Source organism: Rhizobium croatiense, from assembly GCF_019793465.1.
Classification (GTDB): domain Bacteria; phylum Pseudomonadota; class Alphaproteobacteria; order Rhizobiales; family Rhizobiaceae; genus Rhizobium; species Rhizobium croatiense.
This window is the reverse complement of record NZ_JAILYJ010000019.1, coordinates 1-57,529: the sequence shown is the minus strand read 5'-3', so window position 1 is coordinate 57,529 and position 57,529 is coordinate 1. Positions and strand designations below refer to the sequence as shown.

The 57,529-nt window shown below is 58.0% G+C and carries 51 protein-coding genes and 3 pseudogenes (1 of these 54 cut by a window edge); 26 read left to right on the top strand and 28 right to left on the bottom strand.

The features are described 5' to 3' along the window. Both K6M89_RS25815 and K6M89_RS25810 read left to right on the top strand, forming a co-directional pair. Positions 1-22, top strand: partial view of a tartrate dehydrogenase gene (locus K6M89_RS25815; protein ID WP_222141468.1) — the final stretch only. It extends 1,052 nt beyond the left edge of the window; the window shows 22 of its 1,074 coding nt (coding positions 1,053-1,074); the start codon falls outside the window, past its left edge; its stop codon occupies positions 20-22. Positions 23-301: 279 nt separating this feature from the next. Next, a complete protein-coding gene (locus K6M89_RS25810; RefSeq protein WP_222141505.1) occupies positions 302-814 on the top strand; it encodes an Lrp/AsnC family transcriptional regulator in 513 nt (170 codons plus the stop codon). Positions 815-1,253: 439 nt separating this feature from the next. On the opposite strand, the gene K6M89_RS25805 is transcribed toward K6M89_RS25810, so the two are convergent. The 6 genes and pseudogenes from K6M89_RS25805 to ltaE all read right to left on the bottom strand — a co-directional run bounded on the left by K6M89_RS25805 (position 1,254) and on the right by ltaE (position 7,286). Continuing rightward, on the bottom strand, positions 1,254-2,102 hold the full coding sequence (locus K6M89_RS25805) for a GNAT family N-acetyltransferase (RefSeq protein WP_222141467.1): 849 nt from the start codon (positions 2,100-2,102) through the stop codon (positions 1,254-1,256). 230 nt (positions 2,103-2,332) lie between these two features. Beyond that, entirely contained in the window at positions 2,333-2,686 is a 354-nt protein-coding gene (locus K6M89_RS25800) for a cupin domain-containing protein (RefSeq protein ID WP_183919678.1), read from the bottom strand. A gap of 109 nt (positions 2,687-2,795) precedes the next feature. Further along, on the bottom strand, positions 2,796-4,298 hold the full coding sequence (locus K6M89_RS25795) for an NAD-dependent succinate-semialdehyde dehydrogenase (RefSeq protein ID WP_222141466.1): 1,503 nt from the start codon (positions 4,296-4,298) through the stop codon (positions 2,796-2,798). 111 nt (positions 4,299-4,409) lie between these two features. After that, a pseudogene (locus tag K6M89_RS25790) lies at positions 4,410-4,827 on the bottom strand (ATP-binding cassette domain-containing protein); the annotation flags it as partial. A 122-nt stretch (positions 4,828-4,949) separates the two neighbouring features. Further along, positions 4,950-5,940: pseudogene (locus K6M89_RS25785) on the bottom strand (threonine dehydratase). 308 nt (positions 5,941-6,248) lie between these two features. Continuing rightward, a complete protein-coding gene (gene ltaE / locus K6M89_RS25780; RefSeq protein ID WP_222141465.1) occupies positions 6,249-7,286 on the bottom strand; it encodes a low-specificity L-threonine aldolase in 1,038 nt (345 codons plus the stop codon). Positions 7,287-7,720: 434 nt separating this feature from the next. On the opposite strand from ltaE, the gene K6M89_RS25775 reads away from it, so the two are divergent. After that, entirely contained in the window at positions 7,721-8,605 is an 885-nt protein-coding gene (locus tag K6M89_RS25775) for a LysR substrate-binding domain-containing protein (RefSeq protein ID WP_222141464.1), read from the top strand. 26 nt (positions 8,606-8,631) lie between these two features. On the opposite strand, the gene K6M89_RS25770 is transcribed toward K6M89_RS25775, so the two are convergent. From K6M89_RS25770 to K6M89_RS25730, 9 genes are all read right to left on the bottom strand, one after another. Continuing rightward, the gene (locus K6M89_RS25770) at positions 8,632-9,627 is read right to left on the bottom strand and encodes a cyclodeaminase (RefSeq protein WP_222141463.1); all 996 of its coding nucleotides are present in this window, start codon (positions 9,625-9,627) and stop codon (positions 8,632-8,634) included. Further along, positions 9,627-10,610 carry a hydroxyectoine utilization dehydratase EutB gene (eutB, locus tag K6M89_RS25765; RefSeq protein WP_222141462.1) on the bottom strand — a complete coding sequence of 328 codons (984 nt, stop codon included), beginning with the start codon at positions 10,608-10,610 and terminating at the stop codon, positions 9,627-9,629. Before eutB ends, K6M89_RS25770 begins: the two co-directional genes overlap by 1 nt. Positions 10,611-10,751: 141 nt before the next feature. Then, positions 10,752-12,071, bottom strand: coding sequence for an NAD(P)/FAD-dependent oxidoreductase (locus K6M89_RS25760; protein ID WP_222141461.1), 1,320 nt, complete (start codon positions 12,069-12,071; stop codon positions 10,752-10,754). Between the two features lie 42 nt (positions 12,072-12,113). After that, on the bottom strand, positions 12,114-12,467 hold the full coding sequence (locus K6M89_RS25755; RefSeq protein WP_222141460.1) for a cupin domain-containing protein: 354 nt from the start codon (positions 12,465-12,467) through the stop codon (positions 12,114-12,116). 23 nt (positions 12,468-12,490) lie between these two features. Further along, complete coding sequence (locus K6M89_RS25750) at positions 12,491-13,171, bottom strand: ABC transporter permease (protein ID WP_183919693.1); 681 nt, start codon at positions 13,169-13,171, stop codon at positions 12,491-12,493. A gap of 1 nt (position 13,172) precedes the next feature. Beyond that, positions 13,173-13,886, bottom strand: coding sequence for an ABC transporter permease subunit (locus K6M89_RS25745; protein ID WP_183919694.1), 714 nt, complete (start codon positions 13,884-13,886; stop codon positions 13,173-13,175). Between the two features lie 60 nt (positions 13,887-13,946). After that, positions 13,947-14,765 carry a transporter substrate-binding domain-containing protein gene (locus K6M89_RS25740; protein ID WP_222141459.1) on the bottom strand — a complete coding sequence of 273 codons (819 nt, stop codon included), beginning with the start codon at positions 14,763-14,765 and terminating at the stop codon, positions 13,947-13,949. A gap of 32 nt (positions 14,766-14,797) precedes the next feature. Beyond that, positions 14,798-15,574 carry an amino acid ABC transporter ATP-binding protein gene (locus K6M89_RS25735; RefSeq protein ID WP_183919753.1) on the bottom strand — a complete coding sequence of 259 codons (777 nt, stop codon included), beginning with the start codon at positions 15,572-15,574 and terminating at the stop codon, positions 14,798-14,800. Positions 15,575-15,603: 29 nt separating this feature from the next. Beyond that, positions 15,604-17,004 carry an aspartate aminotransferase family protein gene (locus K6M89_RS25730; protein WP_222141458.1) on the bottom strand — a complete coding sequence of 467 codons (1,401 nt, stop codon included), beginning with the start codon at positions 17,002-17,004 and terminating at the stop codon, positions 15,604-15,606. 170 nt (positions 17,005-17,174) lie between these two features. On the opposite strand from K6M89_RS25730, the gene K6M89_RS25725 reads away from it, so the two are divergent. The 7 genes from K6M89_RS25725 (at position 17,175) to K6M89_RS25695 (ending at position 23,992) form a co-directional block, all read left to right on the top strand. Then, positions 17,175-17,651, top strand: a complete 477-nt coding sequence (locus tag K6M89_RS25725; RefSeq protein WP_183919702.1) for an Lrp/AsnC family transcriptional regulator — start codon at positions 17,175-17,177, stop codon at positions 17,649-17,651. Positions 17,652-17,902: 251 nt separating this feature from the next. Then, positions 17,903-18,964: a homoserine dehydrogenase gene (locus tag K6M89_RS25720; protein WP_183919704.1), complete on the top strand. Its 1,062-nt coding sequence runs from the start codon at positions 17,903-17,905 to the stop codon at positions 18,962-18,964. Next, positions 18,964-20,376, top strand: a complete 1,413-nt coding sequence (locus K6M89_RS25715) for an aldehyde dehydrogenase family protein (RefSeq protein ID WP_183919705.1) — start codon at positions 18,964-18,966, stop codon at positions 20,374-20,376. Before K6M89_RS25720 ends, K6M89_RS25715 begins: the two co-directional genes overlap by 1 nt. A gap of 50 nt (positions 20,377-20,426) precedes the next feature. Next, positions 20,427-21,305 carry a 4-hydroxy-tetrahydrodipicolinate synthase gene (gene dapA / locus K6M89_RS25710; protein ID WP_183919708.1) on the top strand — a complete coding sequence of 293 codons (879 nt, stop codon included), beginning with the start codon at positions 20,427-20,429 and terminating at the stop codon, positions 21,303-21,305. A gap of 11 nt (positions 21,306-21,316) precedes the next feature. Beyond that, entirely contained in the window at positions 21,317-22,714 is a 1,398-nt protein-coding gene (locus K6M89_RS25705; protein WP_222141457.1) for an aspartate ammonia-lyase, read from the top strand. Positions 22,715-22,743: 29 nt separating this feature from the next. Further along, positions 22,744-23,529, top strand: coding sequence for a homoserine kinase (locus tag K6M89_RS25700; RefSeq protein WP_222141456.1), 786 nt, complete (start codon positions 22,744-22,746; stop codon positions 23,527-23,529). Positions 23,530-23,548: 19 nt separating this feature from the next. Further along, positions 23,549-23,992, top strand: a complete 444-nt coding sequence (locus K6M89_RS25695) for an Lrp/AsnC family transcriptional regulator (RefSeq protein WP_097584347.1) — start codon at positions 23,549-23,551, stop codon at positions 23,990-23,992. A 389-nt stretch (positions 23,993-24,381) separates the two neighbouring features. Here the strand turns inward: K6M89_RS25695 and K6M89_RS25690 are convergent, their stop codons facing one another. The 3 genes from K6M89_RS25690 to argE are packed head-to-tail and all read right to left on the bottom strand — an operon-like array spanning position 24,382 to position 26,824. Then, entirely contained in the window at positions 24,382-24,735 is a 354-nt protein-coding gene (locus K6M89_RS25690; protein ID WP_222141455.1) for a cupin domain-containing protein, read from the bottom strand. Positions 24,736-24,764: 29 nt separating this feature from the next. After that, positions 24,765-25,688: a 2-hydroxyacid dehydrogenase gene (locus K6M89_RS25685; protein WP_222141454.1), complete on the bottom strand. Its 924-nt coding sequence runs from the start codon at positions 25,686-25,688 to the stop codon at positions 24,765-24,767. A gap of 11 nt (positions 25,689-25,699) precedes the next feature. After that, positions 25,700-26,824 carry an acetylornithine deacetylase gene (gene argE, locus K6M89_RS25680; protein WP_222141453.1) on the bottom strand — a complete coding sequence of 375 codons (1,125 nt, stop codon included), beginning with the start codon at positions 26,822-26,824 and terminating at the stop codon, positions 25,700-25,702. 173 nt (positions 26,825-26,997) lie between these two features. On the opposite strand from argE, the gene K6M89_RS25675 reads away from it, so the two are divergent. After that, a complete protein-coding gene (locus K6M89_RS25675) occupies positions 26,998-27,927 on the top strand; it encodes a LysR family transcriptional regulator (RefSeq protein ID WP_222141452.1) in 930 nt (309 codons plus the stop codon). Here K6M89_RS25675 and K6M89_RS25670 read toward each other — a convergent pair. Next, complete coding sequence (locus K6M89_RS25670; RefSeq protein WP_222141451.1) at positions 27,921-29,348, bottom strand: aldehyde dehydrogenase family protein; 1,428 nt, start codon at positions 29,346-29,348, stop codon at positions 27,921-27,923. The two genes, K6M89_RS25675 and K6M89_RS25670, sit on opposite strands and share 7 nt — an antisense overlap. Positions 29,349-30,109: 761 nt before the next feature. Between K6M89_RS25670 and K6M89_RS25665 the strand changes: the two genes are divergently transcribed. The 7 genes and pseudogenes from K6M89_RS25665 to K6M89_RS25640 all read left to right on the top strand — a co-directional run bounded on the left by K6M89_RS25665 (position 30,110) and on the right by K6M89_RS25640 (position 38,588). Next, positions 30,110-30,709: an ester cyclase gene (locus tag K6M89_RS25665; RefSeq protein WP_222141450.1), complete on the top strand. Its 600-nt coding sequence runs from the start codon at positions 30,110-30,112 to the stop codon at positions 30,707-30,709. A gap of 6 nt (positions 30,710-30,715) precedes the next feature. Continuing rightward, positions 30,716-30,814 (top strand): annotated as a pseudogene (locus K6M89_RS25660) (cold-shock protein); the annotation flags it as partial. Positions 30,815-31,111: 297 nt separating this feature from the next. After that, positions 31,112-31,723 carry a hypothetical protein gene (locus K6M89_RS31195; RefSeq protein WP_246642686.1) on the top strand — a complete coding sequence of 204 codons (612 nt, stop codon included), beginning with the start codon at positions 31,112-31,114 and terminating at the stop codon, positions 31,721-31,723. Further along, on the top strand, positions 31,650-32,177 hold the full coding sequence (locus tag K6M89_RS31190) for a hypothetical protein (RefSeq protein ID WP_246642685.1): 528 nt from the start codon (positions 31,650-31,652) through the stop codon (positions 32,175-32,177). Before K6M89_RS31195 ends, K6M89_RS31190 begins: the two co-directional genes overlap by 74 nt. 278 nt (positions 32,178-32,455) lie before the next feature. Continuing rightward, positions 32,456-34,825, top strand: a complete 2,370-nt coding sequence (locus K6M89_RS25650; RefSeq protein WP_222141449.1) for an ABC-three component system protein — start codon at positions 32,456-32,458, stop codon at positions 34,823-34,825. Further along, positions 34,822-35,469 (top strand): ABC-three component system middle component 1, encoded by a 648-nt coding sequence (locus K6M89_RS25645; protein WP_222141448.1) that lies wholly within the window; start codon positions 34,822-34,824, stop codon positions 35,467-35,469. Before K6M89_RS25650 ends, K6M89_RS25645 begins: the two co-directional genes overlap by 4 nt. Next, positions 35,466-38,588, top strand: a complete 3,123-nt coding sequence (locus K6M89_RS25640) for an AAA family ATPase (RefSeq protein WP_222141447.1) — start codon at positions 35,466-35,468, stop codon at positions 38,586-38,588. Before K6M89_RS25645 ends, K6M89_RS25640 begins: the two co-directional genes overlap by 4 nt. Before the next feature lie 437 nt (positions 38,589-39,025). Here K6M89_RS25640 and K6M89_RS25635 read toward each other — a convergent pair whose 3' ends face one another. The 6 genes from K6M89_RS25635 to K6M89_RS25610 form a co-directional block, all read right to left on the bottom strand. Further along, entirely contained in the window at positions 39,026-39,865 is an 840-nt protein-coding gene (locus K6M89_RS25635; RefSeq protein WP_222141446.1) for a helix-turn-helix domain-containing protein, read from the bottom strand. Positions 39,866-39,869: 4 nt separating this feature from the next. Next, positions 39,870-40,460 (bottom strand): ComF family protein, encoded by a 591-nt coding sequence (locus tag K6M89_RS25630; RefSeq protein ID WP_222141445.1) that lies wholly within the window; start codon positions 40,458-40,460, stop codon positions 39,870-39,872. Between the two features lie 77 nt (positions 40,461-40,537). After that, positions 40,538-41,734 carry an SIR2 family protein gene (locus K6M89_RS25625; RefSeq protein WP_222141444.1) on the bottom strand — a complete coding sequence of 399 codons (1,197 nt, stop codon included), beginning with the start codon at positions 41,732-41,734 and terminating at the stop codon, positions 40,538-40,540. Positions 41,735-41,835: 101 nt separating this feature from the next. Continuing rightward, complete coding sequence (locus K6M89_RS25620; RefSeq protein ID WP_222141443.1) at positions 41,836-42,963, bottom strand: HNH endonuclease; 1,128 nt, start codon at positions 42,961-42,963, stop codon at positions 41,836-41,838. Beyond that, the gene (locus K6M89_RS25615) at positions 42,964-43,455 is read right to left on the bottom strand and encodes a type II CBASS E2 protein (protein ID WP_222141442.1); all 492 of its coding nucleotides are present in this window, start codon (positions 43,453-43,455) and stop codon (positions 42,964-42,966) included. Positions 43,456-43,457: 2 nt separating this feature from the next. Next, entirely contained in the window at positions 43,458-44,654 is a 1,197-nt protein-coding gene (locus K6M89_RS25610; protein ID WP_222141441.1) for a nucleotidyltransferase domain-containing protein, read from the bottom strand. A gap of 171 nt (positions 44,655-44,825) precedes the next feature. On the opposite strand from K6M89_RS25610, the gene K6M89_RS25605 reads away from it, so the two are divergent. The 3 genes from K6M89_RS25605 to K6M89_RS25595 are packed head-to-tail and all read left to right on the top strand — an operon-like array spanning position 44,826 to position 46,534. Next, positions 44,826-45,146, top strand: a complete 321-nt coding sequence (locus K6M89_RS25605; RefSeq protein WP_222141440.1) for a helix-turn-helix transcriptional regulator — start codon at positions 44,826-44,828, stop codon at positions 45,144-45,146. Continuing rightward, positions 45,147-46,049, top strand: a complete 903-nt coding sequence (locus K6M89_RS25600) for an ImmA/IrrE family metallo-endopeptidase (protein ID WP_222141439.1) — start codon at positions 45,147-45,149, stop codon at positions 46,047-46,049. 5 nt (positions 46,050-46,054) lie between these two features. Continuing rightward, positions 46,055-46,534 (top strand): hypothetical protein, encoded by a 480-nt coding sequence (locus K6M89_RS25595; protein ID WP_221114285.1) that lies wholly within the window; start codon positions 46,055-46,057, stop codon positions 46,532-46,534. Between the two features lie 149 nt (positions 46,535-46,683). Here the strand turns inward: K6M89_RS25595 and K6M89_RS25590 are convergent, their stop codons facing one another. Then, positions 46,684-47,814, bottom strand: a complete 1,131-nt coding sequence (locus K6M89_RS25590; protein WP_222141438.1) for an RHE_PE00001 family protein — start codon at positions 47,812-47,814, stop codon at positions 46,684-46,686. A gap of 198 nt (positions 47,815-48,012) precedes the next feature. Between K6M89_RS25590 and K6M89_RS25585 the strand changes: the two genes are divergently transcribed. From K6M89_RS25585 to K6M89_RS25565, 5 genes are all read left to right on the top strand, one after another. After that, positions 48,013-49,161 (top strand): site-specific integrase, encoded by a 1,149-nt coding sequence (locus tag K6M89_RS25585; protein ID WP_222141437.1) that lies wholly within the window; start codon positions 48,013-48,015, stop codon positions 49,159-49,161. 327 nt (positions 49,162-49,488) lie between these two features. After that, positions 49,489-50,703, top strand: coding sequence for a plasmid partitioning protein RepA (gene repA, locus K6M89_RS25580; protein WP_064710319.1), 1,215 nt, complete (start codon positions 49,489-49,491; stop codon positions 50,701-50,703). Then, positions 50,700-51,689, top strand: a complete 990-nt coding sequence (gene repB / locus K6M89_RS25575; RefSeq protein WP_064710318.1) for a plasmid partitioning protein RepB — start codon at positions 50,700-50,702, stop codon at positions 51,687-51,689. The genes repA and repB overlap by 4 nt, the downstream gene beginning before the upstream one ends. A gap of 186 nt (positions 51,690-51,875) precedes the next feature. Further along, on the top strand, positions 51,876-53,090 hold the full coding sequence (repC, locus tag K6M89_RS25570) for a plasmid replication protein RepC (protein ID WP_112722915.1): 1,215 nt from the start codon (positions 51,876-51,878) through the stop codon (positions 53,088-53,090). Between the two features lie 1,108 nt (positions 53,091-54,198). Next, on the top strand, positions 54,199-54,645 hold the full coding sequence (locus K6M89_RS25565) for a transposase (RefSeq protein ID WP_222141436.1): 447 nt from the start codon (positions 54,199-54,201) through the stop codon (positions 54,643-54,645). A gap of 761 nt (positions 54,646-55,406) precedes the next feature. On the opposite strand, the gene K6M89_RS25560 is transcribed toward K6M89_RS25565, so the two are convergent. Together K6M89_RS25560 and K6M89_RS25555 are read right to left on the bottom strand one after the other, a co-directional pair. Further along, positions 55,407-56,324 (bottom strand): nucleotidyl transferase AbiEii/AbiGii toxin family protein, encoded by a 918-nt coding sequence (locus tag K6M89_RS25560; RefSeq protein WP_064710314.1) that lies wholly within the window; start codon positions 56,322-56,324, stop codon positions 55,407-55,409. Then, entirely contained in the window at positions 56,314-57,144 is an 831-nt protein-coding gene (locus K6M89_RS25555; protein ID WP_222141435.1) for a type IV toxin-antitoxin system AbiEi family antitoxin domain-containing protein, read from the bottom strand. The genes K6M89_RS25560 and K6M89_RS25555 overlap by 11 nt, the downstream gene beginning before the upstream one ends. Positions 57,145-57,529 lie beyond the last annotated feature (385 nt).

Here is a 57,529-nt window from a genome sequence, read left to right as displayed (position 1 = left end):
GATCCACTCTTCGAATTTCTAGCGACACGTTGGCCGACGATGACTTGGAACGATCACAAAGCAAGGAAGCCATTTCGCCGGATCGTGGGGCGCTGTATTGGCCGGGGTCGACCCCGCATTGATCGCCCGCGGCATCTGCCGCGCCGCCAAAAGGCAGATGTGTCGTGATCGGCGCCGCAAAGACATCCGCCGGCAGCCTCGGGCACGTGTGAACGGAAGTGCGACCAAGGCCTCGTGGTCAATGGCCCAGCTAAGCGACGTCACCCACGTCCGCGCAATCCTCATCAGCGGGAAAGAGCCAATGAAACTCGATCGAATTGACGTCAAGATACTGAACGCATTGCAGACAAATGGCCGAATGTCGAATGTCGAGCTTTCGGAAATGGTCAACCTCTCGCCAAGTCCCTGTTTGTTGCGCGTAAGAAAGCTGGAGGCGAAGGGCTATATCCAGGGCTACTCTGCGCAGATCAATATCGCAAAACTGGGCCAGACGCTGACGGTGTTCACGGAAATCACGCTGAAAAACCACCGTCAACTGGACTTCGCGAGATTTATCAGCGCCATCGAGAAGGTCGATCAGGTCATCGAGTGCCATTTGGTTTCGGGAGGCTACGACTATCTCGTAAAATTTGTCACCACCGGAATCGACGAGTACCAGACGATCATGGAGCAGCTCCTCGATTTGGAGATCGGCATTGACAAGTACTTCACCTACGTCGTCTTGAAATCGCCCCTGATCAAAGTGCATGTGCCGCTTGCAAACCTGCTCCAGCGTCCAAGCCTCGACGGCCGGCAACTCGTGCCGCTGGAATGATGATAGACGACAACTGAAGAAGAGGTCATGGGTGCCTGCCATTTCGAGGCGGCGGAGCCGTGGATGCTGCGAGAGTGGGAGCACCTGCTCAAGGCTGCTGCGTGGTCGACAGCAAAGCAGAGGGGAAAACGTCAACGCAGACTCACATCCGGCAAGCTCTCCGAGCGCTGCGGCGATGCCGTGGGGGACAGCCAGCATTGCATCTAAGGAGCCGCCCGTCATAATGGGAGTCCCTGTTGACAGGCAGCATATACGTAAAGGCCGATGAAAAAGGAATTTGCGGGTCTTGTCTGGTGGGAATCAGGATAATCGACCCTTGCCGGAATTTTTGGTGCATCTTCGTGATCGCCACGCGCGCGGGCGCCTTTGGGGCGAGACGCTTTTTCCCAGCGGCAGCCAGATCTGACCAATGTCGCCGGGTCGCACTTCGGATTTCACGTTAGCCGATGGCTTGGCTCGCAAGGCAGAAAGTTTGAACGGCCGGTGTATCAGATCGAACCGCCGCGCCGCGAACCATCGCAACGACGGTCCCCCCGCGAGGCAGTCCCCAGTCTTCGAGCGGTGATGAGAGGCCGGTCTGTTCAGGGATGTCGACTCTTACAATGCGACCTTCCTTGCCCGAGAGGATGAAGGCAAGCAAGTCCCTCGCCTGTTCCGAGTTTTCCGCAACGACGGGCCCGACGACTTCACCCTTTCCGAACAATCGCGTTGCCGCAAATGCGACGATACGATCACCTCTCCGGATGGCGGCGAAACTCCCCTCCCTTGCCAAGGCATTGTATACCGCGTCACGGTCGGCCCCGAATGCCATACGATCAAGCGCTTTGATTGCCGGCAGCGCGCCAGGATCGATCCACTCAACATTCTCAGGAGCATCGACCTGACCGGCAATGCCTTGATGACGGAGGATTTGGTGCGTCGCGACGAATCCGAGTTTTTCATATAGAGGCAAGCCGTCATTCGTCGCCGTCAATCGGCATTCACGCCCACCAGCGAGTTCCAACACGGCGGTGGTCAATTTTCTTCCTACCCCCCGGCCACGCTGGCTTTCGTCGACAATAATCATGTTAATGGCAGAGCAGGTGTCGCCGAAGGGAGTCATGAGGGCGGTACCCACAACCCGGCCGCCGGCGAGCGCAACGCGTCCTTCGCTCAGAGACCGTATCATTTCCCAGTCTTCCCTCCTGTGCGCCCAACCCACTGCACGCGACAGCGCGAGGGCTCCGCCCACATGATGAGCCCCGAAAGGCGCAAGAACGATCGATTCCGTTTGCATGAGTTCATCCATTCGTGGGTCTACTGCTCGCCATTGATAAGAGCGAAGGATCTATGAAGCCGCGGCGGAGAAGCGAGACTCCTGGCCGTACCGGACGACACGGATATACAAGCCGAGTAAAGAGCGACGGACAAACCGCCCATCAAAAATCTCGGCGACCGAAACGGCTTGCCAGCCGCCTCGCCCCGTCCCGCCTGCAGATGCGAAGATGCACGTAATAGCGGCATCGTTTGCTCGAATGATCAGGTGACGGTGACGAAAATCTTCCGCACCGTCTCGATCGTCTTCCAGACCCCGACGTAGCCCGGCTTCATCACGAAGCTGTCGCCGGCGCGATAAATGACCGGGTCCTTGTCCTTCTCCGTCAGTTCGATCACACCGTGTACGAGATGGCAAAATTCGAAGGTTTCGCCCTTGATGGAGTGCGTTTCACCGGGCGTCGCCTCGAAAACACCGGTATTGACCTTGCCGTCCTTGGCGGTGTCCTGCAGCCAGGTCTTGAAAGCGGGGCTGCCCGAAATGAGGCGATCCGGCTCGGCAGTTCTATGCTTCGGCTCGAAGGATGGATCCGGGTCGATGGTTTTCAGTAGGGACATTCATCTCTCCTATTCTTGCTACATATACCCGCGTCATTGTTCCGTGTTCGGAGCCTGCCTGACGTCGGCACCTGATCGCCAACCAGTAACCGGCGTTGCTCGCAACGACCTACCAGGTGACAGCGATGTACTTCGTTTCCAGGTATTCGAGCATGCCGTGATGGCTGCCTTCGCGCCCGAGGCCACTCTGCTTCATGCCGCCGAACGGCGCCGCAGCGTCGGAAACGACACCGCGGTTAATCCCGACCATGCCGCTTTCCAGCCTGCCGGCGACCGCAAGCACACGCTTGAGGTCTCGGCTGAAGATATAGGATACAAGCCCATATTCGGTGTCGTTGGCCAGATCGACGACCTCGTCCTCGGTATCAAACACAATCACCGGCGCAACCGGACCGAAGATTTCTTCGCGAAGAATCTCGGCGTCCGGAGAGACATTGGCGAGAACGGTTGGCAAATAATAGAAACCCTCGCCGCTCAACCTGCTACCGCCTGTCACCAGCCGGGCTCCCTTGGCGATCGCATCGTCTACCAGGCGCTCCACCTTGGCAACCGCGGCATCGGTGATCAGTGGTCCAAGCTGCGTATCCGGTGCCAGTCCCGGCCCGACGTTGAGCGCTGCCATCTCCTCCGCGAAGCGGCGTATAAAGTCAGCAGAAATTCCCTTTTGGACGTAGAAGCGGTTTGCGGCCGTGCAAGCCTCACCGCCGTTGCGCATCTTTGCAACCATTGCGCCGGCGACCGCCGTTTCAAGGTCGGCATCGTCGAATACGATGAAAGGCGCGTTGCCGCCCAATTCCATTGAGCAACTGACGACCTGGTCCGCGGCCTCGCGCAATAGTATCCTGCCAACGCCTGTCGAGCCGGTGAACGACAGCTTCCGGACCCGCTTGTCATGCAGCATTGCGCTGACCACAGGACCGGCTTTTTTCGTGGAAACGATGTTGACCACTCCGGCAGGAACACCTGCCTGCCGCATCAGTTCTCCAATGGCGAGCGCCGTCAGAGGCGTCTCGGCTGCCGGCTTCAGGATGCAAGTGCAGCCTGCAGCCAATGCCGGGGCAATTTTTCGGGTGGCCATCGCTGCCGGGAAATTCCAGGGCGTTACCAATACGGCGATACCAATTGGCTCATGGCTGACGATGATCTGGTTTGCGCCCGAAGGCGCTGATCCAAATTCACCGGGAGCCCTAACGGCCTCCTCGGCATACCAACGGAAAAACTCGGCCGCGTAGGCGACCTCCGATCTCGCGTCGGGAAGCGCCTTGCCGTTTTCCACCGTGATCAGTTGCGCCAACCACTCTGCTTGTTCGAGAAGGAGGTGAAAACACTTCATCAGGACATCTGCGCGCCGCCGCGGCGACGTTGCCCTCCAAGCCGCAGCCGCCTTTTCTGCCGCGTCGACGGCCGCCATTGCATCCGGGATGTCGCCGTCACAAACTGTGGCGATTGCTTCCGCAGTTGAAGGATCGATCACATCGAAGGTCCGGCCACCTTTTGCCGAAAGCCATTCGCCGCCGATGAACAGTTGCGTGGGAGCTTCGCATGCTACAGACGCCTGCGAAGGCGCACGGCTTGCTTCAAGTGTCGGAGTTGCTTTCACGTTCACCACCATTCGCTACCAATCAGGATTTTGTGCGATCAATATAGAATTGGTTTAGCGATTGGTGTCAATATAGATCAAATTGGTCTCGCGGAATTTTTTCGATCTTCCGAAATCCCGGTGCCCTGTAATCAGCGACTGCGCCATTTGCAAGCGCTTGCGCTGACCGCCGGAAAGCTGATGCGGACTGCGATGCTCGAAACCTTTTAGCCTCGACTTTCGCGAGCCATCTCATCGACCGCTTGCGACGTTCGGCAGCGCCGACCGAACTCCACGTTCTGATCGCGGTCTTCCACGGAAGCAATGCATCCTGGAACAAGTAATCGATGTCGTTCTGGATCCCGCGCACCGGCTGACCATCGATGGAAACGATGCCACTTGCAGCTTTCAGGAGGCCGGCGATCGCATTGAGTATGGTGCTCTTGCCGCATACGGTGGGTCCGACGATAGCGAGGAACTCGCCATCGGAGACACTGAGATCGACATCCTGGACAGCCACATAGGCGCCGAAGGACATGGTGAGTGAGTCGATGGAAACCATCGGCTTTGCCTGGCTGGGATTGTACGCCGGGGGTGCGGTTTTCTCCGGCCGCCGAAAGGTTATTCGAAATTGATCAGCCTATGGGCAGTAATCGCTGCCTTAAGCTCTCGTGCCGCCTACTGTCACTTGCTTACCGTCGCCGCCGGTGGTGTCTCCCCACCCAGTACTTTCTGGAAGACCTCGGCGTCCACATTTGCGCCGCTCAAGATAAGGCCGACTTTTCTGCCGCGCATGGCAGAGGCTTCCTTAAGCATCGCCGCAAGCGACGCGGCGCCGGCACCCTCGGCGACATTGTGGGTCGCGCGGTAGATGAGGCGTATCGCTTCGGCAACCTCCTCGTCGCTGACGGCGACGATCCGCGAGGCGCCCTTCGAGTAGATCGCGAAAGCTTCTTCGACGGGAATGCGTACGGCCACGCCGTCGGCGAACGTCAGCGCCGTTTCGGTTTCGATCAGCCGTCCGGCCTCGAAGGAGAGCTTCGCGGCCGGCGCGTGCGTCGAAACTACGCCGATCACTTCCGTCTTCAGGCCCAGGGCCTCGCGCGCGGCGATGACGCCGCAAATCCCCGAGCCGCAGCCAATGGGCACACTAGACCGCATCGAGATCGGGCACTGCGGTGAAGAGTTCCAACCCATAGCTTGAGACACCCCGGACAATTTCTTCGTGAAAGGGCGGTACCAGAAATAGGCCGGTTTCGGCGGCAAGTCGCCGAGCTTCGGTACGGGCCTCGTCGAAGTCGCGGCCGTACTCGATGACCTCGGCGCCAAAAGCCCGCATGGCTGCGTTCTTCTCGACCGAATTTCCGTGCGGGACAACGATCTTGGCGGCAAGACCGGCTGCCCGCGCGGCACGGGCCTGGCTCTGGCCATGATTCCCGCGCGTTGCCGTGACTATTCCCCTGGCCGAACCCCCGCTGCGGCGGAGCCAATCCATAAAGGTGATTCCGCCGCGGACCTTGAAAGCGCCGGCCGGCGTATGATTCTCGTGCTTGATCTAGACCACGGCCCCTGCCATTTCCGAGATCTGCGGCCACACGTATTGCGGTGTAGGTGACATATGCCGGTAGACGAGTGCGGCGGCTTCCTCTAGGTCCTTGCGTGCGAACAGATGCATGCCTTGCTTCCTTGCTTGTTCGACGCGTAACCAGCGTCGTTTACCAGTCCAATAACGTGGCGAAGGTCCCTGCCACCTACCGCATCTCCACCAAGCCCCACTTACAATATCGGCGCTTCTTCAGGTAAATATGGGAAGCGCCCCTGCCTTGGCAGTCTTTCCGCCAGTTCCGACCGCCCATCCGGTCTGCACGCTCTCCTGCTCCCCGTCAGACCGGCGCAGTCATTGGGCTGTGACGGCGCAAGGGCTGTTTGGTGCGGCAGTGGCGCTTGTTATTCTGACGATCAATTGTGGATCGATGACGCCTCTCATGTCCGGCCCTCAGTGATCTCGCGCACTGCCGCGATGGCCTCGTCGACAGCGGCACGGTTGACATCGAGATGGGTGACCCAGCGCATTCGCCCACCGGGCCAGAAACTCGCCGCGATGCCGAGTTCACGTAGCGCCTCGGACAGCCGGGTCGCCAGATCGGTCGAGAGCTCGACAAAGACCACGTTTGATTGCGGCGGGGTCACCTTCAGCCCCTCAATTCCCGCAAATGCTTGCGCGAGCACCCGAGCATTGGCGTGGTCCTCGACCAGCCGCTCGACGTGATGGTCGAGCGCGTACAGCCCAGCCGCTGCAATTATCCCTGCCTGCCGCATTCCGCCGCCGAGCATCTTGCGCCACCGGCGCGCACGGGCGATCAATGGGGCATCGCCGACTAGCACTGATCCGAGCGGCGCCCCCAGCCCCTTTGAAAGGCACAGCGACACGCTATCGAAGCCCTCTGCCAGGGACCCTACATCAACGCCGAGCGCCTCAGCCGCGTTGAACAGCCGCGCACCATCGAGATGGGTGGCGAGCTTCCGCTCCCGCGCAAATTCGACGACCTCGGCCAGATGATCGCGCGGCAGGACCCGCCCGGCGAACGTGTTCTCGATGCTGACCAGTCGCGTGATCGCAAAATGCGGATCATCGTCCTTCACCGCGGCGTGAAGCTCCTCGATGGGGATCGTGCCATCGGCGCGCACCGGCAATGGCTGCGGCTGGACCGAGCCCAGCACCGCAGCGCCTCCGGCTTCCCACAGATAGGTGTGAGCTCCGGTTGCGCAGAGAAATTCCTCGCCGCGCTGGCAATGGCTCATGATCGCAGCGAGATTGGACATGGTGCCGGTTGGCACAAACAGTCCCGCTTCCTTGCCGAAGAGTGCGGCAAGTCGGGCCTCGAGCGCCTTGACCGTGGGGTCGTCACCAAGGACATCGTCGCCCACCTCGGCGGCCGCCATTACCGCGCGCATCTGCGCGGTTGGACGGGTAACCGTATCAGAGCGGAAGTCCAGGCGGATAGCAGCATTGGCTTGCATGATCGAGACCCTATCGATTTGGCTGTATCGGTCATACTAGCGAAAGGATAGGCTCGGACTATCGATATAAACTGACGGATTATGGTGATAATGGATCACCAATCATGCGATCTAGCCGCGTCGCGTCATCGACGCCATATCAATGTGGGGTTGCAACTGCCTTTGACCACCGCCTGCGACATCGAACTTTGGTTCGATCTTTCGCGGCCTATCTGCAAGCGGCTGCCGCCCTGTGACGCCACATAAGCTGCATCGTTTTCACATCATGCGGCTACCCTCTTCGATGGAGACAACGTGCGAAACGTTGCCGTCCTGTCCTACTCTGCAAATTCGAGGAGCCGCGCTTCACAAGAGCGCCCGCCTCGACTGTTCCTTCATACTTCGGAGATGGAAATTGATATGATTTCAAACATACCGGTGATAGTTTGTCACCAATGAAGCGTTCGGACATTCCATCCCTCGATGACCTGCGTGCCTTTGAGGTCGTTGCACGCCTTGGTTCCGTGCGTGCGGCTGCGGCTGAGTTGAATTTGACGCACGGTGCTGTCAGCCGGCGCGTTTCGAAACTTTCCGAACACCTCGACATTCGTTTGCTGGAAGTTGATGGGCGTGGCCTAAGGCTGACGGAAGAGGGTTCACGGCTCGCGCAGGCGACGACAGACGCTTTGTCCCTCGTTTCGGCGGCGCTGGAGGATATCCGTAAAGTCGATCTGTCACCGCCGATCGTCGTTTCATGCGAACGATCCGTCGCCATGAGATGGTTGATCCCGCGCCTCTCGGAATTTCAGGATCGCCATCCCGAAATCGACTTTCATCTTTCTGTCGGTGGTGGGGGTTTCGATTTCGCGCGCGACCGTATCACCCTTGCGATCCGCAGGCTGGATTTCGCGATCGATGCGAATTGGCAGGTCGAACGCTTGATCGAGGAGGAAGTCGGTCCTGTCATGCATCCTGCCATGACGGATCGGTTTGCTGCCGGCGATTATGTCGCGCTTGCTGCAAAGACCCGACCGGATGGATGGCAGAAGTGGTCCGCGGCCCATCCGGACGCGCCGAAGGCGCGCTCGACTCGCTTTCTTGACCATCATTTCCTGATGGTGGAGGCCGCAGCCAGCGGCCTTGGTGTGGCCATGTGCCCAAAGATCATTGCCATTGACGATATCCGCAAAGGCCGCCTGACCGCACCATTCGGCTTTCACCCTGATGGTTCACATTACGGCGTTATTCGTTCGGCACTGGCGAAGAGGACGGCTGGAATCGATCAATTCGTGTCTTGGCTTCTCGCCACCATCCAAGAAGATTTTCATGCTGCGTCATGAGGTCGGCGGCAAGGAGCCGACGAATGTCAACTTTCAAAGAACGTGCCGGCACTTCGTTCTTCGGCGCGCGCAAACGCCAGCGTGGCAATAGCGGTATCCTGAACACCGGTGCCCGTAAGATCGGCTATGGTGATGTCCGAGGCACTTCTGCGGCCCGGTCTGGCGCCTGCAACGATCTGACCTAGTTCCGGAAAATCAGCATCGCTTGCGACGAGACCTGCGTCGATGGCATGGCGCAATTCACCCAGTCTTCGCGTTTGTTTGAGGCTGTCAGCCGCGTAAACATCTGCCGCTTTGATAGCAATGGGGTCAATCTCGTTCTTATGTTCTGCGTCCGAACCCATGGCGGTCAGGTGCTGTCCGGGTTCGAGCCACGAGGCATCGACAATCGGTCGGTCGGCAGGTGTCGTCGTGACGACGATCTGTGACCCGGCGATCGCGCTTCGCGGATCCTCAAATGCGGAAATGGAAAGATTTTGTCTTGCTCCGAGCTGCTCAACAAGCGCTTGCGCCCGTCGATAATCACGCGCCCAAACGCGGATCTCTCGAATAGGTCTCACCAGCATGAGGGCCTCGAGTTGCAGCCTGGCCTGAACGCCCGCTCCGAAGACCGTTGCAATCGACGCGTACTTCCGAGCCAGATGGTTTGCCGCGACAGCGCCAGCGGCCGCTGTGCGAACGTCGGTGAGGTAGCCATTGTCCAGCAAGAGCGCCTGCCTTAAGCCCGTTTTGCTCGACAGCAAGACCATCAGACCGTTGGTGCTCGGAAGTCCGATCTTCGGATTATCAAAGAAACCAGGGCTGACCTTGACGGCAAAGCTGCTCAAACCATGAATATAAGCCGTCTTCACATCGACTTCGCCTCTGCTGTCGGGCACGTCGAGGCGCAAAATCGGCGGCATCTGAACCGCGTTTTCCACGGCTAGTGCGCGGAAAGCGTTTTCAACGCAAGTCACCGCATCCATGTCGAGCGGAACGATGGTTCGAAGCTCTGACTCGGTCAATATTCTTATTTTCGGCATCAGCTTCCCTCACCAATTGTGTCGTGGCCGTTGGCCACCTTCATGTGCAACGCCATGTCGATGTTCCCACCTGAAAGAATGGCAACGATCGGACCTTCAACCTGCGCCAGTTTACCTGAGAGCAGCGCAGCAATGCCGACTGCCCCAGCACCCTCGATTATCTCATGCTCATACGCATAGGTGTGACGTATGCCGGCGGCTATCTCGCGCTCGCCGACGAGCACCACGTCGTCGAGAAGGGTTTTGCACATCCGGTACGTCCAGGCATTGGCCAATCCGATGCCGCCTCCGAGCGAGTCGGCGAAACTTCGATGCTCTTCGACCTGGATCGGGTGCCCCGCGTCGATGCTAGCCTTCATCGCCGCTCCCCTTTCCATAGTTATACCGATTACCTTGGCATCCGGGCGCACCGCCTTGACCGCCGACGCGACACCTGCTGCCAAACCGCCGCCGGACAGGGGAACGAGAACCGCGGCGACGTCAGGCATCGCCTCGACGATTTCAAGTCCGACGGTGCCCTGGCCGGCGATGATCCAGGGGTGATCAAAGGGCGGGATCATGCTGAGGCGCTCCTCCGCGACAAGACGATCAACCTCGACCTGCGCTTCATCTTGGGATGACCCGACGATCCGCACGCGAGCGCCGAGCCGGCGGATTTCGGACACCTTGTTTTCCGGCACGAGGTGCGACATGCAAATGGTCGCTCGGGAACCAATCGCGCCGGCGGCATAGGAGAGCGCGCGTCCGTGATTGCCAGTGGAAGCCGCAACGACGCCTCTATCCCGCTCGGATTGGGTGAGCTGCAACACGGCATTGGTGGCTCCACGAAGCTTGAAGCTTCCGGTCAACTGGCGATGCTCCAGCTTTAGGCTGACTTGCGTCCCGGCCAGTTCGGACAGTGTCGCCGACATGACGACAGGCGTGATGCGGATGTGCTTGCTGATGCGCTCGCGCGCCTGCTCAATCGTTTCCAGACTAATCATGTCTGTTCACCTTAGCTCCGGCCTTTGCCAGTTGTTGCCTGCTGAGCGTAGCGCCAACGCAGGGACTTGATTGCAAGCGGACGGCAAGAACCTTTTTCGGCGCCATGGCGGACTTGCACAAATGAGTATGACATCTGAACCTCAGCCCTTAAGGCGTCTGAGGAGCATCTTCCTGTCGTGCCGCGCATACATCGAGTAAACGATAGGAATGAACCAGGGTTTGCCGTTGAAGAATGGGACGGCCCTCGGAGCGGCATCGAAATCGAACGCAGAGCGCGATTGATCCCCGTCACCGAGGATCTTGAACGCCGCCTTCTTGCCCAGCCATCTTGCCCACACGACACCGGAGCCGCAATAGCCGGTCGCATAGACTGTATTTCCGCGGGTGAACATGCGCGGGATCATGTCGCGGTTCATGGCGACATAGCCGAACCAGCTGTGTGTAAGACCTATTCCTGCGAGTTCGGGAAAGAGCCGAGCAAGTTCGCTTTGCAGATGTGCAATCGGAGCAGCGGAGTCCCCTTCAGTCGTCCCGTCGCGCCCGCCGAACAAGATCCGAGATCCATCGTGCGACGGCCGATAATAATAGCTGAGCTTACGCAGGTCGCCATACATCATGCGTGGCGGCATCAGCCGATCCATCACCTCTCTGTCGAGCGGCTCAGTCGCAATTATTCTGCTACGGACAGGAACAAGCCGGCGACGCAGCCACGGGTCGAAACCGTCGGTGTAGCCATCAGTGCAGACAAGAAGCTTTCTGGCGAAAACCTCTCCGCGCTGCGTTTGAATTCGCACGCCTCCGGCCTCGCTAGTCGATCCAAGGACTGCGGTATTTTCATGTATGACCGCCGTCGATGAACTTGCCAGATCGATCATGGCCGCAAGAAGCTTGGCCGGCTGCAGCCCACCGATGTCCTTGCGCACAAGGCCTCCGACATAAAGGTCAGTTCCGATGAACTTCGGAACATCGGCCCTTTTCACCGGATATGCCTCGATGCCGAGATTCCGATTCAGAAAGTCTGCCTGACGACGGAGTTCGTCGGCTTGGTCAGCCGTCATGGCCCCGTTGAAGGCGCCAGACAGTGAGAAGTCACATTCGATATTCTCGTCTCTGATGAAGCGCCAGAGATCCTCTCGCGCCGCCTTACCTTCCAGGAGAATGGCTTGTGCCCTCTCCTGCCCGAACCGCCTGACCAGATCCTTTCGCCCCGGACGGATGCTTCCGCTGGCCATGCCCCCATTACGGCCCGATGCCGCAAGGCCAAGGGCCTGACGGTCGAACAGCTGGACATGCTTGCCCGCACGGGCAAGTTCGAGCGCTGCCGACAAACCCGTATACCCTCCCCCAACGACCGCCACGTCGCATGTCTTCTCGACGTTCCGCGCTGGCAGGGAAGGAAATGTGCTGTCCTCCCACCAGTAGGGCGTGGATTTAAGGGAATGCGCTTGAGCCTGGGCCATGAGAGCTAAGTTCCGGAAAGATGATTTCAATCGATTATTGGCTTAGTCTCGGCAGACCCAAAGCTTTCGCGTCGTTTCGATCACCCTCCAGGTTCCGACGAAACCCGGATGCATGGCGAAAGCGTCGCCGGCAACGATGCGTCGCGGCTCACAGCCATCCTCAACCAATTCGGACACACCCGACAGAATGACACAGAATTCGAAAGTTTCGCCCTTGATCGAGCGGTAGGCGCCGGGCGTCGCTTCCCAGACGCCGGAGCGAACGACGCCGTCGGCGGTCTGCGCGATGTCCCAGGAGAGAAACTGCGGATTTCCCTCGACCAGCCTTTCAGGCGCGGGCTGGCCCTTACGCGGTTCAGGCAGATTGTTGTAATCGACGAAAGTGAGTTTGGACATTGGAAGACCTTTCTTGAATCTGTTTATCGGGCAAACGACAGGCGCCGTTCGAGGAGTTTCAAACCCGTCAAGACGACGACGTTTATCGTGAGATAGAACGCTGCGGTGACGATGAAGATGTCCATGATCGCGAACGTCTCGCTCATGAGCCGCTTCGCATATCCGGTTATTTCCAGAACGGTAATCGTTGACGCGAGGCTGGATTCCTTCACGATGATCGCCGCCTCGCTGCTGTAAGCGGGAAGCGCCTGGCGCAGGGCAAGCGGAAACCTCACCCTCCTGAAGACATGCCACGGGTGCATGCCACAGGCTTCTGCCGCTTCGATAAGTCCTTTCGGCAGGGAGAGGAAAGCCGTGCGGAAAATCTCCGCCGTGTAGGCACCGGTGTTGAGCACCACGGCAAGGATTGCAGCGTTCAGCCCATCTGCGATCATCCACCATAGACTGGGGGTCTGACGAATAAAACTCACCTGGGCCAAGCCGTAATAGATGACGAAGACCTGCACCAGCATAGGCGTGCCGCGGAAGATCGCGCAGTAGGCATCGCATACGCGGCGCAATACCCGGCTTCTCGAGCAGCGCGCGAGCCCGACGGCGACACCAAAGGGAAGCCCGATACCAACGCCAAATAAGGCGATCAGCAACGTCGTCTTGGCACCTATGACAAGGAACGGAACGGCATATGCAATTATTCCAAGATCCATGTCATCTTCCTTGGAAGCCGCGGTCGAGCGCACGTTCTGCGCTGGAAAACGCGGTTTGACTGACTGCGGTCATGCAGAAGAAGAGCGCCGCAGCGATGCAGTAGAAAAGCAACGGGGATCGCGTGATTCCTGCACCGATGGCAGCCGTCCTCATCAATTCCTGTAAGCCGACGACCGAGACGAGCGAAGTATCCTTGATCGTCATCTGCCAGACGTTGTTGATCCCGCCAAGCGCCAGCCGCAGTGCCAGTGGGAACGTGATGCGCATAAACGTTACACCTCTTGGCAAGGCGAGCGACTGAGCGGCTTCCAGCAGACCGTACGGCACCGCCTGAAGCGCACCCCGGATGACTTCTATCGAATAGGCGCACGAGATGACGGCAATCGCGATCACCCCGACGACGTAGGGGTATGCGTCATCAGCCGACTCCTGGTAGCCGAACGCAGCCGTAATCGCCTTCACCCACTCGATCGACCCGAAAAACAGGAGATAGATGACCAGCAAGCCCGGAACGCCACGAACAAGAATGCTGTACCCGTCGACAAGTTGCGAGACGAACACGACCTTCCGCCAGCGCATGATGGCCAAGGGGGTTGCAACGAGAAAGCCGAGTGCCATTCCGATCAAACCGATCACGATCGTGACGAAACTTCCTTTCAGCAGAGCCAGCGCCCAACTCTGCTCCACCATCAACACCCAAAGGTCACCCAACATGGACACAATCCCCGTGACCTGCCCTGGGTCGTGCCAAGGCAGGCTTCATGTTCGAAACGATCACTTCTTGCAGGGAATCGTGTAGTCGTCCTGGAACCAATGCATCGAGGCTTCCCTGACCTTGCCATCGTTGATCATCTTGCAGAGGGCGGCATCGACCTTGGTCTTGAGTTCGGTATTGCCCTTGCGCATGCCGACTCCCATGCCATGGCCAAGAACCTCTGGGTCATCCATGGCCATGATCTTCAGGTCAATCCTGGTGAAGTTGGCTCCGTCAGGCGTTGCGAAAAAATCCATCCATGTCGGCGAATCCGCGAAGGCGACGTCGATACGGCCGCTCGCGAGATCGGCGGTCAGCTGCGTGACGGCGTCGTATGTCTTAAGATCGGCGCCGTGCATCCGCTTCTCCATGAACCTGGCGTAGGTCGTCCCGGTGACGACGCCGACACTCTTGCCGTGGAGGGCCTTTTCGATTTCGGCGAGGCTCTTGAGGCCTGCAAGCGGGGAGTCCTTTGCGACAGCGAAATAGAGGGGTGTTGTCGCATATGGGATGGAGTAGTCGATCTTCTTCTGACGTTCGGCGGTGATACCAAGGCCGGAAATGATGACGTCAAAGCGATCCTTATCCATGGATGGCACCAGTGAGCTGAATGTCTGCACGACGAATTCACACTTCAGTTTCAGCTCGGCGCAGATGCCGTTGGCGATATCGGCGTCGAACCCGGTTACCTTGCCGCTCGGATCGGCCATGCTGAACTTCGGCGCATCGCCCTCCGTCCCGATTCGCAGAACGCCGTCCTTTGCCGACGCGCCCGTCGCCAGTGCGCAGACGAGCAGGCTGGTTGCGAATGCTGACTTGATGAGATTGCTGTTGATCATGATTGTTACCCCTTTTGGTTTTCGTTGCGCTTTCAGGCGTTGGCCGCCATCACTGTCGAAAGAAACCGCTTCACCCCTTCCGTTGCGGGATTTCGAAACAGTTCCTTCGGCTCGTCATCCTGCTCAAGGCGGCCGTTTTGCAGGAATATCATCCGGTTCGACACATCGCGTGCGAACCGCATTTCATGCGTGACGAGGAGGATCGTAGCCCCCGCTTCCGCCAGCGCCCTTATGACTTTCAGCACTTCACCGACGAGCTCGGGGTCCAGTGCGGATGTCGGCTCGTCACACAGCATGAGTTTTGGCTTCATTGCCAGAACACGCGCGATTGCTACACGTTGTTGCTGCCCGCCCGAAAGCTGTTGCGGGTAGCGGTCACGGAAACTCGCCATGCCGACTTTCGACAAGGCCGAGAGCGCAACCTCTTCGGCGTCTTTCTTCCCGAGTTTCAGCACCCAAACGAGTGCCTCGGTCACGTTGGACAGGACGCTCAGGTGAGGCCAGAGATTGAAGTTCTGGAACACCATGCCAATCTGTCTGCGAAGGTTCCTGATATCGCGGGCGTTGATGATCTGGCTTCGCCCGCTCTCGTCATTGACGACGGAGACGGACTGGCCCATGCACTCGAGCCGACCTGATGTCGGCGTCTCCAGAAAATTGATACAGCGAAGTGCGGTACTTTTTCCACATCCGGACGAGCCGATCAGAGAAATGACCTCACCTTCTCTCATATCGAAGCTGATACCATCCAGCACCTTCGTCGATCCAAACGTCTTTGTGAGTTCGTGAACCTTTAGAATTGCGTTCATGCGCAAAGCCTCAGACGATTGCCCATTCGTTATCCCGCCACCAGCCCTTGGGAGTCCAGCTCCCGCAGCACCTCGTCAACGGCAGCCCTGGCGATCGCAACCATTTCGTCGATTTCCGCTTCCGTCATCACAAGTGGCGGTGCAAAGCCCAGAATGTCTCCATGCGGCATTGCGCGGGCAATGAGGTTGCGATTTCGAGCGGCTTGGGAGATGCGCGCGCCGACCTTCAGGCCCGGATCGAACGAAGCTCGGGTATCGCGATCGGAAACGAACTCGATGGCTGCAAGCATGCCGACACCACGAACTTCCCCGACGATCGGGTTCTGCTCGAACTCTGCCTTCAGCCGTTGCATAAGATAGGCGCCTCTAATAGCGGACTGGCCGGCCAGGTTTTCGCGCTCGACGATATCAAGGACTGCGTTCGCGGCCGCGGCGCCGATCGGATGACCGGAATAGGTGTAGCCGTGTGAGAAGGAGCCCACACGCGAGGTCGCCTCCTCCATGACCTCGTAGACTTTCTGCGAAACTATCGCCGCCGACATCGGCACATAGGCTGACGTTAAACCCTTGGCGACGGTGATCAGATCGGGATTCATACCGTAGAGATCCGAACCGAACATCGCACCGGTGCGGCCAAACCCACAGACCACCTCGTCGGCAATCAGCAGTATGTCGTACTTCTTCAGCACAGCTTGGATTTTCGGCCAGTATCCTGCCGGCGGCGGTGTAATGCCTCCCGTTCCAAGGACCGGCTCCGCGATGAAGGCGCCGACAGTGTCGGGCCCTTCGGCGAGAATAAGCGCTTCCAGTTCATCAGCGCGACGCTGTGAAAAGGCCTCTTCGGTCTCGCCAGGCACGGCGCCGCGATAGAAGTGCGGAACGCCGGTACGCAGAATCCCCGAAACCGGGAGATCCATATGATCGTGGTAAAAGCTCAAGCCTGTCATGGAACCGGAAACCACAGAACATCCATGATAGCCACGCTCACGCGAGATGATCTTCTTCTTGTGCGCTTTCCCGCGTAGATTATTGTAATACCAGACGATTTTCGCCTGCGTCTCATTCGCGTCCGACCCGGACAGTCCGTAGAAGACCTTCGACATCTTGCCTGGCGCCATTCGGACCAGGCGATCCGAAAGTCGTGCGAGTTCCTCAGTCGTGTGTGCTGCGTAGGAATGATAATAGGCAAGCTTGTACGCCTGCCGAGCGATCGCTTCGGCGACTTCGGTGCGGCCGTAGCCGACATTCACGCAATAGAGGCCCGCAAACCCGTCCAAATATTCTCGGCCGGATGCATCGCGGATGCGAACGCCTTTTCCAGTCTCGACGATGGTAGGATCGGTCTCCCCGGCAGCGTAATTCTTAAGGTAGGTAAACGGATGCAGAACGGTCCTGCGGTCCATATCAGCAATTTCAGTAATATTGATCATTTTCGGTCCTCATGCAGCGAGGTCATCGTCGGGCTGGACTTTTCTGCCACCTCTGTCTTGTCCGTGAAGCGTAGAAGCATCGAGGCGATCAAATCCGGCGTTGATGTTGCAACAGCGAGGAAATCCTGCTTTTGATGCCTCCCAAACGAGGAATTCCTGCGGAGATTTCAATGCAGCTCGATCGCCTAGACGCCCGTCTTCTTAGCATCGTGCAGACTCATAACAGACACAGCAGCGAGGAGCTCGGTACGATGGTCGGTCTTTCGGCCACTGCGGTGCAGCGCCGCCTCAAGCGGCTTCGTGACGCGGGAGTGATTGAGGCTGAGGTTGCGGTTGTGAAGCCCAAATCTGTCGGCCGGCCGATCGCAATGCTTGTACTGGTCACGCTCGAGCGCGAAAGAGCGGACATCGTTGACCGGTTCAAGCAATCGATACGGCAGACGCCGGAAGTGATGAACGGCTACTATGTAACGGGCGATGCGGATTTCGTCCTGATTGTCACTGCCGAGAGCATGGAGGACTACGAGGTCTTCACCCGCAAGTTCTTTTATGAAAATCCCGACATCAAGGGCTTCAAAACAATGGTGGTCATGGACCGCGTCAAGACAGGCTTTTCAGTTCCGATCGACTTTGATCACTTCTCCTGAGATTGCTGCCGACAGCCGCTGGAGCCGCGTCGTCTTTGCGGAAAAATAGACACTTCGACGTATTGCATGAGCAAGTCGGCTTTCCTCGCCCGAGCCATTTGTCGTTGCGAGTGCGGGAGCCGAACCGGGATACGGGCAAACGGTCAGCGTTATGAGCAAAATGCACGGCAGATTGGTCCGTTTGTGCCGTTCCGACTGAGCGATTCGCATCTGATGATGTGCGCACAAATCGCTTCATCGGAGGAAACCGCATGAAAATCTACAATATTGCTCTAATCGGATTTGGTGGCGTCAACCGTGCTTTGGCCGAGCTCATCGCGAGGAAGAGCCCACTTTGGGAACGGGACCTTGGTTTCCGCCTGAACATCGTTGCGGTCAGCGATCTCCATCTGGGCTCCGTCATTTCGCCCAACGGTCTGGATGCCAAGACCCTCGTGGAGGCGAATTTCGCGAAGGGCGGTTTCGGTCGGCTCTCCGGCGGCAGCGGCGAGGCTGACAACGAAGCCATCATCAAGACGGCGCCTGCCGACATCGTTGTGGAGGCGACATATACGAACCCGGCGGACGGCGAGCCGGCGGTTTCACACTGCCGCTGGGCTCTCAACTCGAGCAAGCACGTCGTCACCACCAACAAGGGGCCTGTTGCAATCGCTGCTCGGGAACTGAAGGCTCTTGCCAAGGCGAACAACGTTCACTTCGAATATGAGGGCTCTGTCATGAGCGGCACGCCCGTCATAAGAATGGCAGAGAAGACCCTTGCCGGCGCAGAGGTGAAAGGGTTCGAAGGGATCCTCAACGGCACGTCGAACTTCGTCCTCTGCCGCATGGAGGAGGGTCTGGACTTCGCCAGTGCTGTCGCGGAAGCGCAGGCGCTGGGCTATGCAGAGGCCGATCCGACTGCCGATGTCGAGGGTTTCGACGTTCGCCTGAAAGTCGTGATCTTGGCGAATGAGCTGCTGGGCGCAAATCTCAAGCCGGAGGATGTCTCCTGCAACGGCATCTCCAAGCTTTCTCCCTCCGACATTCAAGCAGCTGCCAAGGCAGGGAGTCGTTGGAAACTGGTCGGGTCAGCAGTTCGCAATGCCGACGGCACGATAACCGGCAGTGTCGCGCCCAAACAGCTTGCCCTCGAACATCCGCTCGCCGGCGTCAACGGCGCTACCAACGCAGTATCGTTGAACACAGAGCTTCTCGGTCCCGTCACCGTGAGCGGCCCGGGCGCCGGTCGAGTCGAAACCGCCTACGCACTGCTGTCCGACATCGTGGCTATACACAATGCGCAGTCGGCAAATTTCGCCAAGGAGGCAGCGTGATGCCCGGTCTCGCCTTGAAACCCGCCTCTTCCAACGAGATCATCGTCACTAATCCGTTCGACGGCAGTTTTGTCGGCGCTATCCGAGAGACCGGTGCCGAGGCTGTGGACCTGTTGCTCGAACGCGCCAGGCGCGGCGCGCAGAGTGCCCGGTCGCTCCCCCGCCACCAGCGCTCTGCAATTCTCGAAAGGGCAGCAGCCACTATCGGAGAACGCTTGGAGGAGTTTGCGCTCCTGATCGTACGAGAGGCGGGGAAGACAATTGCCCAGGCCCGCAAGGAGGCGACACGTTGTGTCAACACACTGAAACTCTCTGGCGAAGAAGCCAAGCGCAATGCTGGCGAAGTCATTCCGTTTGATGCCTATGCGGGCTCTGAATCTCGTCAGGGCTGGTACACACGGGAGCCGCTAGGAATCATCGCGGCAATCACGCCCTACAACGACCCGCTCAATCTCGTGGCCCACAAGCTTGGCCCTGCCATTGCCGGCGCAAACGCTGTACTGCTGAAGCCATCGGAGCTTACGCCTCTATCGGCGATCAAGCTGGTGGAGGTCTTGATCGAAAGCGGCTTGCCCGAAGAGATCATCACGGTCGCTGTCGGCGGCGCCGACCTGGGCAAGGCACTTGTTTCGGCCAAAGAGGTTCGCATGATCTCCTTTACAGGGGGATTCGTCACGGGCGAGGCCATTGCAAGATCTGCGGGCATCAAGAAGCTCGCAATGGATCTCGGTGGCAATGCGCCGGTTATCGTGATGGAAAATAGCGATGTTCAGGCCGCCGTGGAAGATTGCGTGTCAGGCGCCTTCTGGGCGGCTGGCCAGAATTGCATCGGAACGCAGCGGATTCTGGTACAGCGCTCGGTCTATGAACGCTTCAAGACCGAGTTCGTGGCCCGAACCGTCCTGATGAAGACCGGCGATCCGATGAATTCTGAGACCGATATGGGCCCCATGATCTCCGAAAGCGCGGTGAACCGCGCCGCCGCCATGGTGGAACGAGCAATCGCTGCCGGCGCGACGCTGCTCTGCGGTCACAAGCCGGCCGGCACACTCTACCCCCCGACCGTCCTGGAAAACGTGCCGGCCACGTGCGACGTACTGAACGAGGAAGTCTTCGCCCCGGTGGTCATGCTGCAGCCGTTCGATGAACTTGAAGAGGCAATAGAGTTGGCCAACAAGCCGGAATACAGCCTCCATGCCGGGATCTTTACCAACGATCTTGCCAATGCCCTCCAGGCCGCCAAGCGGATCGATGCCGGCGGCGTCATGATCAACCAGTCGTCCGACTATCGGTTCGACGCAATGCCATTTGGCGGATTCAAATATGGCAGCATGGGACGCGAAGGCGTTCGCTTTGCTTATGAGGACATGACCCAGCCGAAGGTCGTCTGCATCACGTCACTGCAGCACTGATCGCCGGCGCCGGCGCCAGTTTGAATCCATCGTCGTTTTTGGAAGTCAAGATGTTCAAAGGATCCATCACTGCCCTTGTCACCCCTTTTGCCGATGGGGAAGTCGATGAGATAGCCCTCCGCAACCTCATTGAATGGCAGATCGCCGAAGGCACGTCAGGGCTTGTCCCCTGTGGAACAACGGGGGAAAGCCCGACCCTCAGCCATGCCGAACATATGCGAGTCGTGGAACTCGCGATCGCGGCAGCGAATGGTCGGGTTCCGGTCATTGCCGGCGCCGGGTCCAACAGCACCGAGGAAGCGATCAGCTTCGTGCGGCACGCACAGGAGGCCGGCGCGGACGGTTTGCTGATCGTTGCGCCCTACTACAATAAACCCACCCAAGAGGGAATCTATCAGCACTTCAAGGCCATCGACGCTGAAGCTACGGTTCCGATCATTGTCTACAATATCCCTGGTCGGAGCGTAATCGATATTGAAGTCGAAACACTTGCCCGTATTTTCAGGGATTGTCCGAACGTCAAGGGTGTCAAGGACGCGACAGGCAATCTCTTGCGACCGTCGCTGGAGCGTATGGCCTGCGGCAATGAGTTCAATCTCCTCACTGGCGAAGACGGCACGGCGCTGGGTTACATGGCCCATGGCGGTCACGGTTGCATCTCGGTGACCGCGAACGTTGCTCCCCGGCTGTGTGCAGACTTCCAGCGGGCATGCTTGAAAGGCGACTTCGCGGCGGCACTGGCTCTTCAAGATCGACTGATGCCCTTGCATCGCGCGCTATTTCTCGAGACCAGCCCGGCTGGCGTGAAATTCGCGCTGACGCAACTCTCGAAGATCCGCGGTGACCTGCGCCTTCCTCTCGTGGAGGTGAGCCATCCTGTTAAAGAGGTTATCACTCATGTCATGCGCCACGCCGGGATTCTGGACTAGGGGAGCGGCGAATGGAAATTGAACGCATAGAGACCGATTTGATCGGCCCCCTCCCTATCCCCGGTGACGTTCTCTACGGTATCCATACGCGTCGAGCCGAGCTCAACTTCACCGTTTCAGGCCTTCGCCTGAAAGACTTCCCTGAACTCGTTCAATCTATGGCTATGGTGAAGAAAGCAGCCGCGTGCGCAAACGCTGAGCTTGGCCTGCTGTCAGCGGAAAAGGCGTCAGCGATCTCAGAGGCTTGCGATGAGCTCATCGCGTTGAAATGCATTGATGAGAATTTCCCGGTCGATATGATGCAGGGTGGCGCCGGAACATCCACCAACATGAACGTGAACGAGGTTGTCGCGAACCTGGCGCTCTTGAAGCTCGGTGCGAAGGTCGGCGACTATGACAAGCTTCATCCGAATGATGACGTGAACCTGTCGCAATCGACAAACGATGTCTATCCGACCGCACTGCGTCTGACCATTCTTCGTGCTTGCGAAGGGCTGATCGAGTCCCAGGTCGGGCTACGCGATGCATTCCGCGCCAAGGCACGTGAATATGCGACTGCGCTGAAGGTCGGTCGCACTCAGTTGCAGGACGCCGTCCCAATGACAGCCGGGCAGGAATTTGATGCGTTCGCCGAGCTGATCGACGAAGATATCAACCAACTGCAATCCGCTTCCAGGCTGTTGAAAGAGGTTAATATCGGCGGATCGGCGATCGGAACTTCGATCAACGTCCCCCGCGGCTTTCCAGCCGCGGCTTGCATCCACCTCACACAGATTTCTGGTATCCAGCTCATCCGAGCTCGAAATCTGATTGAGGCCACCTCCGACACCGGTGGTTTCGTGTCCATCTCCAGCGTCCTTAAGCGGATTGCTGTGAAGCTGACAAAGGTCTGCAATGATCTGCGGCTCTTGAGCAGTGGCCCGAGGAGCGGCCTGGGGGAAATCCGACTTCCGCCCGTCCAGGCCGGTTCCTCGATCATGCCCGGCAAAGTCAACGCCGTCATTCCAGAGATGATGAACCAAATCGCATTTCAGGTTATCGGCAATGATCTCACGGTCACTCTGGCGGCAAGTGCGGGGCAGTTGCAACTCAATGCGATGGAGCCCGTGATCATCCTCAACATCCTACAGTCCATGCGGATGTTGACGCGGGGTATGGACATTTTCGAGCAGCGGTGCGTCGCCGGCATTGAAGTTGATGTCGACCGTTGTAAGGACCTCCTCGATCAGTCTCTTGTCCTTGCGACACCGTTGGCGATGCTTGTCGGCTACAGTAAGGCAGCGCAACTTTCCAAGAAAGCCCTGACCGAAAAGCGGGGGCTGCGCCAGGTCGTGGAAGAGGAAGGGATCTTAGCCTCCAGTCAGGTTGAAGAGCTTTTCGAAGGTAGCGCGGCCTTCGCAAATTTCTGATGGGTTCATCGTCTGCACAAGGGTGGGAAATGGCTGTTTTTACCGAGATTTCTGACGAAGATCGCCAACTCATTACCGCGGCTTATGGTTTTACGTCGCTTCTGTCGGTGATTGGCATTGCGGACGGTGACTCCGAGACGACCTATCTGTTTCGGACGAGGGAAGGCGAATTCATCGTTACCCTTTTCGAGAACGAAGCCCAACCTTCAGATCTGGAAAGGGCCTTCGAAACCATGGAGGCGCTTTATCGTCATGGCGTCCCCTGCCCGAAGCCGCTCCGCACTGTCGATGGCCACGCCACGTCTCGGGCCGCAGGTCGATTGGTTGCCATCGTCAGCTTCGTACCCGGCGCCTCACCCACATTTGCAAACCCGGCAAAATGCCTCAGCCTGGGACGCGTGATGGCTGAAATGCACACTGTCTTGGAACGAAAAGCGAAGTGGAAATCGACGGATCTTCCCACTGGCGCAATTCATGGCGCATTGGTCCAGGAGAACGTCTTTTTCCTCGGAGAAGAAGTCAGCGGGGTAATCAACTTCAGGCTTCGGCACGAGGATGCGCTCGTGTCGGAGCTTGCTGATGCGCTTGTCGATTGGGCGGGCGAAATCAACGGAGATCTGAACAAGGAGCGGGCGCGGGCGCTGTTGCAGGGTTATCAGGGAGTCCGCGTCCTGACAGATGCGGAAAAGAAGGCGCTGCCAGGGTTCATAATGGCTTCGACATCGAAGCGATTTGCGAGCCGAAAGGAAAGAATATTACTACCGGAAATCGCCGTGTTAGCTTATCGGTCCGTAACCCCCGACATTTTTGGTTAAGCGACCCGACTCAATCTCCATGAAATATCTTCTCGATCGAACTGACGAACAGATACTTGCCGAATTGAAGGCCAACGCCCGTATCTCGCACGCGGATTTATCGGCGAAGGTGAACCTTTCTCGCAACGCCGTGCGGGTGCGAATCGAACGTCTGGAACGAGAAGGTTTCATCAAGGGATATACAATCCTCACCGCGGATGGAGGGAATAGCCAAAACGTCACAACCGCACTGATTTTCGTCTATCGGCACGATCGCATGCGGGGCGGCGAAGTCATTCAGGCGCTACGGAAGATCCCAGAAGTCGTTGCTTGCGACGTTATGACCGGCGATTTCGATCTCCTCGTGCGGGTCGAGTCCCCTGAGGCCGACCGCATCCGCCAAATTTGGCAATTAATTGCCGAGATGCCCGGCGTGCGCGATACACTGACTGCGTTCGCCCTCTCCTCCGTAATCCGAAGATAATCCGGTGTAGATCGGTTAAAATGGGCAAGTGTCCGCCCAACAACAGTCCCGGGTCCGAACTCAAATGGCGGACCATGCCACTCCTTGACGCCCAAAATTGCGCCACCATCGCTGCATGCGAGCGAACTATGATCGTTCCAGCGACCAGGCCGATTCGAGCTGTTGTTCACATATGGGGCTTCGAATGAAGAGGCTCCCGGACTGGCGCACAGCCTCTCATCGGCAAGCGGACTAACCCTTGCCGATCATATGTTGAAGCCCACGTCTTCTGCGCCGAGTTCGCGTCGGGCTCTCACATCGGCGGAGAGCAATGCTTCTCCGCCGATTTACGGTTCGTTGTTGGCTAGGCCGATCGGTCGCAACGCGCGGACCGGAGGCGGCGGAGCTGGTTAGTTGACAGTGACGTAGATCTTTCGGACCGTCTCCACGGTGCGCCATGTGCCGATGAATCCCGGTTTCATCACGAAACTATCGCCTGCTTTGTAGGTCACCGGTTCACCGCCGTCCGGGGTGATTTCCACGACGCCTTGAAGGATGTGACAGAATTCGAATGTCTCTCCCTTGACGGAGTGCGTCAGCCCCGGTGTCGCTTCCCAGACGCCGGTGTGAATCATGTCGTCTCGCGCAACGTCTTGGGGCCAGCTCTTGAAAGAAGGATCGCCGGAGATGAAGCGTTCCGGCCCCGGCTTGGACTCGCGAGGCGCTTCGGTGCTGTTGGGTACTATGGTCTTGAGGAGGGACATGTTTTCTCCTTGCTCTCCTGGTTGTAGCTTCAATAACCGCGGTCGCGATCGACGAGCCCGATCGGGTCAAGACCGTCGCGAAGCCGTTTGATGTTGTCGATGACGGCGCCGGCCGCCGTCTTTGCTTGCGTGACGCTTGCGATGTGCGGCGTAAGGATGATCTTCGGATGCCTCCAGAAACCATGTTCTGAAGGCAAGGGCTCAGGTTCAGTGACATCGATGACCGCACCTGACAGTTGTCCATCATCGAGAGCCGCAATGAGAGCGTCATGATCGAGTTGCGCGCCGCGCCCGACGTGGACGAGTGCCGCGCCCGCTGGGAGGGCCGCGAAGACCCCAGCGTCGAGTAGTCTTTGCGTCTCTTGGGTCAGCGGCAGGAGACAGACCAGGATGTCGGTGCGGGCAAGGAACGGCATGAGCCCGTCCGGGCCGTGATAGCAATCAACACTATCCACTTGTCGTTTTGAGCGGCTCCATGCGGCAAGCGGAAAGCCGAAGGGTTTCAGTCGCTCAATAACGGCTTGGGCGAGCATGCCAAGGCCAAGGATGCCGATCCGCTGCTCGCCAGCTTGCCGCACAGGAAGCGGGAGCCAGGCGGCATCAGCCTGCTGTTCGATATAGACCTTCAACTTTCGGTGCAGGGCGAGCACGGCGAGCGTGACATATTCTTGCATCATCCGCACGATACCGTCCTCGACCATGCGGACGAGTATGACGTCTGGCGGAAGCGATTCTGGCTTGAATTGATCGACACCGGCACCGATCGAGAAGACGACCTTCAGGTTCCTGAAACGATGAAGATCAGGCGGCGCAGTCCAAGTCAGGATGTAAAGGATCTCGTCCGGATCGTGTTCTGAAATGTCCATCACGAGAGGTAGATCGGGCAACTCACGGGCAAAAGACTCTGCGAAAACCCGGCCCCTCTCTCGATCCGAATTGAACCAGAAAACCATGGGGCGCCCTCTCAGTGCCGTAGCGTTTTGGCTAGCCGCAGGATCATTTGCTCGCAAGCAGCGAGTTCATCGAGGCGGATGAATTCGTCGGCGCGATGGGCGCGGGAGATGTCCCCGGGGCCGCAGATGATCGCATCGATGCCAGCGGCCTGATAGAGTCCGGCCTCGGTGCCGTAGCTGACGGCAGCCAATGTCGGCGCTCCGGTTAGTTCCTCTAACAGTCGGGCGAGCGGTGCGTCGGCATCAAGCGAAAGCGCCGGATAGGTGCTGCTGATTTCCCACGCGGTGCGGAAACCTTCATTCTCGAGGGCCTCGGCAGTTGTCTTGATGGGTTCCAGAAGAACCGCTGGCGATACGCCAGGCACGGCGCGGGCTTCCAGTTCCAGGGTGCAAAGATCCGGGATGATGTTGACGCTGCGTCCGCCCGTGATCGTCCCGATCTGCAGGGTGGAATAAGGCGGCTCAAAGTTCGGGTCTAAGGCACTGTTTCGCAGGGCATCGACAGTCTTCAGCGTCGCGTCCATCACCGCAGTCATGGCGTGAATGGCGTTCAGGCCTTTGTCAGGGCGCGATGAATGGCCGGTCGTGCCATGGATCTCGATGCGGGCGGCGGCCTTTCCCTTGTGGCCGCGGATCGCCACCATGCTGCTCGGTTCGCCAATAATTGCTCCCAAGGGCGGCGCGCACAGGTTTTCGAGCCGCTGTAACATGTGCGGTACACCGCGGCAGCCCGCTTCCTCGTCATACGAGAAGGCGAAGTGGATCGGGCGGCTTAATTGCATCTTCGCCATAGCGGGAAGCCCGGCAAGCGCGGCGGCAAGAAAGCCCTTCATGTCGGACGCCCCCCTGCCGAAAAGCCGATCGCCCACCGCGCGCAGGCGGAAGGGATCCGATGTCCATGTCGGTTCGGATGCCGAAACGACATCCATATGGCCCGAAAGAATGTAGCCGCGCTCGTCTTTCGGGCCGATGGTGGCGAATAGGTTCGCCCGATCGCCTTCGGGGCCGGGCAAAACAGTCACTGTGGCGCCATTACTTTCGAGATAGCCTCTCACCCATCCCACGATTTCGCCGTTAGGAGTCCCGACGACAGATGGAAAGGCGACAAGGTGGTCGAGTAGCTCTTTAGCATTCATTGCAGGTTCTCCATCATGTCTAGGGGCACACCGCGGCCCCGTGTGCACTGACCACATGGTGGGCTCCGTCTGGGCTAGAAATTAATCCGATTTCCAACCAGAAGCTTACCTTGTCGCCAAACCCTAAAGATGGCAATTAACACTCAGTGAATTAGCGCTTCAGGTGCAGATTAATGCTCACGTCGGACGATCTTGCTTTCTTCTCGGTTCTCACGGGGTCGAAGTCTCTCGCGGAAAGCGCGCGAAAGCTGAACGTGACGCCTCCGGCAGTGACCCAGCGCCTGCGTGCGCTTGAAGAGAAGGTCGGGGTAAGGCTGATCGACCGGTCCGGACGCCATCTGCGCCTTACCGAGGAGGGCTCACTGGTCGCTTCTCACAGCGTGATTGTCAGCGATGCCATAGATTCCCTTGCCGAAGCCTTGGCTGACCGGAAGGGTGCGGTTCGGGGGCACCTTAGGGTCGCAGCGCCTCACGGATTTGGAAGGAGCTATGTGGCCCCGGTCGTGGAGGCGTTTGCTCGAGAGCATCACAACGCCGCTGCGACCCTGCAATTGTCCGACCATCCCACAGCGCTGATCGTCGACAGTTATGAGGTGGTTGTTCACATTGGGGCATCCGCGCATCTGGACCAGGTGGTGACGACACTGGCGCCGAACCATCGAATTCTTTGCGCAAGTCCAGAATACCTTGCTTCGGCTGCGCCCATTTCTACGCCCGCCGATCTGGCGCGACATCGCTGTCTCGTCGTTCGCGAGAACGAGGAGGATGTCACGCTCTGGCGGTTTAAGGGATCACGGCAGGAAAGTGCGACAGTGCGCGTTAATCCCGTAATGTCGAGCAACGATGGTGCCGTCATTCGGGATTGGGCGCTGGCTGGTCAGGGCATCATGATGCGCTCCGAATGGGCCGTTGCAGAAGACCTCGCCGGGGGACGTCTGAAGCAGGTGCTTCCCGACTGGAAGCTTCCGTCGGCCGATATCGTCGCCATCCTCGGATCGCGGCACGGCCGAAGTGCGCGTACTGCCGCTTTCCTGACGATGCTTCGTCAGTCTCTGAAACCGCTTCCCTGGCGGGTCGACCCGGCGGTGCCGCCACGTCAATAACCGAGGATGGACTTCGTCTCAAGATATTCTTCGAGCCCGTATACGCCATACTCACGGCCGTTACCGGACCGCTTGTAGCCACCGAACGCAGCCGCTCCATCCCAGGCGGGATAGTTGATATGAACCTGGCCGGCACGAATGCGCAGCGCCACCCGCCGCGCCCGCTCCGGATCTGAAGACTGGACATGGGCACCCAATCCATAGACGGTGTCGTTGGCAATACTGATTGCCTCTTCCTCGTCCTTGTAGGGCATAATCGAAAGTACGGGACCGAAAATCTCCTCACGAGCAATGCGCATGTCGGATGTCACCCGAGAAAAAATCGTCGGCTGTGTGAAAAAGCCCCTATCGAGCCCGGCCGGCCGGCTCAAGCCGCCGCATAGCAGCTTCGCTCCATCATCGATGCCGGCCTGGATCATCACCTGCACGCGCTCGAACTGAGCACGGTTGGCAATCGGGCCCATGTCGGTCGCCGGATCAAGCGGGGCGCCGACGCGGATGGCACTCGCAGTAGCGCTTGCCAACTCCTCGACTTCCTCGAGCCGATCTGCGGGCACGAGCATGCGCGTCGGCGCACTGCACGACTGGCCCACATTGCGCATGCCGGCGAGCACGCCCTTCGCGACCGCCTCGCGGAAGTCGGCATCGTCGAGCAAAATGTTTGGCGACTTGCCGCCGAGCTCCTGAACCACGCGCTTCACGGTCGGTGCGGCAGCCTGCGCGACGAGTACCCCTGCGCGGGTGGAACCGGTGATCGAGATCATATCAACGTCAGGATGGCTGGCGAGTGCTGCTCCGACGGCTTCGCCAGTGCCGTTGACAAGATTAAACACGCCTGGCGGAACGCCGGCGTCATGCATCAACTGGGCGAAGAGCAGAGCGCTATAAGGGGACAGTTCGCTAGGCTTGAGCACGACGGTGCAGCCTGCCGCGATAGCGGGAGCGACTTTGGCGGTGATCTGGTAAAGTGGCCAGTTCCAGGGGGTGATTAGCGCACAAACTCCGATCGCCTCTTTGGCGGTCGCGCGGTGCTCATCGACTGTCAGAAACCGGTACTTCTCCAGAACCTCCATCTGGACGCGGATGTGCTCGGCAGCGAAAGGAACCTGAGAAGCCCGCGCGAACGAAATCGCTGCTCCCATCTCATTGACGAGGGTTTCCGCAAACGAATCCGCTCTTTCCAGGAGGAGCGAATGCATCCTGCTAAGCAGAGCGAGTCTTTCTGACACAGATGATTGAGAAAATGCAGGGAAGGCCTTGCGTGCCGCGGCAACTGCTTGGTCGACATGATGAGCATCGCCCGCAGCAATATATCCCACGATTTCTTCCGAGGCCGGATCCACGACGGGCAAATGAACTGTTTCGGCGAATTCTTGCCATTCTCCGCCAATATAGAATTGGATTTCCCGTGGGCTCACCATAATTCGACCTCGCCTCGTTGCATCTCGCCAAACCGGTTTCGTCTGAAGATGATCGGAACGTCAGTAAGATTGCAATTTATGTCACCTGAATGGTCGCTTAAGGTGGATGTTAACAAAACAAATGCCGTCAGCGCTGCGTTGTTTGCCTCGCACCTTGAGCATGCGCGTATTGCCGTTTCGAGTAATACCGCTGTGATAGAGATGGCTACAATGCGCCAATTGCGGACATTTCTTAAAACATGACTATTCCCACCATGACAAAGGGCACACTACGATTCTTCTTTGATTTTGGGGCTGGCGGCTGTTTGTGGGCGGGTGATGATGCTACCCAATCCGAATTGGGCGTCGGACCGCTTGATGCGACCGTGTATGACCTTCAAGGGGATGTCGCACTTCCCCCCGGCTTTTATTGCCAAGCAACGTTCACTCGCTCATCAACCGTCTTGATCAAGAATATCTTAGCTACCTCAACCCATTGTATCCACCTGATCCAAGTCTCTGGACGCAAGCGAGGTGCGACCGCTTCAATAGCGATGTGGACCAGCTTCTGCTTTTGCTTCAGGTCGAGTTGGGTACCAACTTCGTGATACGACCCCCTGAAGCCCGGAGGGACGTCGGACCATGCAAAAATGTTTGTCGGGTTCCACGAGCATCGCGTCGTTGGCGCCGGACACAACGTGCCACAGGAGCAACCCGAGGAGTTCGCGCGCGCTATCCTCAGGGTCCAAGAGCAGATCAACTGAAGCCCAAGGATGAACGAGATGACTTCCCCACTTTCGGAGTTGTATCAAGAATACATTGATTGCCTGAACACCCGGGACTGGGACAATCTGGCAAACTACGTCAGTACCGAGGTCGCCTACAATGGGGAGATCGTCGGACTTGATGCGTATCGACAGGCGCGGGAGAAAGAGGCTCGTGAGATCCCAGACTTGTACTACAAAATCGACATCCTGGTCTGCGACGACAATACGGTGGCGAGCCGCCTCGAATTTGACATCAGCCCAACCGGCGAGTTTCTCGGCCTTCCAGTCAACGGCCACCGCGTGTCGTTCTGCGAAAACGTCTTTTACCAATATAAGGGCGGCAAGATTGTCCGGGTATGGTCGGTGCTCGACAAGCCGCGATCGAGGCTCAGCTTTTCTCCCAGTAAACCGGACAGACCGACCACGCTTTTCCTGGACGGTCCTCTTGGCATCACGAGCCAAAGTTCACATCGCGAGTTCCTTGGTGGTCGACGACCGGCGCTTCACAATCAACGTTTTCGGCCCTGTGAAATCCTTGAATCGATGCTCTCGGTTTGCGTCTTCCCGCATGGCCATGGACCAAGCACGCATTGCTGGGCGCCAGTCCAACGGTAAATGCTCTTCGGCGCTTCCCTGGCGGATGGCCAGAAGGTCAGCTACGAGTTGGGCCAAGACCGGAAGATGGGAAAGTCGAAGGCTGAGAACGTTAGCGTCCTGTGAAATCAAATCCCCGGTCTCGTCGAAAAGGCAAGATCGGGGCAATAGGATCGTCTTCGCCTTGATGGGATTAGAACCGCCCACCTGCATGGACCGCGTGGAATTTCAGCATGTTAGCGAAACACGTCGGGTCTTGAGCATCCAGCCGGTGATAGTTCTACGAAAACCTGTTAGGAGAACCTGGGAAAACAACTGGAAAGTGTTCGACTGGACTTTCAATCGCGATCCGACTCTTCCATCCTGTGAAGATCGACCGTCGGTGGGAACCTGACGCCTGGATGACACGCGACGGAGTGCACTATGAAATGGGGAGATAGCAAGCGGGATTTTGACACCATTCTGGCAGTCTGGCCGACCCACGATCCCCTCAATGGTTTTTGGGAAATGCACGAACTCGCAGTCAGTCAGGTAGGTGCGCCGAAGTGGCGGGACCGCAGGATTCCAACTACAGACGGTGGCGTTAAACTTGACCGTCACTCAGATGCCGATGCTGCCTTCGCGGCGAGCGCAAGTTTGAATGCGCGCTATGCTGCAGACCTGCAGATAACCCCGATTGACGAGGATCTCCGACGTTCACTGCAGATGAAGACATTAAAGGCCCTCCAGGCGAAAGAACGATTGCATTCTGAGGAGGCGCTCATGCTCACCGAAGCGAAGCGGCGCAAATCCGCGGTGCCGGCCCCCCTGGCGTCAGAGCTGCAGCTCACCAAGAGGGCTGAACCGTTTCGGCAAGCTCTGGCGGTCGCTTTGGCTGCGTTTCCCTACGTGACTGGTATTCGCGTCGGCGAGCTGCGCGAAAGGCTTGCGATGGGCAAATCTTATGAGGGGCTTCTGGGACGTGCTGGCGAACGGTTCCCTTCACAAGCGTGGCGCCACACTTATCGAGCGATCGAAGATTGCATCCGGGTTTGATCTGAACCCGACGGAACACTGGGGCGAGGTAAAGGCCAAAATTCGCCAAATTCTGCTTCCCCGCGCCAATAAACTGTTGCAGCTGGCTAGCGTTCGTCAGCTCCTTGACGAAGCCCTTGCACGCGGCGAGCAGGTGCTCGTCTGTGGCGGGGTTGTCTTCTGGTATGAGCAACACGGTCAGGTCGGCTGGCAGGTCAAGACGACGAATAGCGGACAATCCGATGACGGAACCACCCTTTGGACTGAAGGGACCATCGTTTCTGCCAACCACGGTCGCTTGGTGATTCTGCCGTTCATCAAAGAAAACGGTGAGCATGTTAAAGGGCATACGCGAAACGCTCCGAATGATGGTCCTGCCAAGCCGAGACATCCAAGTCAGTACGTCGAGATCCCCTTCAAGGTATTGTGCGGCGATCTCATGATCGGTCTTTTCGGAGAATTGCCGTACGAATAAATGCAGGGAGACGGGTTCAGTCTGCGGTATGCGCGTAGCTCGCATTTCGGTCCAGACAATGCGCATCTCGGAAGCGAAGAGGCGGCAACGCGATGCGCCAAGGAAGCCGTGTTCGCGTGGGTGTTCTACTCCAATCAGTTTTGTGCTCCCGAGATTGCATCCCGCCCAATTTACTGCCAAGACATCAGTGAAACTTCGAGTTGCGTCGAAACATCATGGCGGGGAGCAGCGTCTTTGACGTGCGCGTACGCTTTCATTTAACTTGAACCAGTGCGCGCATGAATTTGGCTGAAGACAATCTCAATAACTGGATGACGTCCGCGACGATACCTGGCGTAGAGGGTCTTTACTTCGTCGGCACGTTTGACCGCCGTATCACATTTTATTCGCAACAAGTTCGTGCGTTTCAGCTGGTGAGAGCGATGCACGAGAGCGGTATGGCCGATACAAACGGTTCGATTGCAGTTGTCGGGGCGGGCGCGGCGGGCGTGACCTGTGCTTTGGCGCTGGCGTTGCTCGATTGCCGCGTGACCTTGTTCGATCCCGCCGACGAGGTGCTGCAGCTGCAAAGCGATTCGCCACGGCTTCTTCACCCTCACATCTATGAATGGCCGTCCCTTGGATCACTTGAACGAGACGCCGCCCTGCCCTTCCTCAACTGGGAGCTGGAAACTGGGGGTGCTGTCGCGGCCAAGCTTGTCCAAGAATTTCACGGCCACAGGGCGCGACTGCAGCAAAAACTATTCTGGAAAGAGCGGCACAGACTTACGAGCCTCGCCCCGGAGGGATCGGAGTGGAGGCTGACCTTCGATAACGGCTCAAGCTATGTTGTAAAGCAAGTAATTCTGGCCATGGGTTTTGGCGAGGAAAAGAAAGCCGGGGCTGCCGACATCTATGACTATTGGAAGCAGAGAGGCGTTGGTACAGCAGCGGTAGAGCCTAACGCGCCTGCCAGTTATCTCGTGAGCGGCAATGGCGATGGAGCGCTGACGGACATTCTCAATCTGATGATAAAAGGGTTTGAGCATGTGCAGTTCACCGAGACCTTTCTGAACTATTTTGGTCAGGGCGTACTGAGGGCAACCGTCCTGGCAGCCCATAAAGACAAGAATTCAGAAGCCGACCTCGAACCTTTGTACGAGGGCGAACTCCACAAAGTACTGCTTGAGCGTGGAATTCTCGATAGTCTGACGCCTCTCCTGCGCCGGGACCGTTTGCTGACCATCAATACGAGCGGGCCACTCCTCTCGTTCGGCCGCGCAGCACAACTCAATCAATGCATGGTCTTTGCAGTGCTGGCGGCTGCTCGACAGGCGGGCGTCAACGTGCGTCGCAGCGCCGGCAAAATTTCGGACGTTATAAAGCACGATGACGGATTAGAAGCGGTTGGGATATCGATTGCCGGCACGCCGCTTTCAGAACGATTCAACCACGTTATTCTGCGCCATGGCCCCGACAAAAAGGCACGGTATCTTCCAGCCGAAAAGCTGTTCGAGGCGTTTGAAGCGGCATATATGGAAAGGTTCAAGACGCATCCTGATCTCCTTGTCCCTCCATCGCTGAACGCAGAGACTTATACATTCTTCTACGAGCGGCATCTGGCAAAATTGGCGGATGGTGCGGTAAAACAGCAGCTCGCTGGCCAGACCGCCCATGAAGCATCAACTATCATCATCGGCTGGGATAGGGCGACACAGAGTTTGGTGGAGCGTGGCAAGATCGCACTTCGAGAACTCGTCGAGCAGTGTGAAACCGCGCCGGTGTCGATCACGATCCAAATGGATGCACCGATGGATCGGGTTAAGGCCGATGACTTTGTGAGATTGAGCAAAGCAAGCGGTGGAAAAATATCGCTGAGTGTCGGCGCGCTCGTGAAATCGAGCTGGCAGGCAACGCTGCCGTTTGCGCCGGTTGCCCACTCCAGTTCGTCACGTTATCCCTATTGCGAGGTTGGTAGTTTTTGCATCAGCGAGTCCATTGATGCGTCACTCGTCCGCCAGTTGGACGTCATGCTATCGAAGACCAAAGTAACCGGCAAATGTTTCGGGCTTGGACACATCGCTCAGGATGTCCTGCAAGCAACGCTTGCTACGTGGGATGATTGGCACGCGACTCTCGACGCGTCACCAGCTCTTCGCCACGACTTCTTGGCCTGGCTGGGCAGCATCGGCACCATCAAAGCTGACCCTTGGGACGGAGACGCGAGCACGGTGGAGCGAATGGCAAGCGCTTTGGTCCTTATCCTCGCCACACATCTGGGAGAGCCTCTCAAGCCAGCGGGGGTTCAAAGGGGGAATTTGACCTTCGACGTGGACGGACTGGCGTTGGGGTCGGCGGCCACGGAAATCCTTGGCGGAAACTTATTGACGGATTGGAGCCGACCCGAACAATGGGATGTCGACGCACTGATTCTGTCCGGAAGCGCCGAAGTTCAGGTCACCGGGCCGGATGATACAGTGCTCAATGCGGGGGACCCAGGCCTAAGCCTTAGCGTGGCCCGCCGGATAAGACCGGCCATCGTTCGCAACGATCTTAATTGGCGATCTGCATTGAACACAGATCTTTCGACATGGCGAAAAGCTGTCGAGGAAGAATTCGGCCAATGGCGAAGGCGCCAGGACGACGACCGTGAAAGGGTGCTTGCATGACACCTGAGATTCTAAAATCACTCCTGGTTGACGCTGCCCAAACGCTTCACTGGCGAGCCGACGAGGTTGCCGATTTCACCTCACCGAACTTCCGGAGCCGCCCAGCCCAGCCTAATGTCGAGCGGCTCGACGGTCTATTCGGACTTCGGCTCGGAGATTATCCTGTTGTCATTGCCCCGATAGCGCTCGACTCGCCCGATCAAGTAAAACTGGCGCTGAAGAAACTCCATGCACAGATGGTCGTGGCTCGCTCATTCATGTTGGAACGCGAGGTTATCAACGCTCATCTGTTCCTCTGTGCGACATCGCCGACGCCATCAGGCGACTGGAAGCGACTGGTCGATCTTCTAGAACGGGATGAGACTGTCTGCAGGAAGGTCGTTTGGATCCCGAAAAAGACTGATGTGCAGGGGTCCTTCAACACCTTCCTCGCCAGGACTTTCTTGGCAATGCCATGGGCGAATGTAGGCTCTGTCAGTGACGCCCCCCTTGATGAAACCTACGAGCTGGCAGAGCGCATTCTCGAAAAGCATGGGCTGGAAAAGAAGGTCGCTCAGCAATGGGTGATCAAGGCGGACCAGCTGAAGGATGACGCCAAAAGCCTAGTTACCGAGCTCGTTCAAGCCAGAGAGGCGTCCAAATGAGCAGCGTTTATCTCAATCGCATTCGGCTTGAACAGTACCGGACTTTCAAGAGCCTGGACATCGGTCTTCCGGACGGACCTGGCGTGCTCGTCGTTCACGGCAGCAATGGTATCGGAAAGTCGTCGATGTTCGATGGCCTCGAATGGGCGCTGACCGACAAGATCGACCATTTCCGGGACGCGGACGGGGTTAAGAAAGTCGGCAGCTACTTGTGCCGCTGGCGCGTGGGCGCTCCAGGTCCGACCAGCGTCAGGTTAGAGTTCTCGGGCGGCAATAGCCTCTCGCGCACTTTGTCATCTTCGAGAGCAACAAAGTCTACCGTTGCCGGCACGATCCCGGATATCGCGGAGTTCCTGCGGGACGAGGGTTGGGATCGCAACATTTCCGAACTGTCGAGCTATTTGCTGCTGACACACTTTCTCGGACAATCGACGAAGTCGCGTTTGACCAATCGAGAACCTGGGGAACGCTTTGATATCCTAAAGGAGGCCGCTCAAAGCAAACAGGTCGAAGAGATCGCCAAGGCGCTGCACGGAAAGGGAAATACTAAAGCCAGCCGTGCATTTTCCGACCGCATCGACGAACTCAACAAAGAGGTGTCCGCTCTTCGCAACCTCCTCAATACGGAGGCAAGCCTGTGGTCCGGTCTCACGAGCGTCGGCGCCCTCAATGACGAGGCATCAACGCAACTCGCACAGGCAATCTCCCAGTTGTTGGAGGAAGCTGCTGGAACTGGACCGGCGTCGCTGATCTCTGCTTTCGCTGACGGGACGATCGGAAGCCTCGAAGCCCGACTGAACGCGCTACGCGATGAAACTCGAATCTTGGCGACCAACATTACATCCGGAAACGAGGCGCTCGCTGCCTGGGAGGACGCGTCCCGCCAATGTTCGGAATTGGAGGGGGCCGCCGCAGCTATCGACGCTCATATTACCTCCCTTGCGGCGAAGCGCCAAGACCTTGAGGCAGCGCTTTCCGAGGCAAGTGACGGCGAAAATGCGAGCCGGCTGGCTGCGAAGAATGCCCGAGACCTGCGTGACCGTCTGAAAGGTTTGAAGGACGCACTCCAGTCTGCCGTTCTGCTTGCTCAGAGAAAGGAGACGGCTGACGCCGACGTTGTAAATGCTCGCTCCAAGTTAGAGGGCGAGGCAAGGGAACTATCGTCGCTTGAACGCCGCCTGCAGATTGTGCGCCGCATCGAGGGTGATGTCGGCCGGCTGGACGAGCGTGTCAAACTTGCGCAATCCGAGCGGGAGTACGTTCTCGCTTGGATGACACGGGATGCGAGGATTGCCGAGCTACGGTCGTCTATCGAAGCGCTGGACGCTTCTAGCCCGAATCTCAATGACGATATCGCGCGGGCCAATGGCGAGTTGACATCATTCGATGAGCTTGTCGAAGGGCAAGAGAAGATTCTCGCCGAACTCAGAACGACTGTAACTGCGATGTCGAGCGCTGTTGCGAGCGTGGCGGCAAATTTGACGCACGAGTCCTGTGATTGCCCTGTTTGCGCCACCCACTTCGACATCGAAGGAGAACTGAAGCGCCGCGCGGCTGGGGCCGCTGAACGGCTGGCACCGCTCGTGCTTGCGCAGGAATCGCAGGTGATCGGTCTGACGCGGCAACGGGATTTGGCGAAGGATAAGCTGGGCGAACTTCGCGCGCTCGAGCTGCGGCGCAATGATCTGCACGACGAGCGTCGTTTGGAGGAGCAGGCAAACATTGACCTCGAGGCCAGGGTGTTTGGCGCAGGTTTGACCGGCGACACCGTCACGGCAAAGCGCCGTCATGACCAGCTTGCGAAAAGCGCCGCGGATATTGCGTGGCTGAGGCAGCGTAAGTGGTATTGGCGAAACAAACTATCCGGGACCCTGTTTGCGTCAGGAGGAGCCCACTCGGCCGCTGTTCGGCGCCGCGATCAAGCGCAAGCCGAGCTTACGACAGCCACCCATGAGCAGGATATTGCGGCGAAGGCGCTTGAGACAATCTCTACGTCCGTCGCTCAATATGATCAGGCTTTCGGTGCAGGCTCACTACGTGGAGATCAGCTTTTGGACGCATTGGGTCTCGCGGAAACGGCTTTTTTGGCCAAGGAAGCGGCGAGCGAGCAAGCGTCATCGGACCGCGAGGCCGTTGAGCAGGACCTTGCTTCTCTGGACGTTTCGGCGACTGCGGCGACCGTTCGCAAACAGCAAGGCGCCGCTTTGATTAATGCAGCGTCCCAACGGAAAAGCGAAGCGATCGAAGCGTGGCGCAGGTTGAATTTCGACGGCTCCGACGAACCTGACGCCGACCGATTGAAGTCCCTGACGATAAGCTCCACGGCGACGCGGGCGAAAGTGAGTGAAGCAGAAGATCTTCTGAAACGGTTGCGCGACGGAAGAACGGCGAAAAGCCTTGTCGAAAATCACATTATAGCTCTGGAAAACCTCCGGGCAGCGGTCAGCGGGGCGCCAAATAGCGACCGACCACAGCTTCGCGCCGAGGTACAGGCGGCGATCGATACAAAATCGCGGCTTGCGGACGCTACACAGGAAGCGAAAGACATCGCTCAAGTCGCGAGTTCGGAGATTCTCGACGAGGTCGCCGAATTCAACGCAAATTATATGAAGCCGCTTGCCAATCTCATGAAATCGGTAAGCCGGGCAATTCTTTGCGATCCAAGGGTCGGCATCGACCAGCATGTCCGAAATCGCCGTGTCGAACAAAGCGCCACAAAGGATGGGGAGGTTCCGGCCGAAGTCGGGCAGATCGATCCCGTGCTGGTGCATAGCGAAGGACAGATGGCGGCGCTTTCGGTCAGCATGTTGTGCGCTGCCAGCCTGACATACCCCTGGTCGCGCTGGCGTGGCTTGGTTCTCGACGATCCGCTGCAGCACAATGACGCAATTCATGCTGCCGCCTTCGCGGATTTCATCTGCAATCTTGTAGCTGATCGTGGATACCAAGTCTTTCTTTCCACGCATGATCGCGCTCAAGCCGAATTTCTGCGCCGAAAGGTCGCGTCCCGAAACCTGCCTTGTGGCATCTTGAGTTTGCAAGGCTTGGGGCAAGAAGGAGTAGAGTGGAACTATCGTCCGGCCGACGGAGTCCTGCCCCTGGTTGCGGTTTCTGGGTAAATCGTGGCGTTACCGATTTGCCCAAGCGCGGCCGCGGCATAATAAAGTCAAATGCTTGCCGTTACATAGTGATCGCTTTTGCCTCGCTTTAAGGTATGGTTTTCGCACTTTGCTGCACCCAATTCTGTCGATAGCGCAGGCAACTTTCTTTTCGGCGTCGCGGGACGCCATTGTCCAACTATATAATCCCCCGGAAACCTCCGCGCAGACCGAACTCGCCGACGATCCGGAGCGCCGACTGCGGCTTCATCTCAAGCGTCTTGGCGATCATCCGGGCGGAACGAGCGGTTGCCCATGGGCGCTGATTCCATGGGACTAATAGCCTACCGTACGCGTGATCGACACAGGAGTTGCGGAAGGCCTGACCGAACTCCAAACCTTCCCCTCAAAGAGGAGAGAGGCGCCGCTAGCCCAGCAGCTTCCAGCACGATGTTTTGCTACGCCGCCACACGCACCTCGATCTGCAGACCGGCCGCCTCCACCATGTTGACGAGCGAATCCAGACCAAAGACACTGGCCTTGTGACGGATCAGATCCGACATGCGGGGCTGAGTGACACCCAACATGCGAGCGGCCTCTGCCTGGGTCCAGCCTTGCGCCTTCACGTGCGCCTCAATCGCCTGGATCAACGCCATGCGCAACTTCATATTTGCTGCTTGTTGGTCGTCGTGTCCTGCATCCGGTGTGGCTTCCGGCGTAACGGAAGGTTTCCGGTTCTGATCGTCATCCAGCAAGAATGCGCTTTGGGCGAGGGACGATATCTTGGAATTCAGACCGATTTTCTCATCGGCTTTCATTCGCGCGTGATCCGACATAAACGATAGAAGTGTCTCCAGGCTTCGCCCGTCAGAAACTGTCACGAATTCCTGTCGTTTGTTTACGAATACAACGGACTTTTTCTGCTGATTTATCAGTTCGATAACATTGCTCAGGGTGCCGGTACTTTTGCAGTCCCAGATCATCAGCCCATAGTCGCTTGCGCGCGACATCTCAACGTCCTTTGCGGTGTAGAATGCTCTGCTGCCGGGCGCTGCCTTCGGGTATATGTTCTTGACGGGCCAGCGTCCGATGTTGTTGCGAGGCCGATCGCCACTACAATAGACCGTCACGCTCGCGGCCCCAAGCTCGGTGAGGCACTGCTGAATGGATGTGTCGGCGCCGTCCGCGTCGCCAACCACAACATCGAGACGACCATCGATTATCTTCTGGATCCGCTCCTTGACCAGATGGTGAAGCTTGCTGATGGCGATGGATCCGGCAATGAAAACAGTGGTCATGGCATTACTTCCAGGTGACAGCCGCAGCATAGACGTTGCTGATTTTATCATAAGTCTTCAGGATCTTGCACACGGCGTCCATGCTGGCACCGGTGTCAAACAGATCATCAACGACCAGGGCGTTCCACTTGCCTTGGTTGGTGATGGCCGGATGAATCGAAAACCGTCCGGCGAGTGCCGCATCTTTCTCTTCGCGCGTATTGAGATTTTTCAGCTGAGCAGCGCCTTCCGGGGCAGCGGCTTTCACAACAATGGTCTTGAAGACCGGAATGTTCGCCGCCTTGCCTAGGTCCGTTGCTATCTCCTCTACCGGTTGCCGCTGTCGCATGGTGGAAGCGGGAACCGGAACGATCAGACCAATCGCCGGAAAAAGCGGAAGCAAAGAAACGCGAATTTGCTCGGCGATTAGGGGCGCTTGTCCCCAATCGCCACGGTATTTGAGCTTGAAGAGCGCGTCGCCCGGCTCGGATCTGGTGGTATCGAATTGAGGATGGCCATACTGGTCATCTCCGACATACACGCTCGAAAGCGTGTGCTTGTGCAACGCGTAACCAAGCGTCCACGAGCCCTTTAACTGCCGGAGTTGTACTTGCACTGGGGTCCTCATGACCGTTGATTAGTTGCGGCGACCATATACAAAATTTTGTATGACAGCAACCGACCGTTCTGGATCTAAGTCTTACATTTCAGGCGGATCAGAACGTCGTCAAGTTCATCCTGCGCCGCCAGGAAGCTTTGAAACCCGTTGTCCCAGATAGCCGACATCCCATCCGGGGACAGTGTCCAGTGCTCACCAACCCGCACCCCGCCATATGGTCCCTTCGCATGAACGCGGAGCTCATGGAACAGGAGAATTTCCTTGCGGTGGGCATCAAACGCTGTCGCCTCTAGGAAGTGGCCGTTCCAGTAGTCGACGAACAGCAGCGGAACGGCCGGGCTGAGCGAACGGGCTTCGTGCAGCCAGCTATTCAGGTGAAGATCTGTGAGACCGGAGCCGATCACGTAGATGATATCCGCGCGCATGAGATCGGCAGCCAGTCCCGCGTAATAGTGGGACATCGGGCGCTGTTGCAGTCGCGAAAGCTTGTCCAGCCCCGTTACGACCGAGGCCCGCATGATCTGCGTTCCATCCATCCGTGACACGTCGCTGCCGTCGAAACGCGCGTGCTTGCGCGCCTCGTCGCGCGCATGGAACCAGTAGAGGTCACCGATCTCACTTCCCTGAGGCATCGGATGCGGGAACCCGAGGTGGACCGAACCATGCAGATAGAAGACACTCGCGTCATCGCTTCGTTCCCAGAACTTCCGCAATTCAAATTGCTGCGGACCGGCGGCCGCTACATTGGCGAAGCCCGTGTAGAGATCTGGCGCCGCCTGAAGGATGAAGTCGTCGTAGTTGGTCGTGTAGATCCGCGTAATATGGGTCCGACGAATCTTCTCAATGAATGCGGAGAGAGGCGCCAAGGAGAGAGGGTTGCCATCGCAGGCGGCCGAGAACTGGCTGTAGATGACGTCGGTGATTTTTCCGCACAGCGCCCGAAGAGCCCGGGCATCCAATGGCTCCGTCAGCGTAGTGAACGCCGGAAGGAGCGGGCGAAACTCGTTCATCGCGCCTTCGGTATGGGGGAACGAATAGCTCAGTTCATGCGCACAGTGGTAGATCTGCTCAAAATTCACATCGTCCGGCCGCTGCAGGTAGCTTTGGAGGCGGTTCTTAATAGCCTGGTACGCTGTGTCTCCACCGCATGCCTTCATCCAATCGTCAGCCATCACCCGCCGTTCTATTTTGGCAGTGATCGCCGCCGTGGACGGTGCCTTATACTCCACCGAGGCTCCTGCCCCGAACAACAACACAGCTCGTTTCGTCATATTCTTCTCTCTGTGCCCCTATGGGTGTTTCGCATCGCGAACTTTTGAACTTCGCCTTTCATTTCGACAGATTTCGACGCGGTCGAAAGCGTGCCTGCCGCTCACGCAATCCGAAGCGCAGACACGAAGCCGCCGATCTGACGGTTTTGGTCAAATATCTGTAGCGGCAGGTCCGCCTTCGGCATCCACACGCGCCCGACTTCTACCGCCGCTGAGACGGGCAGAGCGGGAAATAAATTGATCGTGACGTCTTCCCCATGCGCTGCCTTTATCGTGTCGAACAGCCGCCGGAGTTCTTGGCGGAAACGGGCAAGATCTGCCGGGCTGCGCATGATATCGTTGTGCGGCGAAGCCGTTGTCATCGACCACATGGCGGTCTCTTCTCCAAGAACGGAAGTGATCCTTTCCTGCCCAATCGAGGCGCTGAGACCAAGGATGAGCGCGACAGTCGGATAGAGCTTCGCCGGCATTGTTGTCTGATATTCAATCGGTGGCGCGTCGTTCTGCCATTTCCAGGTTGACGGTTCGCGATGACGCTGATGGACGTCGGCTGGCAGGATATCGCAAAGCTGACGTCCGAGTTCGATCAAAAGGGGCTGGGGAGCAAGCGCGAAGACACTCGCGTGGGTTATCTGCTGACGCTCGATCCGCCCTCTAATCTTGTCGGAGAACTGGCGCTGGAGATTGCTCTGCTGGATCTGCCAAAAATTCTGGTCGGCGTCATCGAGCGAAAGGCCCAGCATTTCGAGGTCGATGGTTTCGAAGGAGGCGGGAGAGCGGTCCGGCAGCATCGATGCAAAGATATCGTCCCTGGCGACCAGAGCTTCGTTCTTACCTATATTGGCACCGAAACGGACGACATGCGAGGCGCGATCAGCCTGGATGCCGCTCGCCAGTCGCACTCGTCGTTCGTGCTCCTCCTTCATGCGCAGAAGAAGTTCCTCGGGATGATCGTCTGGGGCCTCGTCATCGATCAAACGATGGCACTTCGCGCAAAGCAGCATCAGGTTGGAGAGATCTTTCGCCAGAAGCACCGAGTGGGTCAGATGGCCACGGGCACCTCCGGGAGAGTCGGCGACAATATGCGCCACAAACCCGAACATCTTGTCCTCCTTCCCCGAGAGGAGGTCACCGATGAGTTCGCAATTGCAGCCGCGATATTGGCAGCGGCCTGCGGCGCGAGCCCACAGGGCACGTTGGATCTTCTCAGGAACCTTCGACTTGGCCATCTACTCAATCCTTTGCCTGGGTGCATGCCGCCGCTGCAGGCGGCTTCGGCTTATCCGCTGCTCAACGTCACGAGGCTCGGGGTGCTCTCCCCCACCCCGCCATTCTCGCTCCGTTAGCCAGTCCTCGAAATAAAACAACCAGAGCGATGTCCATGGAACGAGGGTCTGGTCGAGCCGCATCCATGGTAGCCACTCATAGGTGCGCGGCAGATACAGACAAAGACGAGGCGGCTTTTGGTCGTATACATGCGGGAGAGTGTCACCGCCTGACAGCAGCGTCAGGTCAGGACTGTCGATGAACACCCGCGGCGATCGATTTGCCGCGAACTCCAGCCGGGCGTCATAGACCCGCGACAAAGGGGTTGGTGAGGCCTTGTAATGCCATCTGAAGCATCCCGAGCCAAGTTCACCGCTTCCCTCCGACAGCGGGTTCTTCGTCAGGAGAAGAAACTGCTGCGCGGCCGTTAACGGCTTTGGATCGGGATAGTGCATGGTCACCGTCCGAAGAAAGTGTTGGCGCGCACGGGCGTTGCGGTGGCTGCGGCAACGCCCGTGACAAGGCCGACGCGAGGCGCCACAGCAAGAGTTCCGGCCCGCCGGGAGGCAGAGATATCATTGGTGATCGCATCGACGACGGCCTTGGCCGGACCAGAACCAAATGCGTCGCCGAGATGCCGCTTGAGACCGTCCAGCCCCTCGGCATCCTTCAGTCGGCTGATGTCGCTGAGCGCGCGAGCGTGCCAGGTGAAGAAAACTTCAGCGCGCTTCGGGTCAGCATTCCACTTCTCTGCGAAATTCTCCCCCTTGGTCGTCTCGTTCCAGACGAACCAATGCATCCGACCGTTCACGGTGCGCGCTTCGATGAAGTCCGCCATGTGGCGGATCACGTCAAACAGCAGATCCAGCTCCGTGTCGTAGGTGAAAGTTCTGACGCAGTATTCGTAACTCTGGGAGGCCAGGGTCGTCACCAGAACTGAGATCGGCGACAAGGACTGATCAACCTCGTTGACGGAGATGAAGACGTCACGGTGGCGCTTCAAGATTTGCACGACCCTTTGCAGCAGGCCCTTGAAACGGACCTGGTCAGGATAAGGCTCGATGTCGGCGCGCGCCCTGTCCTGGGTGTGGAGGCTCTTCGTCACCCGAAAGCGGGGCGCGAGCTTGACGCGCTCAAGGAACAGTGCCTTATAACCCTTCGGATTGGACGGCTTCCAAATCTTCAGGGCCCGGTCGGGAACGAGTTCGCCACCCATGTTGCAGGCCCGGTTTGGAATAGACGGCGTAATGTCCATATGGAATTCGTTGGCGTATACGAGCCGCCAGCAGCGCGCCATTTCGACGAGCAGCGGCTTGTAGTGGCCGTTTGCCTTCAACCGGTCGCCGATCGCCCTCTTCAATGCCACCGGCTCGACCCAGTCGCCGAGACCAGGGGCATGGGCGACAAGGTCGACGTCGTGTTCATTGCTACCGATCGGCTTGACCGTCGTCCCGATCGCAGTCGACCCTTGAAGAAAGATCCCCATCAGCTTAAGCAGCGGGTCGTCTGAACCAGCCAGCCATTCACCGACGCCGTCATAGCGCTCCTTGGCGAGTGCGGCTTGGCTCGGGGAAATCTCGAGCGTCGCGCACATCCGCTCAAGCGCACCGATGAGCATTCCGTCCCGCATGATAAGCCGCTGATCGTGATACATGCGTGCCTCCTGTGGCAGTGACTGTCGCGTAAGATAGATGATTATTCTTTTGTACAGATAGATCGAACGCTTGTATTCGTCAACCCCTGTGCTATAATTTTGTACCGATTAACCGAACGGCGCGGCACACCAGTGCACGCGCCTTCAGTGATTCAACGGAGCGCTATGAACATGTCTTTGGCTGCCAAGCTCAAAGAACTCAGGGGAAAAAACCGCCAGTCGCTGCAGGACGTGGCAGACGCGATCGGAGCGTCCAAAACACACATTTACGATCTTGAAACCGGACGCAGCACCAATCCATCGATCGAGCTTCTGACCAAGTTGGCCAATCATTTTCGCATTGCGATTGCCGATCTCGTCGGAGAAAATCCGCAGGGGGCAGATGAGGAACCTGGCCTGGTCGCGATGTACAGGGATTTGAAGTCGCTAAGCCCTGAAGATCGGGAGACAATCCAGGTGCTGATGGCCCGGCTGAAACCAAAGGGGAAGTGAATGGACGTCGTGCGGATGGACTTGGCCGATACCGGATCGCCCGAAGGGCTGGTCAGCCTGATCCTGAAGCATGAGCCCAGTCTTCCTCTGCCCGTTCCGATTGAGGAGCTCGCACTACAGCTCGAGGTCGAAGAGATCGCGGAACTGAAAACCGACGGGTTCGAAGGCGGGCTGATCACAGATACGAACCGCAGCCGTGGGATCATCCTGGTCAAAAAGGGGGTTAGCGAGCCCCGGCGGCGGTTCACGATCGGGCACGAACTTGGCCACTTCCTCATCGCCAACCATGTCCCCGACAAGGATGGCCATTTCCTGTGTTCGAAAGCAGACCTTCGGACGCTTTCCGCAAAGGAAGGGGATCGCCGGGCTAAAATGGAGGTCGAAGCAAATCGGTTCTCTTCGCTGATCCTGATGCCACCGCCCAGATTGCGCGATGCCTTCAAGAGACATCCCTCCCCTAGCCTCGAGCACGTGTTTGAATTGGCTGAGCGGTTCGGGGTCAGCAAGGAAGCCATGGCGAGAGCCTACGCCGCTTACCACCCGGAAGCTCTTGCCTTCGTTGTGGTCAAAGACGGAAAGGTGGGCCGGGTTTATCACGATGGAAAGCGCTTTCCCTTTGTCGTGGCGAACCGCGGCAAACCGGTTCCACAGGGCTCACTGTTCTACAAAAAGGGCCTGCAGATCGGTATTCCGAGCCAGATCGACAGCCGACTTCCCGATATCTGGATCGATGTATCTCGCGACAAGCGGGCTTCAACCATCAGCGAACAAGTCTGCCTTCAGCAAAACGGATTTGCTCTCATCATGCTCTGGCATGAAAGCACCGAAGATGAGGACGAGAACGAGGATATGACGACACGTGACCGGTGGCGCGCGCAGCAGGAACGGTATCGCAGAGACTAGATTTGATGGAAAGCCATAACTTTGAGCGCCTGAAGGCCCACATCCTTCCCCTGTCAAAATCCAGCTCGTTTGAGACGGCTCGTCTTGAATGGGATCTGGTCGGAGTGGAAATCAGCGAGGAGCTTGACCAATGTCCTTGTGGCCAAGATATCCTGGAACATTGCTATATTCGCAACCGGGATAATGGCGCGACCACCTATGTCGGCAATGTCTGCATCAACCGTTTTGTCGGAATCGATACCGGCAACCTCTTCGAAGGCCTGAAGCGGATACAGGCGGACCCCTCCGCCAATGCCAATGATGATCTCATCGAGCATGCTTACCGCATGGGCTACCTCTACGATGAGAAGGAATATCGTTTTTTGAAACAGACAAAACTCAAACGGAAGCTCTCGTCGGCACAGCTGCGGTGGAAGCAGAAAATCAACCGCCGAATCCTAAGCAAGACAATCGTGCAACGGCGAGGAGCGCACCAGACGCCTTGAAAGTCCTTGCCGCTGGAATGAGCTTTACGACGAGGACCGGCAGTATGCGATCGAGGGCCGCCGCGGATTGTCGACGGTCACTCTGCTTTGCGACAAGTTGCCGAAACGACCCGAACAGCACATGTGCCTGGTCAGCATTGCGCGCTTGGCTATAGCGCGCCCCATGCCCGAAACCGCCCCCTCCCCGTCATCTCGCGCAGCCCCATTTCCTCGACAAGCCTCAGCGCCCCCCTCGGCGTCACCTTCAGCGCCTTGGCGATCATTTCAGCGGTAACGAGCGGCTGCGCCATCACCAGCTCGATCAGCTGGGGCAACTTCGATGAGCGCCGCCTATGGTCAAGTTTTCGCTCCATCATCTGCCGCGCCAGTGCCAGCCGGTCGTGTTCCTTGAGCCCAAGCTCAGCGGCCGCCTGCAGTCCGTGCACCATCGCCGCGAGCCGCGTGTCACGATGGCGATGCCGCCGGCGATCAACGGCAATGGTTTTCAGGCCGAGATTGATAGCGGTGAGATGGCTGGCCGTGGTGAGACCCGCCTGGCGCAGCGATGCGGCGGCAAGCAGCCGCCCGAGCCAGGGTGCGTGCTGCAGCACCTGCAGGCTGTTCCAGGCGTCAAGCAACAGCACGGCGCGCAGCACTGGCGGCATGCTCTCGGTCTCGGCCAAGACCGTGCGCCACTCGTCGAGCCGAGACTCCTCGTCCCAGTCACGCTCGTAGATCAGCGGATCCCTGCCGTGGTCGATTGGCGCCCTCGCCTTTGCCAACGCCACTTCCGACCGGGCCAAGGCCGCGTCCATCGCCGCGAATTCCACCGCGAGAGCGTCGGAACCCCCAACCACCTCCCCTTCCTCGAACACTTCTACCGCCGCTACCAAGCCGGACGCGACCTTTCCGCCGGAATCTTCAACAGGGTCGGCTGTCATATCCGCGCCATGACGGCGCAGCAATTGTAAGCCTTCGGCGCTGAGCGCCCAGCCCGGTGGCTTCGCTGCAATCCGCCGGCGCGCCCTCAGCACGTCGCGGGCGATTGTCAGCTCGTGGGTCGGCGTGCGAATATCGGCGCGGGCCTCGTGCAGCACCAGGTCCTCCATGTGGACAAGTTCGCCGTCGATCCACAGCGAGGCGCAGGCATCGGCAAAATGCATGCGTTCGATCCAGCCTTGCCCGACCGGCGAGCGGGCAATGCGCTCGTCGAGACGGGTCAACGCCGATCCCGCATCCGAAATCGGCCGCAGCAGGCTAGAGATGGGTAATTTCGACAAATCGTAAGACATTGAAATCATGGTAAATGATTTGCTAAACGGACGCTATCTTATAGTTAGCTTCTGTCACTGCGTAGATTGCTCCAGGCGGCGTCTGACCATCGATAAGTAATGCTTATCGGAAGTGATTGATTCTAGGCCGCAAATCAGCGAAAACAGCATCATCGGGTGGCCGAACCGCCGTTCCGACAGCCTGCGTTTGCAGCTCAAGGAGGCTCTTTGGACAATCTTGCCCCGACTACAGACGCCCTCACCCGCCGCGCCGAGGCGCTCGACACCATCGCCGCCGTGCTGCCGATCGACCGCCGCGACAAGCTCGCCGAGTTGCTCACCGACGCCGACGTCGAGACGCTGCGGCACATGGTCAACGAAGGCATGGGTGCCAATACCCTTCGAGCCCTGACTTCCGATCTGGCTTATCTGGAAGCGTGGGCTATTGCGGCGACCGGCGCTCCCCTGCTCTGGCCGGCGCCGGAGGCGTTGCTGCTGAAGTTTGTGGCGCATCACCTGTGGGATCCGCAACACCGCGAGAGCGATGCCGAACACGGCATGCCGGCCGACGTGGCCGACGCGCTGCGCGGGATTGGCGTTCTCAGGACGACCGGCCCCCATGCCCCGGATACCGTCCGCCGGCGGCTGGCGAACTGGTCGACGCTGACCAAGTGGCGCGGCCTCGACGGCGCCTTCGCCTCCCCGGCCCTGAAGTCAGCGATCCGGCTCGCCGTCCGCGCCGTTCCCCGGCCACGCCGCCGCAAGAGTGCCAAGGCGGTCACATCAGACGTCCTGGCAAAACTGCTGGCGACCTGCGCCGGCCACAGTTTGCGAAATATCCGGGACAGGGCGATCCTGATGGTCGCCTTCGCCTCCGGCGGCCGCCGGCGCAGCGAAGTCGCCGGGCTGCGCAAGGAGCAGCTGACTGTCGAGGCTCCGGTTTCGGTCGAGGACGGCCCTCCCCTCCCCTCGCTCTCCATCCATCTCGGTCGCACCAAGAATTCTGGCGCCGGCCAGGACGAGGTTGTCTATCTCACTGGCCGGCCGGTCGACGCCTTGAATGCCTGGCTGGTGGCTGGCAGGATTGACGGCGGCAGTGTGTTTCGGGCGATCGACCGCTGGGGCAATGTCAGCCGGCGCGCGCTCGATCCGAAGGCGGTCAATGATATCGTCAAGCGGCGGGTGGCAGAAGCCGGGCTGGAGGTTGGGGAGTTTTCCGCGCATGGGCTGCGATCGGGATACCTGACGGAAGCTGCCAATCGCGGGATACCCCTTCCGGAAGCGATGGAACAGTCACGGCATCGCTCAGTACAGCAGGCCTCTACCTACTACAACAACGCGACGCGTCGGAGCGGGCGAGCCGCTAGAATGCTGTAGCCAGTGCGAAGCGGCAAAAAATGGCAGCCGTCCTCCGGGTGCGATTCGCTTGCTTTGAAGTTGTTCAAGCGCCTTTGATTACTCATGGCGAGTTCTGTGCCCAGGATTCTCGACGAATAGGTGCAAGTAGGCTCGGTTGTCCCAAATGCTTGTTTTCCTTGGCAATTGCTCCCGGTTCAGCCTATTTACCTTGAGAAACCAGTAGCTTCGTTAAGATTTTGTTTACCATAAATAGCTTGCCGCGCCGACAGAATCGGGGCTTATTGCAACAGCGGTGTAAATCGAGTTGAACGCCGCAAAGCGCTGTTTTGGAAAATCGAGCTGAAAATGAAGCGGACGGCTGAACAGAAAATTGCGGCACAAGAGACGTTGGTCGATCTGATCGAGCGGCACTCCTCGGCGCTGGCGACACAGCTCCAAGCCCACCATCTGAGCACCTTCCCGCCTGTCGCGGAGAAAGGGATTCGCCACTTTCAGCCATCTGAAGCGGCCAAGCTGGTCGGTGTCAAGGAAGTCTATCTGCGGCAGGTATCCAACGACATTGAGGATCTTGAAGTTAGTACAACTGCCGGTGGCCGCCGCTCTTATTCCGTAGAAGATATCGACAAGATCCGCCGGCACCTCGACCGTGTTGGCCGGGCTGATAGGCGGTATTTGCCTCACAGGCGTGATGGCGAAGCACTGCAGGTCATCTCCGTCATGAACTTCAAGGGCGGCTCAGGCAAGACCACAACGGCCGCGCACTTGGCCCAATTTTTGGCATTACGTGGCTATAGGGTTCTGGCGCTCGACTTGGACCCTCAGGCAAGCCTATCGGCCCTTTTCGGCAACCAACCCGAGCTGGATGTCGGCTCGAACGAGACGATGTACGGCGCGATTCGCTATGATGATGAGCGCCGGCCAATTCAGGAGATCATTCGCTCGACCTATATCCCGGATCTGCATCTGATCCCGGGCAATCTGGAACTCATGGAATTTGAGCATGACACGCCGCGTGCGCTGATGAAGCGGCAGGCAGGTGACGTGATGTTCTTTGAACGCGTTCGCCAGGTGTTGGACGAAGTCGAAAGCAATTACGATATCGTCGTGATCGATTGCCCGCCGCAACTTGGCTATCTCACCTTGTCTGCCCTCACCGCGGCAACGTCCGTGATCGTGACGGTTCACCCCCAGATGCTCGACGTGATGTCGATGAACCAGTTCCTGGCGATGGTGGCTGATCTTCTTCGCGAGGTCGCAACTGCCGGAGGAAATGTGGATTTTTCGTGGCTGCGTTACCTGATCACGCGCTTCGAGCCAGCTGATGGGCCGCAGAATCAGATGGTTGGCTATCTGCGATCGATCTTCGGTTCGCATGTTCTGAATTTCCCGATGCTGAAAACGACAGCCGTTTCTGACGCAGGACTGACCAACCAAACCCTTTATGAGGTTGAACGAGGTCAGTTTACGCGCACCACATACGACCGCGCGCTTGAAGCGATGAACAACGTCAACGAGGAAATCGAGACCCTGATCAAAAAATCTTGGGGGAGAGCTGCATGAGCCGGAAAAACCTTCTCAATCTTGTCTCGGTGGATGCTGCGCGTCCGGCAAAGACCCAAGGCCGTCCCCTGCTCTCGCCTACCGCGCAGCCCGAGGACGGTTCTGCCGACAACAAGCTTGTCAAACAGGTCGGCACTACCATTCGTGAAGAGAAAGCGCGGCAGGCTCGAGCCGATGAGATCGAACGGCGGTTAGCAGAGGGGCAGACCGTCATTGAGATTGACCCGGCCGATATTGAGCCCTCCTTCGTGCAAGATCGTATGCCCGGCGATATCGACGGGCTGATCGCCTCCATAAAGGAAAGCGGACAGCAGGTGCCAATCCTCGTGCGTCCTCATCCGGAGCAGAGTGGACGCTATCAGGTGGCGTTCGGGCATCGTCGCCTGCAAGCCGCTCAGGCACTCCAGAAGCAGGTGCGGGCAATCGTTCGCGAATTGACCGACGAGCAGCTGGTGGTGGCGCAAGGCCAGGAAAACAACGAGCGCCAGGATCTGACATACATTGAGAAGGCTCTCTTTGCAGACAATCTCCAGCAGCGTTTCTCAAGGGATGTCATTATGGCGGCCCTATCCGTCTATAAGAGTGATCTCTCCTATATGTTGTCCGTGGTGGTCAGGATCCCAAGGGAGCTGATTAACGCAGTCGGCCCTGCGCCTGGGGTCGGCCGCCGCAGTTGGGTTGAACTTGCCGATCTGCTGGCCAAGGATGGCGCGCTTGAGGCGGCGAACATTTATCTTGCCACTGCCGAAGCCCAAGCCCTCCCCTCGGAGGTCCGCTTCAAGGCGCTCGTGACGCGTTTGAAACCGCAGGCGACGCCTATTAGTGCCGACGTGTGGACAACCGACAGCGGGAAGCGTCTCGCGAAAGTGCTCAGCACGGATGGGAAACTGGAAATTGCAATCGACAGGAAGGAAGCGCCGGAGTTCGCTGCGCTCGTCCTAGAGACGCTTGAGGGTCTCTACCGCAAGCACCGTTCGTCGAAATAACATACCGGATCAACAGACCACGGAGAAAACCCGCAAAAGAAAAGAGCCCCCTCAACGTTGCCGTCGTGGAAGCCCTCATCTGTTCTGTAGCAAGACAGAGAATCGCATTTCCATGAATCTTCGTCAAGAGTCTTTGGCACCGTTTTGGTGAGCGGATTTCTTTTGCCTTCTGAAAGGTAAAAGACGATGCATACAGGAAGTGTGACGACGCCGTTTGGACGGCGGTCGATGACGCTTGCCCTCGTGAAACGGCAGGTGGCCGCGACCGAGATCAAGCAAGGCAAGTCCGTCGATAAGTGGAAGGTCTTCCGTGATGTTGCGGAGGCCAGGGAAACGCTTGGCCTGCAGGATCGCAGCGTGGCCGTCCTGGACGCGCTCCTGACGTTCCACCCGAGCAATGAGCTTCGGCAAGACAAGTCCACGGTGGTCTTTCCGTCAAACGTCCAACTGGCGCTGCGCGCCCACGGCATTGCCGGAGCGACACTTCGACGGCATCTGGCCATCCTCGTGGACGCGGGTCTTATTGTGCGGAAGGACAGCGCCAACGGCAAGCGATTTGCGCGGAAGGATAGTCACGGCGAGATTGAGACTGCCTTCGGCTTCGATTTGTCCCCTCTTCTTGCGCGCGCCGAGGAACTTGCTCTGATGGCGCAGGAAGTCGTGGCAGCCCGTACCGCTTTTAGGAGGGCAAAGGAGACGCTCACCATCTATCGGAGAGATGTCCGGAAGCTGATCAGCGCGGCCATCGAGGAGGGCGCGGAGGGAGACTGGCAATCGATCGAAGACACCTATCTCGATCTGACGGCACGCATTCCGCGCAGCCCATCACGCGCCGATGTCGACGACTTGCTCGACGAGATGCAGCTTCTTTACGCCGAGGTTGTTAGCCGCCTGGAAACTCAAGGAGAAACAGAATTTAATAGCACCAATGCTGCTCATGATGAGCGCCACATACAGAATTCAAAACCCGAATCCATCAATGAACTTGAACCTAGCTCTAGAAAAGAGCAGGGGGCCAAGTCCGGTGGAAATAGCTTGCTACGACGCCCGGCGAACGCATCCTTTCCGATTGGCATCGTGATGAAGGCCTGCCCGCAGATTTGCGACTATGGATCTGGCGGTGCGATAGGAAGCTGGCGGGATCTGATGTCAGCTGCGGTTGTGGTCAGATCGATGCTGGGCGTCAGTCCGTCAGCCTATGAAGAGGCCTGCGAGGTGATGGGGCCCGAAAACGCAGCTGTAGCGATGGCTTGCATCCTCGAAAGAGCAAACTTCATAAATTCTCCTGGAGGCTATCTGCGCGACCTTTCGCGGCGCTGGGAACGCGGCGAGTTTTCACTGGGGCCGATGGTCATGGCACAGTTGAGGGCGAACAATGGGGACACAGTTAGGCGCGCCTAACCATGGGCGACCCGGCTCGTGTTGGCAGTTTATTCGCCGACTTGAAATCAGGTGACGCTCAGAGTTAGCGGGTACTTGTCCGCGACGCTTCCCAGCAGCGTGGCTGCAGAAACCAGAGTTGCACTCGCTGGGTCAAATCCGATTGGCTCTTGGACACCTCCTTGCCAGAGACGAGTCCCGTTGACAGTACAGTAGGTGATGGATTGGCGGCGCGTGGTCTTGCTCATGTCCGTGGGTCGGAAGGATGCCGGAAGGGGTTTCAATCGACAACGACTGAGACTGCTTCTGGGATAGTTTTGACTGGGCTTGATGTCCGGCGTTAGGCGCGCCTAACTGGATCCGTCTTAGGACCCTGGGGTCATTCCAGGTCGGCGGGCTGAGCTAACTGTAACGTGCCGGGCAGATCTACCGCCGCGAGGGCAAGTGAAAAAGGCGCGAACGCGCGAGCTTGTAGTGCCGAGTTAGGCACGCCTAACTGCTGTACAGAGTTTATGACCTCCTGTCTGCCGGCGCGACGTTTTAAAACCGGTCTTGGCGCGGCGACTGAAGCAGCCATCAATTTTTTGGGGTCAGCCAATTGACCTGTAGCCTGGTTTCCATTTCAAGGCGCGCATCGTTGCCGGCGATAGACTCTATTTCAACGATGCCGGACGTCCGGCGAGATAGGTCCGATTAGGACAACTAAAATGCCGGCAAGGCGGTAGGCCAATTGTTTCTGAGATGAACTTGGCGCGACCATGCGGACTCGTACCGGAAAAGGATTCGGTGCCACTTCTTCTGGAGATTGCTCCAAGCAAGGATGTGCAGCAGATCGTCGTCGATCAATTTGACAGGCATGTTGATCAAGAGCTTCGCCGGAGTAGACCTCATGGATCAGCTTCAATTCCGGCATTAGCAGGCGAGGGCGGCTGTAATCGCCGCACCTGCAGGCAGGGAAACGCGGGGCAGAGCTTAGCGAGGGGCAAGATCAACGGGGGCGGATGGATGGATGTTCGGCCTAGATGAGCCAAGTGATCGCTGATTTCGTGTGTTTCTCCATGCCCCAGGCCTGAATGTTGACTCTTGGATTGAGCTGATCGACAAAGCAGTAATTCACAGAGGACGATCAATGCCTAACGAAGAGAATCAGATTCAGCCGGACGGTACCGGCAAGGCGGGAGTTGAGCCGCGTGCGCCGAAAAAGGCTTCAAGGATCAAGAACGCAACTGCCGCAAAGACCGGCGTAGGCTCATCCAAACCGGTGAAGCCAAAAACCCGCGGCCTGAGCGATCAGGAGAAGCTAGAAAGGATAGGTCAGATCGAAGCGGAAGTCGCTGGCGGTGCAACCTTGAAAGATGCCGTTAAAAGCGCCGGTATTTCCGACCAGACCTATTATCAATGGAAGAAAGCGACGGCTCAGCACGTCGGGCAGATCCAGGCAGCACCTGCTTCCGAGGACGATGAGCTCGCCGAGTTCATTCAGCTTGAGGAAGAAAATCGGCGGCTCAGAAAACTGCTTTCTGAAAAACTACGTGCGGAAAACGCTGCTCTCCGGAAGAGACTGGGGATGAGCTAGCGGTCTGACGGCACTCATCCAAATGATTTCCATGCATCCTCGGCGTTTGATGGCCTTTAAAAAAGCGCCACTGACTAGATCAGTGGGCGTCATCACCCAACCAAATCTTCCGGCATATGAGAACACCACGATCCAATTTCGTCGTTGAATACAAGATGAACAGGCGCCATACAGGGGCCCGACCAAAGTCGATATGGGGCAATCTGGACTTGCGGGCGATGGCGCGCGCGGTCGAGGCCGACGGCAACATGCCGGAGGTTGACCTGCCTCAAGCCCCTTCAGGCGCGGACGCGGTGGAACCCGCTGTGGTCACCTCGCACGCTTCGGTTGACGTGGAGCGCTCTCCGGGCAGTCCCGACGCAATGTATTTGCCAGACAAAGCTGCCGAGCCGATAGCTGGCGAGCATTACACGGTCGACGGCGGACCGTCCGCGCAGGAGCAACCGGCATCAGTGCCAACAGGCACTGCGAAATCTCGAGGGACGACACGACGCTCTCGTATCCTACAAGTTCCGGTGCTACTCCAGCATCCCCGCGATCTGTCAGTTCAGCACGGTTCGGACGAAGATCTGGCAGCTCTTGAGGCTGAAAACCGCCATCTGAAACGCCTCCTAGTCATGAGGCTCCGCGAGGAGAACGACAGGCTCAAGTCCATGCTTCGGTGATTCGGCGGCGCCTAATATAAGTGCTGAAATCCATAGGTCATGGCTCCGGGCGCCGTGCGGACGAGCGCTGGGTGCGAAGTGAACAGAGCTGCGCAATTACCGGCTGAAGAGGCGTTCGATTTCTCGACGCTGCTCTGCGTGTTTTGTCGGATTGTCGTTCTTTAGGCGTTCCAGATTCAGAAGCTTCCATCGTACGGCCGGCAACTCAAGTGCAGCCGGCAGCCCGACGGTATCGAAGTCAGGCTCGATGTCGTGTAGAGACAGCAGGAACTTTTGGGCTGCGTCGTCGAGGCGTTTGCGGATGTCGGCGAGAAATCGCTCACGGGTCTGCAGCAATTCGTCCAGCGAGACTTTTTCGATCGTCATGCCCTCGAATTCCTGATTGAAGACGTAGGAAATGTCTGACCGGTTCGGCGCCAGCAATTCGTGTGGCGGACGTCCAGAGCTCGCCACGTAGACCAGGAAAGTCCGAAACAGCAAATCGCTGATGCCTTCGTTTTCGTAGAGTAACTTGATATCGAACAAGTCGCGGGGATGTTGGCGATCGACTGCAGCATGCATCTTGCCACCGAAAAGATCTTCGAATGCGACAACCTGCATTTCAGCAAAGCCAAACTCGTCTTCGACTCGCTCGCTCACCCTTCGTCGTTCGACGGGATGAACCGTACCTCTGGCGACGGGGGACGTCTCTATCTTGATAGCCGTTTGCCCGCGCCTGACTTCGATACGCGTATCGCCACCACCGCCGCCGGCTATTCGCTTTGCCCGGACGTCCTTGATCCGTTCAACTTTGGCTGCGACACGATCCAGCGTCTGGTCGATGTCGATCAGGCTCGCCTCTCTCGGTTTGAGTGGCAGGTAGGTGAGATCGATATCGACCGAAAGGCGCGGAAGATCCCTATAGAACAGATTGATGGCGGTTCCGCCTTTCAGCGCGAAAGCGGGTTCGTCCGCAATAGCCGGCAGCACCTGAACGAGCAGCTTGAGTTGAGAGATGTATTGATCACGGGCCATTGGCGCCCTCTGTCTGTCGGGGTAGATATTCTTCGGGAATTGTGATTCGATAGATTGGATGGAGTTTCCCGCCCTTGACGAAAGAGCGGTCGCCGCTGCCCAGGTCGACGGCCGAACGATCGACGTGCTTGAGCCAAGCGTGCTTGTGACGGTCGGCGAAGACGAAAAAAAGTCTCTTCACCTGAACCTTGGTGCAAGCCGCCAGAAGCTCTGTTAGGCGGCGCGGACGCAGATTGCTCAAGCCTTCAAAGATTGCGTCGATGTTGTGAAAGCTCTCGTTTTCCGGAAGTTCGTCTAACGTTTCCAAAACCGCCCGCTCCGGCGTCGAGGCTTGTATCGCCCAACGCTGTAGGTTCAGGATTTGGTTCGCCTCGGTTGGCAATGGCTCGACGCCGAGATCGGCCGTATCGAACAGGCGCGTGCTGCGGGCGATGACAAGACCGTTGGTAGGAAGACTAATCAGCCATCGGGGTGCGTTACCATAGACAAAGATGTTTTCGGCCGCGCCGAGTGCGAGGTAATGCACGTGGCCTTGAAGCGCGAGTGCTGTGCGGCCGCCAACATGAAATTTGTAGTCCATGATCGTCTGTGCGGAAAGGAGAGCGATACGCCAGTCCGTGATTTTTTCCGCTGCACCCTCTCGTGTTGAAGGGCGTCGATAAACACCGTGAATAACAGGTTCGAGCCAGCCTCGGCGAACGTAGTCATGTGTGGAGCTTCGGCGAATTTCCATTTTCCGCATCCATGCGGAGTCCACGAGGAAGCCGGCAGGGACCTTTTCTATTACGGACTTTAATTTTTTGCGTTTTTGTTCGTTCATGACGGACAAAAGTTGCACAAAGTAAAGTGCGGAGCAAGCGCGCTTTAGAAATTTGAAAAAATGTCCGCTTAAAGCGGACTTTTGCGAAATGTCGTGTGGCGACGAAGACGAGTCATGTGGAGTCCGCTGTGTCCGTCAAAACATCTCTGCAAGGCGGCCCGAACTTTGGGAGATTCGTTTCAGGAAGCGAAGGGGAGGCCGGCTTCTTACTTAGAGCGCGGCTGCCGGCAAAGCAGAAGCTCGACGACCGTCTTCCTCATTTTGGGCCTCCGTCCCGAATGTAGCGGCCGGTTAGCAATCGTCGGTCGCCATTTGCGCCTCCGGTGCCGCAGGAGAAGCTTCGCGCGGCGAGCAGACACCGTGCGTAGCGGGGAGGGGAGGGGAG

Coding starts and splice junctions, on each gene's coding strand:
- K6M89_RS25810 (WP_222141505.1), top strand. CDS start 302: ATGAAACTCGATCGAATTGACGTCAAGATACTGAACGCATTGCAGACA.
- K6M89_RS25805 (WP_222141467.1), bottom strand. CDS start 2,102: ATGGATGAACTCATGCAAACGGAATCGATCGTTCTTGCGCCTTTCGGG.
- K6M89_RS25800 (WP_183919678.1), bottom strand. CDS start 2,686: ATGTCCCTACTGAAAACCATCGACCCGGATCCATCCTTCGAGCCGAAG.
- K6M89_RS25795 (WP_222141466.1), bottom strand. CDS start 4,298: ATGGTGGTGAACGTGAAAGCAACTCCGACACTTGAAGCAAGCCGTGCG.
- ltaE (WP_222141465.1), bottom strand. CDS start 7,286: ATGCAAGCCAATGCTGCTATCCGCCTGGACTTCCGCTCTGATACGGTT.
- K6M89_RS25775 (WP_222141464.1), top strand. CDS start 7,721: ATGAAGCGTTCGGACATTCCATCCCTCGATGACCTGCGTGCCTTTGAG.
- K6M89_RS25770 (WP_222141463.1), bottom strand. CDS start 9,627: ATGCCGAAAATAAGAATATTGACCGAGTCAGAGCTTCGAACCATCGTT.
- eutB (WP_222141462.1), bottom strand. CDS start 10,610: ATGATTAGTCTGGAAACGATTGAGCAGGCGCGCGAGCGCATCAGCAAG.
- K6M89_RS25760 (WP_222141461.1), bottom strand. CDS start 12,071: ATGGCCCAGGCTCAAGCGCATTCCCTTAAATCCACGCCCTACTGGTGG.
- K6M89_RS25755 (WP_222141460.1), bottom strand. CDS start 12,467: ATGTCCAAACTCACTTTCGTCGATTACAACAATCTGCCTGAACCGCGT.
- K6M89_RS25750 (WP_183919693.1), bottom strand. CDS start 13,171: ATGGATCTTGGAATAATTGCATATGCCGTTCCGTTCCTTGTCATAGGT.
- K6M89_RS25745 (WP_183919694.1), bottom strand. CDS start 13,886: ATGTTGGGTGACCTTTGGGTGTTGATGGTGGAGCAGAGTTGGGCGCTG.
- K6M89_RS25740 (WP_222141459.1), bottom strand. CDS start 14,765: ATGATCAACAGCAATCTCATCAAGTCAGCATTCGCAACCAGCCTGCTC.
- K6M89_RS25735 (WP_183919753.1), bottom strand. CDS start 15,574: ATGAACGCAATTCTAAAGGTTCACGAACTCACAAAGACGTTTGGATCG.
- K6M89_RS25730 (WP_222141458.1), bottom strand. CDS start 17,004: ATGATCAATATTACTGAAATTGCTGATATGGACCGCAGGACCGTTCTG.
- K6M89_RS25725 (WP_183919702.1), top strand. CDS start 17,175: ATGCAGCTCGATCGCCTAGACGCCCGTCTTCTTAGCATCGTGCAGACT.
- K6M89_RS25720 (WP_183919704.1), top strand. CDS start 17,903: ATGAAAATCTACAATATTGCTCTAATCGGATTTGGTGGCGTCAACCGT.
- K6M89_RS25715 (WP_183919705.1), top strand. CDS start 18,964: ATGCCCGGTCTCGCCTTGAAACCCGCCTCTTCCAACGAGATCATCGTC.
- dapA (WP_183919708.1), top strand. CDS start 20,427: ATGTTCAAAGGATCCATCACTGCCCTTGTCACCCCTTTTGCCGATGGG.
- K6M89_RS25705 (WP_222141457.1), top strand. CDS start 21,317: ATGGAAATTGAACGCATAGAGACCGATTTGATCGGCCCCCTCCCTATC.
- K6M89_RS25700 (WP_222141456.1), top strand. CDS start 22,744: ATGGCTGTTTTTACCGAGATTTCTGACGAAGATCGCCAACTCATTACC.
- K6M89_RS25695 (WP_097584347.1), top strand. CDS start 23,549: ATGAAATATCTTCTCGATCGAACTGACGAACAGATACTTGCCGAATTG.
- K6M89_RS25690 (WP_222141455.1), bottom strand. CDS start 24,735: ATGTCCCTCCTCAAGACCATAGTACCCAACAGCACCGAAGCGCCTCGC.
- K6M89_RS25685 (WP_222141454.1), bottom strand. CDS start 25,688: ATGGTTTTCTGGTTCAATTCGGATCGAGAGAGGGGCCGGGTTTTCGCA.
- argE (WP_222141453.1), bottom strand. CDS start 26,824: ATGAATGCTAAAGAGCTACTCGACCACCTTGTCGCCTTTCCATCTGTC.
- K6M89_RS25675 (WP_222141452.1), top strand. CDS start 26,998: ATGCTCACGTCGGACGATCTTGCTTTCTTCTCGGTTCTCACGGGGTCG.
- K6M89_RS25670 (WP_222141451.1), bottom strand. CDS start 29,348: ATGGTGAGCCCACGGGAAATCCAATTCTATATTGGCGGAGAATGGCAA.
- K6M89_RS25665 (WP_222141450.1), top strand. CDS start 30,110: ATGACTTCCCCACTTTCGGAGTTGTATCAAGAATACATTGATTGCCTG.
- K6M89_RS31195 (WP_246642686.1), top strand. CDS start 31,112: ATGAAATGGGGAGATAGCAAGCGGGATTTTGACACCATTCTGGCAGTC.
- K6M89_RS25650 (WP_222141449.1), top strand. CDS start 32,456: ATGAATTTGGCTGAAGACAATCTCAATAACTGGATGACGTCCGCGACG.
- K6M89_RS25645 (WP_222141448.1), top strand. CDS start 34,822: ATGACACCTGAGATTCTAAAATCACTCCTGGTTGACGCTGCCCAAACG.
- K6M89_RS25640 (WP_222141447.1), top strand. CDS start 35,466: ATGAGCAGCGTTTATCTCAATCGCATTCGGCTTGAACAGTACCGGACT.
- K6M89_RS25635 (WP_222141446.1), bottom strand. CDS start 39,865: ATGACCACTGTTTTCATTGCCGGATCCATCGCCATCAGCAAGCTTCAC.
- K6M89_RS25625 (WP_222141444.1), bottom strand. CDS start 41,734: ATGACGAAACGAGCTGTGTTGTTGTTCGGGGCAGGAGCCTCGGTGGAG.
- K6M89_RS25620 (WP_222141443.1), bottom strand. CDS start 42,963: ATGGCCAAGTCGAAGGTTCCTGAGAAGATCCAACGTGCCCTGTGGGCT.
- K6M89_RS25615 (WP_222141442.1), bottom strand. CDS start 43,455: ATGCACTATCCCGATCCAAAGCCGTTAACGGCCGCGCAGCAGTTTCTT.
- K6M89_RS25610 (WP_222141441.1), bottom strand. CDS start 44,654: ATGTATCACGATCAGCGGCTTATCATGCGGGACGGAATGCTCATCGGT.
- K6M89_RS25605 (WP_222141440.1), top strand. CDS start 44,826: ATGTCTTTGGCTGCCAAGCTCAAAGAACTCAGGGGAAAAAACCGCCAG.
- K6M89_RS25600 (WP_222141439.1), top strand. CDS start 45,147: ATGGACGTCGTGCGGATGGACTTGGCCGATACCGGATCGCCCGAAGGG.
- K6M89_RS25595 (WP_221114285.1), top strand. CDS start 46,055: ATGGAAAGCCATAACTTTGAGCGCCTGAAGGCCCACATCCTTCCCCTG.
- K6M89_RS25590 (WP_222141438.1), bottom strand. CDS start 47,814: ATGATTTCAATGTCTTACGATTTGTCGAAATTACCCATCTCTAGCCTG.
- repA (WP_064710319.1), top strand. CDS start 49,489: ATGAAGCGGACGGCTGAACAGAAAATTGCGGCACAAGAGACGTTGGTC.
- repB (WP_064710318.1), top strand. CDS start 50,700: ATGAGCCGGAAAAACCTTCTCAATCTTGTCTCGGTGGATGCTGCGCGT.
- repC (WP_112722915.1), top strand. CDS start 51,876: ATGCATACAGGAAGTGTGACGACGCCGTTTGGACGGCGGTCGATGACG.
- K6M89_RS25565 (WP_222141436.1), top strand. CDS start 54,199: ATGCCTAACGAAGAGAATCAGATTCAGCCGGACGGTACCGGCAAGGCG.
- K6M89_RS25560 (WP_064710314.1), bottom strand. CDS start 56,324: ATGGCCCGTGATCAATACATCTCTCAACTCAAGCTGCTCGTTCAGGTG.
- K6M89_RS25555 (WP_222141435.1), bottom strand. CDS start 57,144: ATGAACGAACAAAAACGCAAAAAATTAAAGTCCGTAATAGAAAAGGTC.